The sequence below is a fragment of the Kurthia zopfii genome, from assembly GCF_003143955.1.
Taxonomy (GTDB): Bacteria; Bacillota; Bacilli; order Bacillales_A; family Planococcaceae; genus Kurthia; species Kurthia zopfii.
Window position 1 is genome coordinate 1 of record NZ_QFVS01000022.1, and the last position, 47,485, is coordinate 47,485.

General features: G+C 36.9%; 48 protein-coding genes. 13 read left to right on the forward strand and 35 right to left on the reverse strand.

What is annotated here, in order from left to right; genetic code table 11:
- Nucleotides 1–226: 226 nt before the first annotated feature.
- The 5 genes from bshC to DF281_RS08980 form a co-directional block, all read right to left on the reverse strand.
- Nucleotides 227–1,840 carry a bacillithiol biosynthesis cysteine-adding enzyme BshC gene (bshC, locus tag DF281_RS08960; RefSeq protein ID WP_109349916.1) on the reverse strand — a complete coding sequence of 538 codons (1,614 nt, stop codon included), beginning with the start codon at nt 1,838–1,840 and terminating at the stop codon, nt 227–229.
- Between the two features lie 81 nt (nt 1,841–1,921).
- Nucleotides 1,922–2,296, reverse strand: a complete 375-nt coding sequence (locus DF281_RS08965; RefSeq protein WP_109349917.1) for a DUF3397 family protein — start codon at nt 2,294–2,296, stop codon at nt 1,922–1,924.
- An 85-nt stretch (nt 2,297–2,381) separates the two neighbouring features.
- Complete coding sequence (locus DF281_RS08970; protein ID WP_109349918.1) at nt 2,382–3,137, reverse strand: enoyl-CoA hydratase/isomerase family protein; 756 nt, start codon at nt 3,135–3,137, stop codon at nt 2,382–2,384.
- A 162-nt stretch (nt 3,138–3,299) separates the two neighbouring features.
- A complete protein-coding gene (rpmF, locus tag DF281_RS08975; protein ID WP_109349919.1) occupies nt 3,300–3,473 on the reverse strand; it encodes a 50S ribosomal protein L32 in 174 nt (57 codons plus the stop codon).
- Nucleotides 3,474–3,497: 24 nt separating this feature from the next.
- Nucleotides 3,498–4,031 carry a YceD family protein gene (locus DF281_RS08980; protein WP_109349920.1) on the reverse strand — a complete coding sequence of 178 codons (534 nt, stop codon included), beginning with the start codon at nt 4,029–4,031 and terminating at the stop codon, nt 3,498–3,500.
- Between the two features lie 126 nt (nt 4,032–4,157).
- Between DF281_RS08980 and DF281_RS08985 the strand changes: the two genes are divergently transcribed.
- Nucleotides 4,158–5,399 (forward strand): nucleotidyltransferase, encoded by a 1,242-nt coding sequence (locus tag DF281_RS08985; RefSeq protein ID WP_109349921.1) that lies wholly within the window; start codon nt 4,158–4,160, stop codon nt 5,397–5,399.
- Here the strand turns inward: DF281_RS08985 and DF281_RS08990 are convergent.
- The 4 genes from DF281_RS08990 to DF281_RS09005 form a co-directional block, all read right to left on the reverse strand.
- Complete coding sequence (locus DF281_RS08990; protein ID WP_240605532.1) at nt 5,376–6,422, reverse strand: SepM family pheromone-processing serine protease; 1,047 nt, start codon at nt 6,420–6,422, stop codon at nt 5,376–5,378. The genes DF281_RS08985 and DF281_RS08990 overlap by 24 nt on opposite strands.
- Nucleotides 6,423–6,602: 180 nt before the next feature.
- Nucleotides 6,603–7,097 carry a pantetheine-phosphate adenylyltransferase gene (gene coaD / locus DF281_RS08995; RefSeq protein WP_109349922.1) on the reverse strand — a complete coding sequence of 165 codons (495 nt, stop codon included), beginning with the start codon at nt 7,095–7,097 and terminating at the stop codon, nt 6,603–6,605.
- A 4-nt stretch (nt 7,098–7,101) separates the two neighbouring features.
- On the reverse strand, nt 7,102–7,665 hold the full coding sequence (gene rsmD, locus DF281_RS09000; RefSeq protein ID WP_109349923.1) for a 16S rRNA (guanine(966)-N(2))-methyltransferase RsmD: 564 nt from the start codon (nt 7,663–7,665) through the stop codon (nt 7,102–7,104).
- 26 nt (nt 7,666–7,691) lie between these two features.
- The gene (locus DF281_RS09005) at nt 7,692–9,116 is read right to left on the reverse strand and encodes a hypothetical protein (protein WP_109349924.1); all 1,425 of its coding nucleotides are present in this window, start codon (nt 9,114–9,116) and stop codon (nt 7,692–7,694) included.
- A gap of 54 nt (nt 9,117–9,170) precedes the next feature.
- Between DF281_RS09005 and DF281_RS09010 the strand changes: the two genes are divergently transcribed.
- Nucleotides 9,171–9,560, forward strand: coding sequence for a DUF7147 family protein (locus DF281_RS09010; RefSeq protein WP_109349925.1), 390 nt, complete (start codon nt 9,171–9,173; stop codon nt 9,558–9,560).
- Between the two features lie 74 nt (nt 9,561–9,634).
- On the opposite strand, the gene DF281_RS09015 is transcribed toward DF281_RS09010, so the two are convergent.
- Nucleotides 9,635–9,907 carry a YlbG family protein gene (locus DF281_RS09015; protein WP_109349926.1) on the reverse strand — a complete coding sequence of 91 codons (273 nt, stop codon included), beginning with the start codon at nt 9,905–9,907 and terminating at the stop codon, nt 9,635–9,637.
- Nucleotides 9,908–10,041: 134 nt separating this feature from the next.
- On the opposite strand from DF281_RS09015, the gene DF281_RS09020 reads away from it, so the two are divergent.
- On the forward strand, nt 10,042–10,947 hold the full coding sequence (locus DF281_RS09020; RefSeq protein ID WP_109349927.1) for a glycerophosphodiester phosphodiesterase family protein: 906 nt from the start codon (nt 10,042–10,044) through the stop codon (nt 10,945–10,947).
- Between the two features lie 227 nt (nt 10,948–11,174).
- Here DF281_RS09020 and DF281_RS09025 read toward each other — a convergent pair whose 3' ends face one another.
- Together DF281_RS09025 and DF281_RS09030 are read right to left on the reverse strand one after the other, a co-directional pair.
- Nucleotides 11,175–11,621, reverse strand: coding sequence for a YlbF/YmcA family competence regulator (locus DF281_RS09025; protein WP_109349928.1), 447 nt, complete (start codon nt 11,619–11,621; stop codon nt 11,175–11,177).
- Nucleotides 11,622–11,681: 60 nt separating this feature from the next.
- On the reverse strand, nt 11,682–12,737 hold the full coding sequence (locus DF281_RS09030) for a CAP domain-containing protein (protein ID WP_166636113.1): 1,056 nt from the start codon (nt 12,735–12,737) through the stop codon (nt 11,682–11,684).
- Nucleotides 12,738–12,881: 144 nt separating this feature from the next.
- On the opposite strand from DF281_RS09030, the gene DF281_RS09035 reads away from it, so the two are divergent.
- Nucleotides 12,882–13,247 (forward strand): YugN family protein, encoded by a 366-nt coding sequence (locus tag DF281_RS09035; RefSeq protein ID WP_109349930.1) that lies wholly within the window; start codon nt 12,882–12,884, stop codon nt 13,245–13,247.
- A 67-nt stretch (nt 13,248–13,314) separates the two neighbouring features.
- Here DF281_RS09035 and DF281_RS09040 read toward each other — a convergent pair whose 3' ends face one another.
- From DF281_RS09040 to coxB, 6 genes are all read right to left on the reverse strand, one after another.
- Nucleotides 13,315–13,773 carry a DUF420 domain-containing protein gene (locus tag DF281_RS09040; protein ID WP_109349931.1) on the reverse strand — a complete coding sequence of 153 codons (459 nt, stop codon included), beginning with the start codon at nt 13,771–13,773 and terminating at the stop codon, nt 13,315–13,317.
- Between the two features lie 30 nt (nt 13,774–13,803).
- Nucleotides 13,804–14,727 carry a cytochrome c oxidase assembly factor CtaG gene (gene ctaG, locus DF281_RS09045; protein WP_109349932.1) on the reverse strand — a complete coding sequence of 308 codons (924 nt, stop codon included), beginning with the start codon at nt 14,725–14,727 and terminating at the stop codon, nt 13,804–13,806.
- Between the two features lie 153 nt (nt 14,728–14,880).
- A complete protein-coding gene (locus DF281_RS09050) occupies nt 14,881–15,219 on the reverse strand; it encodes a cytochrome C oxidase subunit IV family protein (RefSeq protein WP_109349933.1) in 339 nt (112 codons plus the stop codon).
- Between the two features lies 1 nt (nt 15,220).
- Complete coding sequence (locus DF281_RS09055) at nt 15,221–15,844, reverse strand: cytochrome (ubi)quinol oxidase subunit III (protein WP_109349934.1); 624 nt, start codon at nt 15,842–15,844, stop codon at nt 15,221–15,223.
- Entirely contained in the window at nt 15,844–17,673 is a 1,830-nt protein-coding gene (gene ctaD, locus DF281_RS09060) for a cytochrome c oxidase subunit I (protein WP_370447848.1), read from the reverse strand. The genes DF281_RS09055 and ctaD overlap by 1 nt, the downstream gene beginning before the upstream one ends.
- 76 nt (nt 17,674–17,749) lie before the next feature.
- A complete protein-coding gene (gene coxB, locus DF281_RS09065) occupies nt 17,750–18,826 on the reverse strand; it encodes a cytochrome c oxidase subunit II (RefSeq protein WP_109349936.1) in 1,077 nt (358 codons plus the stop codon).
- A gap of 665 nt (nt 18,827–19,491) precedes the next feature.
- On the opposite strand from coxB, the gene DF281_RS09070 reads away from it, so the two are divergent.
- Complete coding sequence (locus tag DF281_RS09070) at nt 19,492–20,403, forward strand: COX15/CtaA family protein (RefSeq protein WP_109349937.1); 912 nt, start codon at nt 19,492–19,494, stop codon at nt 20,401–20,403.
- A gap of 142 nt (nt 20,404–20,545) precedes the next feature.
- Here the strand turns inward: DF281_RS09070 and pyc are convergent, their stop codons facing one another.
- From pyc to DF281_RS09085, 3 genes are all read right to left on the reverse strand, one after another.
- Nucleotides 20,546–23,980 (reverse strand): pyruvate carboxylase, encoded by a 3,435-nt coding sequence (gene pyc / locus DF281_RS09075; RefSeq protein WP_109349938.1) that lies wholly within the window; start codon nt 23,978–23,980, stop codon nt 20,546–20,548.
- A 16-nt stretch (nt 23,981–23,996) separates the two neighbouring features.
- Complete coding sequence (locus DF281_RS09080) at nt 23,997–25,145, reverse strand: FtsW/RodA/SpoVE family cell cycle protein (RefSeq protein WP_240605533.1); 1,149 nt, start codon at nt 25,143–25,145, stop codon at nt 23,997–23,999.
- Between the two features lie 61 nt (nt 25,146–25,206).
- A complete protein-coding gene (locus DF281_RS09085) occupies nt 25,207–25,488 on the reverse strand; it encodes an Fpa/YlaN family protein (RefSeq protein WP_109349939.1) in 282 nt (93 codons plus the stop codon).
- Between the two features lie 179 nt (nt 25,489–25,667).
- Here DF281_RS09085 and DF281_RS09090 point away from each other — a divergent pair, with 179 nt between their 5' ends.
- Both DF281_RS09090 and DF281_RS09095 read left to right on the forward strand, forming a co-directional pair.
- Nucleotides 25,668–26,168 carry a hypothetical protein gene (locus DF281_RS09090; RefSeq protein ID WP_109349940.1) on the forward strand — a complete coding sequence of 167 codons (501 nt, stop codon included), beginning with the start codon at nt 25,668–25,670 and terminating at the stop codon, nt 26,166–26,168.
- Between the two features lie 12 nt (nt 26,169–26,180).
- Entirely contained in the window at nt 26,181–26,384 is a 204-nt protein-coding gene (locus DF281_RS09095) for a YlaI family protein (protein ID WP_109349941.1), read from the forward strand.
- Nucleotides 26,385–26,549: 165 nt separating this feature from the next.
- On the opposite strand, the gene DF281_RS09100 is transcribed toward DF281_RS09095, so the two are convergent.
- Both DF281_RS09100 and typA read right to left on the reverse strand, forming a co-directional pair.
- The gene (locus DF281_RS09100) at nt 26,550–26,945 is read right to left on the reverse strand and encodes a YlaH-like family protein (protein WP_240605534.1); all 396 of its coding nucleotides are present in this window, start codon (nt 26,943–26,945) and stop codon (nt 26,550–26,552) included.
- A 36-nt stretch (nt 26,946–26,981) separates the two neighbouring features.
- A complete protein-coding gene (gene typA, locus DF281_RS09105) occupies nt 26,982–28,823 on the reverse strand; it encodes a translational GTPase TypA (protein ID WP_109349942.1) in 1,842 nt (613 codons plus the stop codon).
- Nucleotides 28,824–29,011: 188 nt separating this feature from the next.
- Between typA and DF281_RS09110 the strand changes: the two genes are divergently transcribed.
- The gene (locus tag DF281_RS09110) at nt 29,012–29,197 is read left to right on the forward strand and encodes a DUF5325 family protein (protein ID WP_109349943.1); all 186 of its coding nucleotides are present in this window, start codon (nt 29,012–29,014) and stop codon (nt 29,195–29,197) included.
- A 249-nt stretch (nt 29,198–29,446) separates the two neighbouring features.
- On the opposite strand, the gene DF281_RS09115 is transcribed toward DF281_RS09110, so the two are convergent.
- Nucleotides 29,447–30,256, reverse strand: coding sequence for an inositol monophosphatase family protein (locus DF281_RS09115; RefSeq protein ID WP_240605535.1), 810 nt, complete (start codon nt 30,254–30,256; stop codon nt 29,447–29,449).
- 103 nt (nt 30,257–30,359) lie between these two features.
- Nucleotides 30,360–30,557 (reverse strand): hypothetical protein, encoded by a 198-nt coding sequence (locus DF281_RS09120; RefSeq protein WP_109349944.1) that lies wholly within the window; start codon nt 30,555–30,557, stop codon nt 30,360–30,362.
- 111 nt (nt 30,558–30,668) lie between these two features.
- Here DF281_RS09120 and DF281_RS09125 point away from each other — a divergent pair, with 111 nt between their 5' ends.
- Nucleotides 30,669–31,304, forward strand: a complete 636-nt coding sequence (locus tag DF281_RS09125; protein WP_109349945.1) for a YktB family protein — start codon at nt 30,669–30,671, stop codon at nt 31,302–31,304.
- Between the two features lie 57 nt (nt 31,305–31,361).
- On the opposite strand, the gene DF281_RS09130 is transcribed toward DF281_RS09125, so the two are convergent.
- The 4 genes from DF281_RS09130 to DF281_RS09145 all read right to left on the reverse strand — a co-directional run bounded on the left by DF281_RS09130 (nt 31,362) and on the right by DF281_RS09145 (nt 36,070).
- Nucleotides 31,362–31,652, reverse strand: coding sequence for a UPF0223 family protein (locus DF281_RS09130; protein WP_109349946.1), 291 nt, complete (start codon nt 31,650–31,652; stop codon nt 31,362–31,364).
- 62 nt (nt 31,653–31,714) lie between these two features.
- Nucleotides 31,715–32,395, reverse strand: a complete 681-nt coding sequence (locus DF281_RS09135) for an LrgB family protein (RefSeq protein ID WP_109349947.1) — start codon at nt 32,393–32,395, stop codon at nt 31,715–31,717.
- A complete protein-coding gene (locus tag DF281_RS09140; RefSeq protein WP_109349948.1) occupies nt 32,379–32,783 on the reverse strand; it encodes a CidA/LrgA family protein in 405 nt (134 codons plus the stop codon). The genes DF281_RS09135 and DF281_RS09140 overlap by 17 nt, the downstream gene beginning before the upstream one ends.
- Before the next feature lie 182 nt (nt 32,784–32,965).
- Complete coding sequence (locus DF281_RS09145; protein WP_109349949.1) at nt 32,966–36,070, reverse strand: efflux RND transporter permease subunit; 3,105 nt, start codon at nt 36,068–36,070, stop codon at nt 32,966–32,968.
- A 138-nt stretch (nt 36,071–36,208) separates the two neighbouring features.
- Between DF281_RS09145 and DF281_RS09150 the strand changes: the two genes are divergently transcribed.
- Nucleotides 36,209–37,060 (forward strand): TetR/AcrR family transcriptional regulator, encoded by an 852-nt coding sequence (locus DF281_RS09150; protein WP_109349950.1) that lies wholly within the window; start codon nt 36,209–36,211, stop codon nt 37,058–37,060.
- A gap of 47 nt (nt 37,061–37,107) precedes the next feature.
- On the opposite strand, the gene DF281_RS09155 is transcribed toward DF281_RS09150, so the two are convergent.
- The 5 genes from DF281_RS09155 to pdhA form a co-directional block, all read right to left on the reverse strand.
- On the reverse strand, nt 37,108–37,890 hold the full coding sequence (locus DF281_RS09155; RefSeq protein ID WP_109349951.1) for an SDR family NAD(P)-dependent oxidoreductase: 783 nt from the start codon (nt 37,888–37,890) through the stop codon (nt 37,108–37,110).
- Between the two features lie 165 nt (nt 37,891–38,055).
- Nucleotides 38,056–39,471 carry a dihydrolipoyl dehydrogenase gene (gene lpdA / locus DF281_RS09160; protein ID WP_109349952.1) on the reverse strand — a complete coding sequence of 472 codons (1,416 nt, stop codon included), beginning with the start codon at nt 39,469–39,471 and terminating at the stop codon, nt 38,056–38,058.
- 4 nt (nt 39,472–39,475) lie between these two features.
- Nucleotides 39,476–40,771 (reverse strand): dihydrolipoamide acetyltransferase family protein, encoded by a 1,296-nt coding sequence (locus tag DF281_RS09165; protein WP_109349953.1) that lies wholly within the window; start codon nt 40,769–40,771, stop codon nt 39,476–39,478.
- A 35-nt stretch (nt 40,772–40,806) separates the two neighbouring features.
- The gene (locus DF281_RS09170; protein ID WP_109349954.1) at nt 40,807–41,784 is read right to left on the reverse strand and encodes an alpha-ketoacid dehydrogenase subunit beta; all 978 of its coding nucleotides are present in this window, start codon (nt 41,782–41,784) and stop codon (nt 40,807–40,809) included.
- A 3-nt stretch (nt 41,785–41,787) separates the two neighbouring features.
- The gene (gene pdhA / locus DF281_RS09175) at nt 41,788–42,900 is read right to left on the reverse strand and encodes a pyruvate dehydrogenase (acetyl-transferring) E1 component subunit alpha (RefSeq protein WP_109349955.1); all 1,113 of its coding nucleotides are present in this window, start codon (nt 42,898–42,900) and stop codon (nt 41,788–41,790) included.
- A 356-nt stretch (nt 42,901–43,256) separates the two neighbouring features.
- Between pdhA and def the strand changes: the two genes are divergently transcribed.
- On the forward strand, nt 43,257–43,814 hold the full coding sequence (gene def, locus DF281_RS09180) for a peptide deformylase (RefSeq protein ID WP_109349956.1): 558 nt from the start codon (nt 43,257–43,259) through the stop codon (nt 43,812–43,814).
- A gap of 235 nt (nt 43,815–44,049) precedes the next feature.
- On the opposite strand, the gene DF281_RS09185 is transcribed toward def, so the two are convergent.
- Nucleotides 44,050–44,835, reverse strand: a complete 786-nt coding sequence (locus DF281_RS09185) for a Cof-type HAD-IIB family hydrolase (protein WP_109349957.1) — start codon at nt 44,833–44,835, stop codon at nt 44,050–44,052.
- Nucleotides 44,836–45,165: 330 nt separating this feature from the next.
- Between DF281_RS09185 and DF281_RS09190 the strand changes: the two genes are divergently transcribed.
- Both DF281_RS09190 and rnjA read left to right on the forward strand, forming a co-directional pair.
- Entirely contained in the window at nt 45,166–45,375 is a 210-nt protein-coding gene (locus tag DF281_RS09190; protein WP_109349958.1) for a DNA-dependent RNA polymerase subunit epsilon, read from the forward strand.
- Nucleotides 45,376–45,379: 4 nt separating this feature from the next.
- Entirely contained in the window at nt 45,380–47,047 is a 1,668-nt protein-coding gene (gene rnjA / locus DF281_RS09195) for a ribonuclease J1 (protein ID WP_109349959.1), read from the forward strand.
- Nucleotides 47,048–47,485: the final 438 nt, after the last annotated feature.

Below are 47,485 nucleotides of genomic sequence, written 5' to 3' on the forward strand. Positions count from 1 at the left end.
AGCTAAAAGAAAAAGGCGATAAGACCTTTATATCAGTTTTCGAGTTACCAACGGTAACCCTCAAACTGAACGGTATTCATCCCCCACTTATAGAAGATGGGGGAATTCTACCGAACAGATGTTAAAATAGATTCCCCACTATTTGAAGTTGGTGAAGTTCATCATAATTTCTTCCATAGAAAAAAGCCGATGAATACTCTCGTATCCACCGACTTTTAAAATTCAATTATAAATAAACGATTTGATGTTTATAACTTGTTTGCAAAGGTAGCGCCATAATGCCAGAAATAAAACCTTCTCCAAATTGATTCAAATACGGATACGGTGTATATACTCTTTCTTGGAAACCACCTGCAGGAAGTAATTCATTCTCCACTTGCTCAAAACGTTTAAATGCTACTGAATGCTTCAAACGAATATCTTTTTCAATTTGCTTCATTAAGAAATCAAATTGATGCTTATGGAATTCTAAATTCTTATCTACAATTCGTTCTATTTTAATTTCATGTTCTTTTAAGTGTTGCTGAATAACTTTGTATTGTTTTGATAGTAAGTTTTTCGCTTCTTCTATTGCAGTTTTCGCTTCTTGATCATAAATTTCTTCATCATACTTAGCTTTCAATTGGTTGACTGCACCATTGATTGCATCCGCTGCCGTAATTCCGATTTCTTGAAGATTCGCAACTGTTTCTCTCGTCACATAAGTAACATTCATTCTCGGAGTAAAGATTGGCACTTTCATTCCTAAAAGCTCAAAGCCATCTTTTAATGTCGCCCAATAAGCTAGCTCACCAGGACCTCCAACGAATGATAGTACCGGGAATACCAGGTCTTGCATCATCGGACGCGTCACTACATTATTACTGAAACAGGCTTCATCATCTGCTAAATCTAACATTTCTTCACGCGTAAACTTAACACCAATTGAAGAATTCATGAAGTAGCCGTCTTTTCTCGTTAATAAATGTCTCTCGCCATCTTTCACATAGAATAAGTTCGCTGCATTATTCGTCGCACCAATCGGTGAACCATAACCTAGTTCTTCCAAATAAGCTTCTCGCGCTGTGACAACTGCTGCAATTTCTTCAGAATGATTGATTAACGTTTTAAAATATGGCGCTTCGTAAGCTCTTAAATCAGCATCTGCCGCATCCATATACAATAATCCCTGCTCTTTAAATAGGCCATTCATTAATTTCACAAAGAATGTCGTGTACGTATCACTATTTTCAGCAACATGTAAAACATTAGCTAAAAGTTCTTTCGTGTATGCCGTTTCGCCAAATTGAATGAATAATTGCTCGATCCATTCATGAAGTGCTTCATAATTAAGATTAGCTGCTGAAGCCATCTTCTTCACGATACCATCTTCAGTATAAGTATGTTTAACTAAGCGATTACTTAACGGATAAAATGTATGGTTAATCTCATCTAAATCATGATCTTCACCAGCTACCCAAAATAACGGTACAACTGGAACACCTAATTTTTCTCGCTGTTCCTTCGCCAATAGTAAAACAGAAATTGCTTTATTAATCGAATACATTGGACCAGTTAATAATCCAGATTGTTGTCCACCAATTACGAGTACAGCATCTTTTTCTAATTCATCCAGATGCTTTTCGATTTTTGGCGTTGATTCAAGTTGACTCATATATTTACGAATAATTTTTGTTAGTTCTAATCTACGTACAGGATGGTTTTTTAAATCGCTTAATCGTTCTTCAAAAGAAGATTGCTCATTTTTAAAATGAAAGAAAGAGCCAATAGATTCTTTTTGGTCACGATAGTCCTGCAGTAATTGATTTGAGTTATTTACATAGAGTTGTTCCAATTTCATATGTTGCGTTCTCCTCTTCAAAACGATAGATAAATGAAGTATAGCATTTTTGTTCGATAATCCGAAAAAAACTGCTCATGATTATTGAATTAATTCAATTATTTTCATTATAACGAAACCTAGAATCGCAAATACATAAATTGAAGCCAATAAGATAAAAATCAATCGCCAAGACTTTTTCAACGCTTTCGAAACTTCATATTGTTCTCCACTCAATCTTTCGATCACTAGGAAAATAATTATTATAACTACCGCTCCTATAAGTGGCAACACCCTTACATCATAATCAAATAATAGAAAGACAATTTTTTGAATCGAAAATAGTAAAAAAAAAGTCGTAACATCTGAAGCAAAACGCACAGCTCGATTTTTATCTTTTTTCAATTTTTTAAATCCCCAGAATAAAAGCCCGAAAATGATAAACGGGCAAGTAATCAATATACTGAGAATCAACATGACTATACTCACTCATGACACATCCGTTCTCTTTTTTCTTACATTAGTATATTAATTCTGAGTTGTGATTACAAATGTCAGCTAATCACTTTTTCAAAAAACGATTTACTGCTTCATGGTGTGCTTCCAATTCCCATAGTTTAGAGCATTGAGAAACTTCTTCCATCACTCGTTTTTTCAAATCTTTTTCAGCCCATTTGCGAATTTCAATTTCTTTATACGCTTTATGGACACCAGGATTAATAGTACGCATATATTCAATAAATTGAGCGAGCGCTACTTCTCTGTCGCCATCATATACCTTCGTTGCCCAACCAACTTCTTCTAGTTGGCCACTATCATAAACTTGCGCGTCGATTAGCATTTTTAACGCTCGATCATGGCGTAACCCTCTTTCGAACAGATAAGTCGCTCCACCCCAGCCCGATGTAATGGCTAAAGTACCTTGTATAAAGCCACACTTCGCTTCTCTTGCTACAACGCGGAAATCACAAGCAGTCGCTATTTCACAACCGCCACCGACAGCCGCTCCATTAATTAGCGCAATCGTTGGCACAGGTAAAGTCGCCCACTCATATAAGATTTCAGCCATCTTACTTAGCATGCCGAATGCTTGTTGTTCTGTTTTCAATGAGTGAAATTCTGCTAAATCTCCACCAGAACAAAAAGCCTTTTCGCCAGCGCCTGTTATTACTAAAAATCTTACACTATTACTATTATGTACATATTCGATAACTTCTTTAAAGCCTTCCATCAGCTCTGTATTAATTGCATTTCTTCTCTCCGGTCGGTTCAATGTAAATACTAATACACCATCCGTCTCGTCAATTGTATATGTCATAAAGCCACCCCTTAAAATGAATTATTTACCATAAATTTATTTAAGCGTAACTGTTTTCACTACTTTCTGCAATTCTTTCTCGTTTAGAAAATCTTCATAATAAAAAAGACGGAAATAGAGCCATGGTCTCTACTTCCGTCTTTATAAGCGCAAATACTAGAATTATTTGCTTACTACTTCTTTACCTTTGTATGATCCACAAGCCTTACATACGTGGTGAGCTAGTTTTAGTTCGCCACAAGCAGGGCAAGCTACCATACCCGGTACAGCAAGTTTGATGTGTGTGCGACGTTGACGTTTCGCAGTTTTAGAAGTTCTTCTAAATGGTACAGCCATTGAATGGCACCTCCTTACAGATCTTTATTCATCTGTTTGATCAAAATACTTGGCCAAATCAGCCAGTCTTGGATCCACTTTTTGTTCGTCTTTTTCAGACTGTTTTGCTTCTAGCGCCTCATCCGTAGTGTATGACCATGAGTCATTCTTCGGCTGGATTGCTTGAGCGTCTTCCTTGAATACTTGCATCGGAATCTCTAATAAAATTAGTTCTTCTAATACAGGCGTGACATCGATAACATCTCCCGTTACAGGATGTATATTATCTTCTTCATTGTCGCCAGCCATTTCGCCCCATCTGAAAATTTCATCTGATTCGAAATCTAGCGGGAAGGTCACATCCTCCCAAGTACGTGCACAAGGAAGTACTAATTCACCAGTCACATGAAAATGACAGTTCATTTGCTCCGCACCAAAAGTGCAGAAGCCTTCTACGTGAACAGGTGTGATATGGCGAATATCTTTGTTACGAGCTATTACGCCATCCAGTTGAACAGTTTGATCAACTGGCATCCCGTTTTGGCGATATTTAGATAATTGTGGGATTGCCCATTTCATATATTATCACCTCAAGACAACAAAATTGATTATATAATGTGAAATAATAGATGTCAAGATATTTTCTTGTCACTACAATATAACTCTGCGTATAATCATAAGTACCATTATAAATGAGGTGAGCTAATGATTGCAACAGGAGTTATTGTAGAATACAACCCTTTTCATAACGGGCATCTACATCATATCAAAGAATCTCGACAAAAGACAGGTGCAGACGTTGTTATTGCGGTCATGAGTGGTCATTTTTTACAACGGGGTGAACCTGCTTTATTAAATAAATGGGCGCGTACCGAGATGGCACTGAAAAATGGTGTAGATCTCGTAATCGAATTGCCATACCCTTTTGCAACAGGGTATTCGCAGGAATTTGCTCACGGTGGTGTGGCCTTACTTGAAGCGTTAAACTGTAAATTTATATCTTTTGGTAGCGAACACGGCTCAATCGAACGTTTTAAAGCGACCTACAACGCTTTTAACGCGCATTCAGATGAATTAAATAAAACTATCCACGAATCAGTTAAAAGCGGTATAAGCTACCCTCAAGCGTTAAATAAAGCACATCAACATTTAGAACAAAAATACAATTTACAATTACTCGACTTGTCGAAACCTAATAATATTCTCGGCTATCATTATTTTGAAGAAATTCAAAAACAACATGCACAAATCGAAGCAGTGACAATCCAACGAATTGCGGCTGGTTATCACGAGCAAATCGATGTACAAAAAAATATCGCGAGCGCCACTGGCATTCGTAAAGAACTTTTTGAAAATAAAAAAATACATGCCATTGAACAATTTTTACCTTCCAAATCGTATTCCATTTTGGAAAACACTTCGAAATTCGTAAATTGGGATGATTATTATCCGTATTTACGATTCACAATTTTAAGATTTACTGCAACACAGTTGCAAGAGTACGTTGATATTACTGAAGGTATTGAAAATTTACTCATTCAAGCAGCAAAACAATGCGAAACTTTTGAACAGTTTATGCAAAAAATTAAGTCGAAGCGTTTTACTTGGACGAGATTGCAAAGAATGCTCACGCATATACTTACGGGCTACACGAAGGAAATGAAAGAAACGATTCAATCGCCGTCGTACATTCGCGTGCTTGGCATGACAGAGCAAGGTCAAAAATATTTAAAAGAACAGAAGAAAAATATTCAACTACCAGTAGTAAATAAGGTCGGAAAGGATTTCGAAAATCTTCTAATGCTTGATATCCGTGCCACTGATTTATATATGCTTGGTTCTTCACAAGGACAGATCGGCATGGATTTTAGAACGCCGCCTATCCGCATACAAAAAAAGCTGACTTATAAAAGTCAGCTTTTTTTATTTTTCTGGAAGTTCTTTTAAATAATCAAGTGCATCATCAAGCGTTTTAACTGGTACAATTTTCATTTTCGTGCCAATTTTTTCAGCAGTTTTCTTCGCTTCATCATAGTTCGGCACCATATCTGGCACTGCTTTTTTCAATTCCGGCGAGATTTCATCATCCGGCGCAAAGAAAATATCCATACCTTGCTTATGTGCAGCTATTACTTTTTTATCGATTCCACCAATTCGTCCGACTTGACCATTTTCCAACATCTCTCCTGTACCTGCGATATTGTATCCTTTCGTCAAATCACCTTTCGTTAATTGATCGATCATCTCTAACGTAAACATCATCCCAGCAGAAGGTCCTCCGATTTTTTCAGAGTCTATTTTCACTTCTGGCTTCGTCGTGATGGACTTACTATCCGTAAATGTAATTCCTAAGCCTATTCTTCCTTTTCCGCCTGGAATTTCAGCAAGTTTCACAGATTTCTTCAGTTTTTTATCATCGCGCGTAATCGCTAAAGTAACCTCGTCACCTTTTTTCTTTTTACTTAAGTAATCGACTAATTGTTGATGTTTAATAATTTCTTTGCCATCAATTGATGTAACTTCATCTCCCGACTGTAAAATTCCTTCTGCGGCAGATTTTTCAACGACATAAATAACATAAACGCCATTGTAATTCACTTTATACTCATTACCTGTTGTTTTGTATGCCATATATTTCGCATTAAATTGTGAGTCTGACATTAACTTTAATTGACGCTTATTATATTCTGCATCGCTTTCTTCAGGTGCATGTACCTCATCTTCTCGCATTATATCCTGTTCATCTGAAAACTTCGCTCGAATGTATCGGAATGGAGTTGCTGGAGATAATGCAATCGTCATCATGTTTAATGTCCCATCACTTTTCGTATCCGCATGGTCTACTTTGACATAATCCGTTAGTCCATATGCTTTACCAGGCGACATTATGTAGTAATTTAATGGATACATTAAAAATACAATTGCAGCCGTTATGACCGTCATCCATGCTATAAATTTTTTCAATGACATTGCTTCTCCTCCTTTTTTAAATAAATGGACGTTCTCTTCCTTAGAAAGTTCATTCTTTATTTTATCACTATAAGATGCAATTTAACTAGTAGAAACATCTATTATTAGAACAAATGTTCCGTTTTTAAAATATTCATATAAAAAAGGTAAACAATCTACTATGACTGTTTACCTAATCCATTATTTCTTTTTACTAAACTTAAATTTTTCGTCCAACGCATCTGCAACTACTGGTGGAACCAATTTAGCGATATCCCCACCGTATTGCGCCACTTCTTTTACGATACTTGAACTAAGGAATGAGTTTTGATTTTTCGTCATGATGAAAAATGTCTCAATTTGCTCATCCAAATATCTATTCATCGAAGTAATTTGCATCTCATATTCAAAATCGGAAACTGCTCGAAGGCCACGAACAATGACATTGGCATTTTTAGATTTTGCATAATGAATTAATAATCCTGAAGATGATTCAACTCGTACATGAGGCATATCTTTAACGACTTCACGAATAAGCGCCATACGCTCATCTACATCGAAAAGTGGTTGTTTAGACGAATTATTCATCACCGCTACATAAACGACGTCAAATACGTCTGCAGCTCTTCTAATGATGTCTAGGTGACCGTTTGTGATTGGATCAAAACTTCCTGGGACTACTGCGATTTTATCCATTCGTTTACCCTTCTCCCTCAATCATACGGTAGAACGAAATAATCGTACTACCATATTTTTCTTCGCGATACTTTGTAAAACTCTCGACTTCATCAGGCAGTTGCAATTGGAAATCATGTTCACACACGATAATACCGTCCTCGGCGATGACATTATTTTCGATAATATCCTTCACTAAATCATAGTAACCGTGTTTATTATATGGTGGATCTAAAAAAATTAAATCTGCTTGGAATTCTCTTTTGATTAGTAATTTAAGCGCACGCGTTGCATCATTGCGATAAATTTCAGAATTAGACTCATATCTGCATTTTGCAATATTTTCTTTCAAGTTTTGGAATGCACGGCTATCCTTTTCGATGAATACACCATGTTCCATACCTCTACTCAACGCTTCAATCCCCAAACCACCACTACCTGCAAATAAATCTAACACAGTTCCATCGTGAAAAAAAGGTCCTAAAATATTAAATAGCGATTCTTTTACTTTATCTGTTGTTGGTCTCGTCGTATCACCATTAACCGCTTTTAATGGCATACCTTTTCTGTCACCTGATATTACTCTCATTGTCGTCACCGAACCTTATATTGCGATTATTTTCGTTCTGTTAAATTAATTCGATCATCTAAAGACTGATAATCTAATTGGAAAATTCTAATTAACCACGATTCTTCGATATAATAAGTTCCGCCAAATTTAACGATTGGTCCATTCCCATTGAAATTCACGCGCGAATGATCATCCACATAGAAATCATGGGATTCTCCTGGGAATCGTAAAGTACGGAATTTGTTTTTCACATAGTAACCGTTTTTCCCGATATTTGTCGTATATCCTAAATGACCTAACATTGGATTTGCGGCATACAGAATTTCGCCATCTTTTAAAATGATTTTTACATCGTCGATTTTTTGGTCATTTATATATAATTCACGTGTTTCTTCAAAAATTAGAGGTACTACTTCTTTTTTGTTCGCTTCATTCATTTGGAAGAAGGATGTTTTCGAATCCAATGTTTGACTTAATAGTTTATCTAAAATTGAAGAATCTACTGCTTTCCCTTCTAATTCAGATAATCCCGTTTTCCAAGCATTTTTTTGATCCGTGCTGAAGTACTCGTTTAAAGTTCGTACCATTTCCTTGCTCTTATCGCCGCCAATATTTTCACCAGTCGCAAATGACGCAACTAGATTTGGAATCAAGATAGATCCCGCTTGGAATTGATATTTTTCTTTTATTTGAGAAATTGCTACTTCTTTTTGTAATTCTTTTTTAGTTAATGTGTTTGTAAAAATCACTCGACTACCATTCGATTTACGATTTGATTCAACAATATCGATGTGGCCACTATTTAACATAGAAATAGAAGATACTGCTTTTTTCAAATTAGATTGAATTTTTTTATTTGAATAAACGGTTAATTCTTTACTATCGAATGATTTTTTAATTGGTTTTTTCGTCCAATATAACTCATAGACTCCACCATTTCCTTTGAAATATGAATAATCTACAAGCGTTAATGATTTCTCTCCGATTTTCGGAAGTCCAGTTACCCAATGGCCGCCTTTACGGTTTTCGTCCACAATTTGAAGGGATGTACTGTTCGGAATACCTTGTTTTAATGTGGCAAATAAATCCGTATACATTTTGCCCGATTGAATTCCTTTTTTGGATAAAGCAATTTTATAAGAAATAGATTGTTTTGATGTTTGTCCTGCTTTAAAACTATTTAGATTTTTTTCTAATCGATTACATTCATTTTTAGTTGTTTCATCTTTTGAACATGATTTTTTCTTACTCGCTTCTGGCCAAATGATGTGCATTTGTCGTTCAGGTAACCCAGAAAATGTTTGTTTAACAAGAAGATTGCTTCCTTTATGTGTCACTTCTATATCTTGTGAATAAGAATAAGCTTTTTCCTCTTTATTTGAGTTCGTCGAAAAAACATGATACTGAAACGACAGAAGAATGCCGTTTACAAAAATCAATATTGCAAATATAAGAGATGCAATTTTCATGTGCGTATCCTCCTGCATCATGTTACTATGTTTTAGGAAAGGAAGTGCAATAAAATGATCCAAAAATTTATCGAGCTAGGGCAAGGTTATGGTGATATTTTCGAACTTTGTGAAATTATGACGACGAATAAACATCGTATTCACCACACTTTTGCGTTTGTTTCTGACATAGATGGCAAAAAAGTAGCGTCAATCGCTGTCGCTTTAAAGCCGGTTGGCGAAAGCAAATTCATGCCAATCTATATTTGTCGTGAAGGGATTCCTTATGACAAAGAGAACCAATCAAAGCGTTTCTCAATTTTTGAAAACACTGTAAAAGAACTAGACGAATTATTGATCACTTTAGAAGTGAAAAATTCATCTGTTTATGTAGATGAACAGCTATACTATCACTACTTAACAGGAGTTCTTAGACTTTATCATTACATTCCAGCTATGTACTAGGAACAAATCCCCTAGTAACCAACATAGATAAATATGACTATTTTCTTTTTTTATCGACATGAACATAAAAAGGTTTATAGTCCAGATTTATAATCGTATTCTTTTGCCTTATCTGGTTTTGCATTTTCAAACTCTGAACTTACAAAACGACGATAAGATGGGACGACTTCTTTCACATATGGCAAGCGCGTTACTTTGCTCATCGTAGCTTCGATTTCATCCAAGTCACAGTAGATGACAACGTATTTCATTTTTCTTGAAATATAATGTACGTGGCCATATCGTCTTAAAGATTTCGCTTGTTTAAGATGATGCACGTAAACGATTAAACCTTGTCGTTCTTTCATTGTTTAAGCTACCCCCATTTCATAATTAAAGAATACCATAGTGAAGAAATTAGAATCAACCAAGTTTAAATGACAGATTCATACATTATCCGTTATAATAAAAGTAAGTAGTCTGCAATTAGAGGAGGACCAATATGGGAAAGAAAACAAAAGTAGCCATCGCAATTGCTGCAGCAAGCGCAGCGGCATGGGCAGGTTCGAAAGCACTTTCTAATCCACAAAAACGCGAAAACAAAACAGCACTTACATATGAGCATCCAATCGTACTTGCTCATCGTGGAGGTTCGCTATTAGCACCTGAATGCACAATGGAAGCCTTTGAAACCGCTGCTGAACTAGGTGTACACGGTTTTGAAATTGATATCCGACTTACAAAAGATGAGGAAATCGTAGTCTTCCATGACGAATATGTCGATCGCACGAGTGATGCGAGTGGGAGAGTTGCTGATTTTACATTAGCAGAATTAAAAGAATTTAATTTCGGGTACAACTTCGCTGACTTAGAAGGTTTTTACACTTTCCGAGATCAACCAGCTCGAATTATTACATTAAGAGATTTATTAGATCGCTTCCCTAATAAACTAGTAAATATTGATATGAAGGACGAACCAAATACTTACGAAGGTGGCTTAATGCCTTCTAAACTTTGGCGTTTAATTGAAGAATTAGGCGCTGAAGATCAAGTAGTTGTGACGAGTTTCCATGATGAACAAATTGATCGTTTCAATCTATACGCACAAAATCGTGTAGCACTTGGCGCTGGTGTTGGTGAAGTGCGTAAAGCATATACTTCATTTACAAGTCAATTTGGCCATTTATATCAACCAAAAGTAGATGTATTCCAAATTCCAACAAAATACGGCGTACTTCCACTAGACACTACTGGTTTCATTAATTTCTTAGATAAGTTAAATGTTCCAATTCATTATTGGACAATTAACGATGTCGCTGAAATGAAGCATTTAATTGCTCAAGGCGCAAAAGGGATTGTTACTGACCGCCCTGACCTTGCTATGCAAACACTATTTGAACAAGAATAATAATAAACCGTCAATCTGTTGTTTTCTATGACAGACTGACGGTTTTTTTAATTGATTAAAATTTATGCGCTATATTGAGCATTTTTTCACATCAATCCTTCGTTATTTCAGAAAGTTACAACGTGAATTGTTTTAAGACTCAACATATATAATAGAACCTAGCTTTCTTACTATTTGAATGCAGAAAACCCTTGAATAGATTCACTATTCAAGGGTTTTGTTAATGATTACGCAGAGCAAGAACAGCCTCCACCAGTGCCACAACTACCGCCACATCCACTATCACTAGAGAAAAACGGATTGCTAACTGGGACTTTTACTGAATCTGAAACCGTCTTGCCGACAAGTACGCCAATTTCATCAAGTAAATCTTGGAATGTCGTTTCTGCCATTCGTAAAGCACATATTTCTTCATCTAAATCAAGCGCACGTTTTTGAGCGCGAATAGACTTCATAATTGTCGAATAATCCGGATGATACTTACCGAATCGCTGTACATCCTCATACTGCTCCTTCATTTTTGAAAAATCCTGAATTTGCTGTACGAGTTGTTTATTCGAATAGACACGATTGCTCGCTTCTACTAATTGAAGGTATGGTTCAGAGGCATGAATCATTTCATTTAATTGATCTACCTCATCCAGAATCATTACCCATTCTGATGTCATTTTCATAAAATGCCTCCGTTCACTTCTATCATATCAAAAGGTGAGCATTTTGTAATTTTTTTAATCTCATTCTTCCGTTGTAGGAATTTCTCGCTCAATAAAAATCTGCGCATAGTTTTTTTCAAAAGCCGCGACTCCAAGAATCGTGTTCTTTTCATTCATTAAATCTTTTCGATGTTTATCAGAATTAATAATGCCACTCATCGCATCCGCTGCATCTGAATAATCTTCAGCGATATTTTCTGCCGCATCTTCAAATTCGATTTGATTATTTTCGAGTAATTTTTTCAAGGCTGTTTCTGGAGCGCTCGTGTTCGCTAAACTCTCCATTACGATGCCTTCAAGATGCTGCCTAGTCGCGATATTCACATCTTCATCTTCAATAAATGACTCCAATTCAACCGTTTTTCTAAATCGATTCGATAATTCAAATAGTTGTGTTGCATTTTCATTATTAATTTTTTGTTGATCAAATGAAGAAGGTTTCTTTGTCTCAATCATGTCACCGACGTAAGTCATATCATACGGCTGTTGTTTGACAAGTGTCTCCCCATCAATGAAACGAATTCCCATCAAAGTTTTATTCATTTTATCAAAGTATAACTGCGCAAAAACACCATCATACATTACTAATAAACGCGATTGTAAATCATCTTCACTTAATACTAATGTATAAATGCTCTCACCAATTTTAATATTAACCTCTGTATCTGTAATCGTATTACGATAAAGTTCATCCAATGTTTGGTTCAAAGTAAATGGCGCAAAATCGGCAATTGTCCCAGTCAAATAAATTTGATTGATCTTCCCTTTTGAAACACCTACAAGCATATATTGTTGATCCGTTGAATACACCCACCACTTAAAGCCATATTGTGAAGGCCCTTTCCTTACTGGCTCGCCTAGCTTCTCTTTGAGTGTTTGGACATCTTTCCCAATGTATGTAGACCAACCAGCTTTAGGTCGCTCTGAAGCGTCTCCTGTGATTTCTGGCACTTTTGTATTTGGAACAGTCTTCGTCGGCCCTTTTAATGGACTATTTTCATTCGCAGGCAAATTTAAGTAAAAGAAGCCAATCAGAAAAATGACTAATAAAAATAAAATTCGTAGCAATGATTTCAACTTCATATCTCCTTAAAGTTTTTAATTACTGTCATTATAACAACTAAAGTGACACAATCACAACGTTGCCGTTGCAACATAATTCATTTTGTTCTATTATGAAATTGGAAAGAATTTGTATAAAGTGGAAAAGGAGGAAATGAAATGTATTTTGAGAATACTGGTATTGAAGACCAAAAAGTTGATATCGTAGTAGCGGATGATCTAATGCGTAGTTATGGATTAATTCGTGCAGCAGGTTGGGATTTCGAAAGAGTCACTTGGGATCGTAAATTCGTAGTTGCAGATGGCACTTATTATTTACGTGTATTTGCTGTAGCAACTGAAGGGGATATCGGTGCAAATGACGCAGTGGTAAAACTTTTAAAACCCGTACTCGCTAAACACTACTTCCCGCATGGTCTGGAATATAGTGATGCAGAAATTTGGCCTACTCAATTAGTAGATCGTTGCAAAACGATTTTAGACTCCATTCACCTAGACTTAAATACTTTCGCAATAAAAGCATAATCCTATTCAAATACAAATTATAAAAATAAGACCTAAATCCTTTTCAACTGGATTTAGGTCTTATTCGTTATGTGCTTAAAATTGCTTTGATTACTGAAGTTGTATCTCCACCGTGGTAGAAAACATATAGTAATAAATAAACTGCTACACCTGTAATTGCTACGAAGAACCAAATAATTGATGTAATTGGCGCAATTTTACGGTGACGTACAAGATTATTCGTATAACCTGCGATTAATGTGACAATCCCAAATACTGCACCTGTTGTCGCTAAAATAATATGGAAAATTAAGAAGCTCGTGTAGTAGATTTTTAAATCATCTGGTCCACCGAAAGCTGTATTTCCGATAAATACTGTACGCGATACATAAATAATGAAGAATAGTAGTGCTGACACTGCAGCAGCTGTCATTACTTTTTTATGCGCTTCTATTTTTCTTTGTTTTACTAGCATCCAGCCAATCGCAATCAAAACTGCACTTAATACGATGAATGAAGTACTAATCGTTGGTAATATTGGTAACATGATTTTGCTCCTAACGAAATATATTCAGTTCTAGCGATATTCATTTTCGCGTAGACGCTGTCTCTCTAATAGTGCCTCTTGTGTTATTTGATCCGCATTTTCTCGTTCGTTCCTATACCACTCGTAGAACACCTTACTTAATATTATACCAAAAATAACTTCTTGTAGAATCTTCATTAGCACACCACCGAGCTGCTGATCGTTAATCGGTGACATATTTGTGAACAGCTCCGGTCCAGAAAGTTGCGTTAAACCCGCTAAAGTACCGGCTGGAACACATAGCGCCATTGCTTTCATCCAAATTTCACCGTCTGTATATGTAGCATACATTGGCGCACTCGCAAAAATAATCATTGCACAGGCTGGTGTAATTAATACCGCATTCCCTATTAAATAACCGACCTTGTGTAAACCCTTCATTTTCGGCTGATCTTCCAAAGTATTTACCAATGGCCAATACATGAAAATTGCGCTTAAAAATAAGAGCAATGTAACTATACCATGCAATGTTTCCTCTAATTTAACAAAATCAAAAATTAGTGGAATATGGTAGAAAGAGAAAAACGCAGCAAAAACAATTAAAGCTACAACCGGCTTGGTTAAAAATCGAAAAACCGGTTTAATAATCGGTAAGTCGATTAAGTATTGCCATAAATAATTTGGAATCCCTTTAATTAAAAGAGGTGGTACTAGCAAAAGAAGTAATGCCATCTGCACCATATGCATCGTAAACATAATATGTGACAGTAGATTAACCGGCGATCCTTTTATTATGTATAACGACAGTAGCGCTAATAAAAAACATACGGCTTGGTACTTTGTTAATGGCGTACTATTTTTAAAATCTTTTCTCCATTTAATCGTAACTAAGAAATAAATGACAGTGATAAATAGTAGAACTCCGATAAATGTCGGACTCCACATCGCTCGAAAGCCGAAAATAGATAGAGGCATTTTTAAACTCTCCTTTTCTCACTTTACATACCAAAATTATAAAGTTTTGGAATTTAAATCACAATGGATTTTTTATGACATTTTTTTGAAATAAAGGACCTTCAAGTATTCGATCATACGACCGAGCGCTCGAAGGTCCTTATTAAATACTACTTACTCGCCCCACCAAATGATTGTTACGAACGTAAGAACCATTGTGAAAGCGACTAGAATTGCCGAATACATGAAGAATTGAGCAGTTCCAGAACCTTTTTCATCCCAGTGCATGAAGAAGTAAAACTGCAATGCCACTTGGACACCTGCAAGAAGTAAAATTACTGGTCCGATGAAATTAGCCGGGAAACCTGCTTGAACCGCTGCGAAAGCGACGAATGTAAATAGAATCATCATCGCGAAGGCTGCTACTTGTTTTCGCATACCTCTCGCAGCACGTTTACGATCATACTCAAATTCCTTCTCTGTACGCGGTGTTAAAGTTGTTTCCTCTGACATCTTACATCACTCCCATCAAGTAAACTACAGTGAAGATGAATACCCATACAACGTCGATAAAGTGCCAATAAAGAGCTGCTAAATAATACTTTGGAGCATTGTATAAATTTAAGCCCCTTTTCGCATTTCGAAGCATCAGTAGGATAAACCATACTAAACCGATAATAACGTGTACACCATGTGTTCCAACAAGTGTGAAGAATGATGAACCGAAGGCACTTTGTCTAAAGCCAAAACCTTTATGAACATATTCCACAAACTCGTAAATCTCTAGCCCTAGGAACCCTAGACCTAGAAGAACTGTAACAGAAATCCATGCTTGCATCGCTTTGAAATTAAAGTTCTTCATATGATACATCGCATAAACTGAAGTTAGCGAAGACGTTAGTAGTAACATCGTCATAATAAACGCTAATGGTAATTCAAAAAGTTCATGCGTACTGAACTTCATACCACTTGGACCACGATCTTTTAACGCTAAATACGTCGCAAATAATGTGGCGAACAGGACAGTTTCTCCACCAAGGAATAACCAAAATCCTGTTACTTTATTCTTCCCTTCCATCGAGGCAGTTTCTGGATGTTTTGGCCACGTATGTGGAGTATGTTTAGTATTGTAATCCATTATACGTTACCCCCTTTATCATCCATCAAATCTTCTTTATGGATATGATAGCCATGATCATCTTTTAATGAACGAATAATCATCGCAAGTACACTTAAGCCAATTCCGCCAATTAATACATATAATCCCCAAGTTGTTTCTTGGTGATACATAGCACCAAATGCTGAAATAAATAAGCCTAGTGAAATAATAAATGGTAGGATCGAATTATTTGGCATGTGGATATCTGAAAGTGGTTCAGCATATACCATACCTTCTTTGTTACCTTCCATTTTCTCAATCCAATATGGATCTAAACCACGAACAAGCGGCGTTTGTTTGAAGTTATAAAATGGTGTTGGTACCGGAACAGCCCATTCAAGCGTACGCCCGTCACCCCACGGATCTTGTCCAGCTTTCTCCCCTTTAATCGCCGTAATAATAACGTTGATTACAAGTAGTGTTACCCCTATAGCCATCATGAATGCACCAATTGTCGATAACAAGTTGAAGAAGTCTAAACCTTGATTCGGAAGGAATGTAAATATGCGTCTTGGCATACCCATTAATCCTAAGAAATGTTGGAAGAAGAACGTTAAATGGAACCCAATGAAGAAGAACCAAAACGTAATTTTACCAAGTGTTTCATTTAACATTTGGTTGAACATAATCGGCCAATAATAATGTGCCGATGCGAATAGAGCTAATACAACTCCACCTACAATTACGTAGTGGAAATGGGCAACGATAAAATATGAATCATGCAATTGGTAGTCAAGAGGTGCTGATGCTTGCATAATCCCTGTTACCCCTCCTGCTACGAATGAAGGAATAAAGCCTAGCGCGTAAAGCATAGGAGTTGTAATACGGATTGAACCGCCCCACATCGTCATGAGCCAGTTGAATATTTTCATACCTGTTGGAACGGCAATTGCCATTGTTGCTACTGAGAAAATCGCATTTGCAGTAGGTCCTAATCCAGTTGTGAACATATGGTGAGCCCAAACCATGAATCCTAAGAATCCAATTAAGATTGTGGCGAACACCATTGATGAATAACCGAATAGACGTTTACGACAAAAGGTTGCGAAAATCTCTGAGAATAAACCGAATGCAGGAAGTACTAAAATATATACTTCAGGGTGTCCGAAAATCCAGAATAAATGCTCCCAAATAATCGTATTTCCACCCATTGTATGAACGAAGAAATTCGATTCAAACATACGGTCGAAAATCATAAAGAATAGTCCTATTGTTAACGGAGGGAATGCGAAAAGGATTAATGCACTCGCCACGAAAGTCGTCCAAGTGAATAACGGCATACGCATATACGTCATACCTGGCGCTCTCATATTAATAATCGTTACTAAGAAGTTAATCCCTGAAATTAATGTCCCAGCACCTGAGATTTGTAATCCAAGTGCGTAAAAGTCAATTCCATGCCCTGGGGATAGAAGGGATAGCGATGCATACGATGTCCACCCTGCATCAGGCGCTCCTCCCATAAACCAAGATAGATTTAAGAAGATTCCGCCTAAAAGGAATAACCAAAAACCAAGTGAGTTTAAAAATGGAAACGCTACATCTCGTGCGCCAATTTGAAGCGGCACTACAGCATTCATAAATGCAAAAAGCAGTGGCATGGCCGCTAAGAAAATCATCGTTGTACCATGCATTGTCATAATTTCATTGTATAAACCAGCACTTAAGAAATCATTGTCTGGTTTAGCCAATTGGATACGAATTAGCATGGCTTCAATCCCACCGATTACAAAGAACATTGTACCGGCAACTAAATATAAGTGGGCGATTTTCTTATGGTCTACCGTTGTTAAGTATTCCCATATCATCGCTCCAAAGCCTTTTTTCTCTGTTGCTAGTGAGCTCACAATCTTAACCTCCCTTATTAAATACATTGAATATGAGCTAATTTTCTATTTTCAAGCTCATTAAATATGCGGATAATGCAGATAATTCTTCATCAGTGAATTCTTTGCCTTTATTGATTTTTTCAGGTTTTGGCATCGTATTTCCTGGTTTGTATTTCTGTGGATTTTTAATCCAATTTTTCAAGTTTTCTTCATCATGATCTAAAACGCCAGCGATTCGATTTCGATCTCCGAATGTAGCTAAGTTAGGTGCAATACCTGTCCCTGTTCCAGATCCTGAAGTTGCGTGACATGAAATACAGCTTTGTTTGAAAATATCTTCACCCTGTTGCTCTAAAGAACCTGAAGTCGTTCGTTTAGCAGTTGCTTGCATATTTTTCACCCAAGAATCAAATTCAGTTTGCGATACTGATTTCACTTTGAAGTCCATAAGTGCATGTGAAGGACCACAAAGTTCCGCACATTTACCATAGAAAACACCATCTTTTAAGTCTTTCGATTCCTGATCAAATTCTAGGTAGAACTTATTCACATTATCTACGTTCGTATCCATCTTACCGCCGATCGAAGGAACCCAGAATGAGTGTTTAACATCTCCTGCTTTTAATTTGAAATAAACTTTTTGACCAGTTGGTACTACTAATTCTTGTGAAGTAACGATTTTTTGGTTAGGATACTCAAATTCCCACCAATACAGTTTCGCTGTAACATTCACCGTTACAACATTGTCTGCTTTCTTTACTTCCATCGCTTTTGTGTCTGCAAATTTGTAAGTTAAATAAACAGTTGGTACAGCTAAGACTAGCAGTAATATAATCGGAATTACTGTCCAAATCACCTCTAAAGTCATACTTCCTTCTACTTGCTTAGGAATCACATCTTCTCCAATTTTTTTACGTCGGAACTTCATGATTGCCAATACATAAATGATGACTACTACGATAATTACGAGCGTCATAATTCCAGTAGATAAAAGAAGTAAATTATGCTGGTCTTTACCTACTTGACCAGCAGGAGACAGCGCACTAAGATCCTTCTCTCCACAAGCAGAAAGGAGAACTGATAGTACCGTCACTAATGCGAGTACGCGCCACTTTTTAAGCCCTTTCATCATAGCTTGATTAAACCCCTCTTTCTTTGTTGTATTTCCAAGTGTTAACAGGACTGTGGTTCGTTTAACGAAATTCTACATATTACTGAATTTCAACTTTGCTGAATCAGCAAATCCCCATCATGTATTCATGCACGCTGTCTGAACTTGGTGGATTTAACTGTCTCAAATACTAACTACCACAATTTCACAAACAATATAATTTACGCAATTTGAAAAGTTGAATCGTCATTTAATAAGTCGCTATGTCGAACTTAATTCAATCAAAATAATAAGTGCAGCTCTAGTTCGACGAAGCAAAAATCAATCATAACTAACAACTAATTTCCCTATTTGACAATTCATATACTTTTTCACAAAATTTGTAAACTTATCCCGTTATCCATACTATAACCAAATTTCACATTTTTTTCTATATAGAAAGCTAAATATTCAATTATTATTACTGGAAACTAGATAGACTTCTGCAAAATTCAATGATGACTCGATTACTATGAGATTAATTTTAAGGAATTTTATTTTTATTTGAATACTATGTGAATTGAAATGTAAATTTAAAATAAAATACCCAACAAGTTGTTTTTTTACCATATTTTCGCTATTATCAAAAATACAGGTGATTAATAATTAATTTGGAAATAATAATTACATTAAAGTGGGTGGCTTAAATGCAACAAAGTAAATACATGAAGTGGTTTGCAGTAGCAGCCACAGTTGGTATGTTGCTTATCTTACTAGGTGGGGCACTTGTCACGAAGACAGATAGCGGCATGGGGTGTGGAAGAAATTGGCCAGATTGTAACGGTTCATTAATTCCAAAAGAAATTACAAAAGAAGTTTTCATTGAGTTTTCACATCGTGTTGTAACAGGTTCTGTATCATTTTTGATTTTAATTTTATCCGTTTGGTCTTGGAGAAAGTTAGGCCATATTAAAGAAGTGAAGCTCCTATCATTTCTAGCATTATTCTTCCTTGTGGCACAAGCATTAATCGGTGCAGCACAAGTATTATGGGGACAAGGTGACTTCATACTTGCATTACATTTCGGTATTTCACTTATTTCCTTTTCATCCGTCTTTTTATTAACACTCATCATTTTCGAAGTAGATCAACGTTTCGATGCTGATAAAGTACATATGGCTTCAAAATTAAAATGGCATACAATTGGCGTTACATTGTATTCATACATCGTCGTCTACACAGGCGCACTCGTACGACATACAAACTCCAGTCTTGTTTGCCCTGATTGGCCACTTTGCAATAACCGTGCGCCATCCATCATCCCGTCAAATTTCTATGAGTGGGTACAGATGGGGCATAGAATAGCCGCTGCAATGATCTTTTTTTGGATTCTTTACATCGCTATTCATGCAATCAAGCATTACAAAGATCAACGCGTCATTTATTGGGGATGGATTTTCGCATTAATCATCGTGTCACTACAAGTTGTAGCTGGGATGTCGGTTGTGTTAAGTCGCTTAAATATTTATCTAGCGCTTAGTCATTCCTTATTCATCACTTTATTATTCGGACTGCTCTGTTATATGATTCTTTTAGTTTCGAGAAGTAGAATAGATTAATCAAGCATCCCCGACTCTATGTTGGGGATGCTTTTTCGCATTAAAAAAGCTAACACGCAATCGATTTTCCGATTACGCATTAGCTTAAGTTCCACTGTTTTTATACATGAAAAACTGTATAATAACAGTTATTTTTTCAATACTAGCCTTCTAATTCAATTAGTAAATCACCTGTTGAAATAGATTCGCCTTCTTTGACGAAAATTTCTTTGACGATGCCATCACGAGTCGCTTGAACAGTTGTTTCCATCTTCATCGCTTCCGTAATAAGTAAATGCTCGCCGCGTCGTACTTTACTTCCTGGAGAAATCGCAACTTTAAGCACTGTACCAGGCATTGTTGCACCGATTTGATTTAAGTCTGTAGGATCCGCTTTTGGTTTCTTCTCACCAGTCACTTCAACCGTTAAATCTTGAATCGAAATTTCACGAGGTTGACCATTTAATTCGAAGTAAATTACGCGTGTTCCATCATGTTGTGGCTCACCGATCGAGACAAGTTTGATAATTAATGTTTTCCCTTTTTCGATTGTTACTTCAACTTCCTCACCTAACATCATACCGTGTAGGAATGTTGGTGTATCAAGGACTGACACATTGCCAAATTGATCATATGTGCCAATATATTGTTCGAAAACTTTAGGATATAAAACATATGCTAAGACATCTTGATTCGTAAATTCACGACTGTATTTTTCTTCTAACTCTTTCTTCGTCGCTTCGAAGTCGACATCTTCTAATAGCTCACCAGGACGCACTGTAATCGCTTCACGCTCTTTTAGAATAACTTCTTGTAGTTCCACAGGGAATCCACCAAACGGCTGTCCTAAGTATCCTTGGAAGAATTCTATTACAGAATCTGGGAAGTCGATATTTTGACCACGCTCCACAACATTCTCTTCAGTTAAATCATTTTGAACCATGAATAATGCCATATCGCCAACTACTTTTGATGAAGGTGTTACTTTCACAACATCTCCGAATAGTAAATTGACATCCGAGTACATTTTCTTCACTTCATCCCAACGATCGCCTAATCCTACACCTTTAGCTTGTTGTTGTAAGTTAGAATATTGACCACCTGGCATTTCGTGAACATAAATTTCTGAATGAGGGCTATTCATACCACTTTCAAAGTCTTTGTAGTATTTACGAATATCTTCCCAATAGTAATTAAGTTTTTCGATGCCATCAATGTCTGCACGAACTTGGCGTTTGCCGCCTTTCATTGCATAGTACAATGAGTTTGCACTTGGTTGAGACGTTAACCCTGCCATTGAACCGACAGCTGTATCAATAATATCTACTCCCGCTTCAATTGCTTTCGCATATAAGTAAATACCATTACCACTCGTATCATGCGTATGAAGGTGAATTGGTAAATCCGTCGCTTCTTTTAATTCAGAAATTAATCGGTAAGCAGCTTCTGGTTTTAATAATCCTGCCATATCTTTAATCGCTAAAATATGAGCACCCGCTGATTCTAAATCTTTCGCCAGTTGTTTGTAGTAATTTACAGTGTATTTCGTACGAGTATCATCTAAAATATCACCTGTGTAACACATTGTCGCTTCTGCTACTTTTCCACTATCACGAACTGCATCAATCGCTGTTTGCATACCTGGTAACCAGTTCAAACTATCGAATACGCGGAATACATCGATACCTTCTTTTGCAGATTCTTTAATGAATGCACGAATTACATTATCAGGATAGTTTTTGTATCCTACTGCATTCGCTCCACGAAGTAACATTTGGAATAATACATTTGGCATTTTTTTACGAAGAATACGTAGACGTTCCCACGGATCTTCTTTTAAGAATCGGTATGCTACATCAAATGTTGCGCCACCCCACATCTCTAATGAGAAGAAGTTATGCATAATTTGTGCTGTGTGGTCTGCGATTCCGTACATATCTCTAGAACGTACACGCGTCGCTAATAGTGATTGGTGTGCATCACGCATTGTCGTATCTGTTAAAAGCACATCATCTTGCTGACGAATCCAGTTGACTAAACCTTCTGGACCTTGTTCATCAAGAATTTGTTTTGTACCTGATGGTATGTCTTTGAAAATCTCGATTTTCGGTTTATGTGGTCTTGGATAGATTGGTTTTTGATCCGCTGAAATTCCAGGGAAACCATTCACCGTTACGTTACCAATATAACTTAATAACTTATTACCACGGTCTCTTGCTGATTTATATTTTAATAATTCTGGTGTTGTATCAATGAAACTTGTGTTGAAATCACCGTTGATGAAACTTTCGTGACGAACAACATTTTCTAAGAAAGGAATATTGGTTTTGACACCACGGATACGGAATTCTTGAAGATTTCGATCCATTTTTTCAGCTGCTTCGCTGAATGTATTACCCCAAGTAGAAAGTTTTACTAATAATGAATCATAGTGTGGTGATATGACAGCACCTTGGAAACCATTCCCTGCATCAAGTCTTACGCCAAAACCACCACTTGAACGATAGACGCTTAACTTACCTGTATCAGGCATGAAGTTATTCTGTGGATCTTCTGTCGTAATACGTGATTGAATCGCGTATCCGAATAACGGAATCTCATCTTGCTGTGGAATTTTAATTTCATCACTGTGAAGGCCATGTCCATTTGCAATCGAAATTTGCGCATGTACAATGTCGACTCCTGTAACCATCTCGGTAATTGTATGTTCTACTTGAACGCGAGGGTTAACTTCGATGAAATAGAATTTATCTCCTGACACTAAAAACTCAACAGTACCAGCATTAATATAGTTTACATTTTTCATTAATTTTACAGCTGCATCACAAATATCATTTCGTAGCTGATCCGATAATGAATTTGATGGTGCAATTTCAACTACTTTTTGATGACGTCGTTGAATGGAACAATCACGTTCATATAAATGAACAATATTGCCTTGTTGATCTCCTAAGATTTGCACTTCAATATGCTTAGGTCGGTCTACATACTTCTCAACATATACTTCATCAGAACCGAATGCTGCTTTTGCTTCTGATCTCGCACGGTCATATGCTTCTTGCGCTTCATCTGCACTATGTACAACACGCATACCTCTTCCGCCGCCACCAAGTGCTGCTTTAATCATTACAGGATAATCATGAGACGCTGCAAATGCATATACATCATCAATCGATGATACAGGGCCACCTGAACCTGGAATAACAGGAATATCTGCTAAAACGGCTTGTTCTCTTGCTTTTACTTTGTCACCAAACATATCTAAATGCTTAGAAGTCGGTCCGATGAAAATAATCCCCTCATCTTCACAACGTTTTGCAAATTCTAAGTTTTCTGATAAAAAACCGTAGCCGGGGTGTATTGCATCTACACCTGACTCTTTGGCAATTTCTAAAATACCTTCAATATCCAAATAAGCGTCTATAGGTTTCTTGCCATCCCCAACAAGGTAAGCCTCATCTGCTTTATAACGGTGATAAGAACCGCTATCTTCGCGTGAATAAATTGCGACTGTACCAATTTTCATCTCTGTACAGGCACGGAATACACGAATCGCGATTTCTCCACGATTCGCTACTAGAATTTTTTCAATTGCCATTTCATTCTACCCCCTATTAAATCGTCTTTCTCTCTTTCTTTACAAACATAGAAATATTGATTAATAATCCCATAGCGAAGGATAGGAATACTAGAGAAGTACCACCATAACTAATGAAAGGTAGCGTGACACCTGTTAATGGGATTAACCCACTAAGGCCGCCAATGTTAACAAAAGTTTGTACACCAATCCAAGACCCTATTCCTATAGCCATTAAACGTGCAAGAGGATCTCTTGATCGTATACCGATTACAAATGCTCGCAACACGATAAAGCCTAAACCACCTAAAACAATTAAAACACCTACTGCACCAAGTTCTTCAGAGATAATCGCCATAATAAAATCGGTGTGAGGTTCAGGAATATAGCCTAATTTCATAACCGACTGGCCTAATCCAGCTCCTTGGACGCCACCTAAACCGATTGCGTAGTAACCATTAATAATTTGCAAACCAAAGTTCTCGGCATCTTCGAATGGATTTGTAAAAGCAGATAATCGTCCTAATCGCTTCTCTGTAAGAAGTCCTTTGGAAATAGCAACAATTACCCCGATTATAATAAATGGTGTTAAAAGGATTAATCCTTTAGAAATCGTCTTCATTGAAATATTACTCGACAGAATAATAATTAAAACGATTGTCCCAAATAATAGAATCGCACCCATATCTGGCTCTAAATAAAGTGAAAAAATTAATGCAGCAAATAAGAAAACAAAAGGCTTGTAGGACTTTATGGAATCTATTGTACCACGCTTATCGAGATTCGCAAGGAATACAGACAGGCAGATAATCGTCGTTAATTTTGCATATTCTGATGGTTGAAATCTTACTTTCCAAAGATCTAACCATGACTGCGCTCCGGAATTCCCGGGACTCACTCCAATAAAATGTACGGCCAATAATAATACAGCTGTACTACCAATTAATAACTGCATCGCTCTTTTTTTAGCGTACTTTTTGTAGGGAATTGTAACACCTACAGCAAAGAAAATTAATCCTATTGAGACGTTCAATAATTGTTTTTTATAAAAGAGTTCTGGTTCCCCTTGATTTCGATTGACGGCAGACATCATACCCGCACTATAAATCATGACTAGTCCGAAAACACTCAATAGAAAATATGTAATAAAAAGAGGATAATCAAACTCTTTAAAATATTTTTTCACTTTTATTCTCCTCACTACGAAAAAAACTCAAACATCTTCATTAGGTGTTTGAGTCTTTTTGCTATTTTTGCGTAAATGCATCATGCAATGCAGATAATTCTTTCTCAAGAGAATCTAGAATTCCTCTACCTCGGTCACGTTCGATTAAACCTAGCTTAACAGCGAAGTCGATTTCACGCGAAAGTCCAAACATTTGTGTATCTAAAACTTCTTCATACAATGGACATTGAGGCATAGTCAAGTTCTCCATTTGTACTCTAATTAATTGTGCAATTTTGTCAGCATCAGCAAATAGGAGTTCCAAAGCCTTTTCCTGATACGAGTTTTGAGATTTAGTATCCATGAGGACGCCCCCATTACCTGATATTTCTTAACTTCATTCACTCTAAATTTTAGCTTTTCGCACAGAAAATTGCAAGCATCTACTAAACTATTATTATCTTTCAGTTAAATTCTTTTCTCAAATCATTAAAATAAAGTTATACTAGACAGTGGAATATATATCGCAAGGAGGAATTCTTAATGGAATCCATTATTCAAATTAAAGGTTTAGTAAAATTTAATATCACTCTTGATCCAACTGTTTGGATCTTTGATGATCGTAAAGTAGATTTAGATACTTACTTTTCAGAAGATCGTGTAGAAGTGAACGCAGATGATGCTTATGTTGAAGGTGCGAGCAAATTCTGGTCACGCGAAATCATGGAAGGTGCTTCTTATCCTCCTACATTGAAATCAGAAAAGAAATTCGAACGCCAACAAATGAAAACTGGTACACTTGGTATTCTATTAAAACCATTTTTAGAAAATGCGGAACCAACTACTGAAGCTACAAAGGTTACTTTTAGCGATCGTGAAGGTAATGAATTCACATACCCACTTGAAGATGCCAAAAATCTACTTTTCCAATTCAGTAAAGAAGGTAAAATCCTAGCAGAAGATGGTCCTGTTTATTTATTACTTGCTGATGGTTCAAATTATGATTCACCTATTAAAAACATTACCGGTATTACAATCGGTTAAGGAGGCAATGTCATGCGTGTAAAATGCGTCATTTGTGAGACTATTAACGACATACCTGATTTTTCTGGATTAGCTAAGCGTCTAAGAAATCGCCCCATCCACACGTATATGTGTGAGCCTTGCAGTGAACGTATCGCTGACAATACAAAAGCTCGCCTTGCTACTGGAAACTTCCAATTCTATCGCGGTCACAACGCACATGATGAGGAATTCTAATATCTTTTAAGATGAGCGTAGTCGATTCATTCGATTACGCTCATTCTTTTTTAGGAATCTGCCTCTCGTCTACATCAACTTGTGAGATGCAATCAATGATTTGTCATAAAAACGAAAAAACATCCAAACTCATCAAAAGATGAATTTGGATGTTTTCGTATACCATTATAAAGCGTCAGATTGCTCTGTCTTTCGATCTTTACGAAGTCGAATTTTATAAATGGATAGAAACAGTGCTGTAATAACAAGAACTTCAACCATCGGTAGGAAGAAGGATAAAAAGGTAAGAATGATACAACCTAAGAATAAAAATACGTAAATGACAATGTTTTGCCAAAACTTCAGATTACTTCTAGCGAACCCTAAATGATAAACAATTGCAGAAAGTATAAAGATGATTGCCAGTAATATGTATCCAGCAATGTCATAGTTAGGTGCCGACTCGTAAATATAACGAGCCGTACCTGACATGCTATCTTTTACAAAATCTTCATTGTTTCCATTAGAGGTTGTTGCAGCGACTTGCAAAAATTTCAGTTCTAATAAACCGGAATTAAACAAGGTCTCCCTTCCTCTCTCGCACTAAATTAATTGAAATTAATCAGCGCTACGTGTTTTTTTAGCAGCTTTTTCACGTTCGTTTTTGTTTAAGATTTGTTTACGTAAACGGATTGACTCAGGAGTTACTTCTAAGTACTCATCTTCAGCTAAGAATTCTAATGCTTCTTCAAGAGTTAGAATTTTTGGAGCTTTGATTACGTTAGTTTGGTCTTTGTTTGCAGAACGAACGTTAGTTTTAGCTTTCATTTTAGTGATGTTTACTGTGATATCAGCGTCACGGTTGTTTTGACCAACGACCATACCTTCGTAAATTTCAACACCTGGTTCTAAGAATAGAACACCACGGTCTTCAATTTGCATCATACCGTAAGTAGTAGCTTTACCAGTTTCCATAGAAACTAAAGCACCGTTACGACGGCCACCTACACGACCAGAAACTGCTGGTTTGTAACAATCGAATGTGTGGTTAATGATACCGAAACCTTTAGTTAATGACATGAATTCAGTTGTGTAACCAATTAGACCACGAGCTGGTACTAAGAAGATTAAACGGATTTGACCTGAACCGTCATTGATCATATCAAGCATTTCACCTTTACGATCGTTTAATGATTCGATGATTGAACCTAGAGAATCTTCAGGAACGTCGATTTGAACGCGTTCTACTGGTTCGCATTTAACGCCATCGATCATACGGATGATAACTTTTGGTTTAGAAACTTGTAATTCGAAACCTTCACGACGCATGTTTTCTACTAAGATCGATAAGTGAAGTTCACCACGACCAGAAACAGTCCAAGCATCAGGAGAATCAGTTGGTTCTACGCGTAATGATACGTCCGTTTGAAGTTGAGCCATTAAGCGCTCTTCAATTTTACGTGAAGTAACCCATTTACCTTCGCGACCTGCGAATGGAGAGTTGTTCACTAGGAACGTCATTTGTAGAGTTGGTTCGTCAATACGCATTGGAGGAAGTGCTTCTAATTGGCCTTGTGGACAAACAGTCTCACCAACGTTGATTTCTTCCATACCAGATACTGCGATTAAGTCACCTGAGTGAGCTTCTTGAATTTCTTCACGTTTTAGACCGAAGAAACCAAAGATTTTAGTTACACGGAAGTTTTTAACTGATCCGTCTAATTTAGCAAGTGATACTGATTGACCTACTGAGATTGTACCGCGGAATACGCGACCAATACCAATACGACCTAAGAAGTCGTTGTAGTCAAGTAGTGCAACTTGGAATTGTAAAGCTTCATCGCGAGTATCCGCAGGAGCTGGGATATGTTCGATGATTTTTTCGTATAGGCATTTCATGTTTTCTTCTTGTTTAGATGGGTCTGGATCTAATGATGCAGTACCATTAACACCTGAAGCGTAAACTACTGGGAAGTCTAATTGTTCTTCGTCAGCACCTAGTTCGATTAATAAGTCTAATACTTCGTCAACTACTTCTTCAGGGCGAGCTGAATCTTTATCGACTTTGTTTACTACAACGATTGGTGTAACGCCTTGTTCTAAAGCTTTTTTAAGAACGAAACGAGTTTGAGGCATACAACCTTCATATGCATCGACAACTAGTAATACGCCATCAACCATTTTTAGGATACGTTCAACTTCGCCACCGAAGTCAGCGTGTCCAGGAGTATCTAGAATGTTGATTCTAGTATCGCCGTAGATGATCCCTGTGTTTTTAGCTAAGATTGTAATACCGCGTTCACGTTCGATATCGTTATTATCCATTGCGCGTTCTTCAACTTGTTCGTTTGAACGGAATGTACCTGCTTGTTTTAATAATTGGTCAACCAACGTAGTTTTACCGTGATCGACGTGGGCAATAATTGCTATATTTCTTAAGTCTTCTCGTAATTTAGTCATTGTTCCACTCCACTTTTCTTATTTCGAGTCCATAACTGTGTTATTATAGCACAGTCTATCGAAAAAACATAATTTTTTCGGCATCGATAAAATTTTAAAAATAATTTGCAAGTAAAACCCTTGCGAAATTTTGTGTTTCGCATGACAATAGAGATTGTAAAAATCCACTATTGGAGGTTTCGATTTTAATGAATAAAGCAAAATTAGTTATGGCAATCATGGCTCTAGCAGGTGTACTTGCTATGTGCTCAATCGGTTATGCCATTGCAATAGGTAACGTTTTAGGGATTTTAGGTGGAATTGTTTTAGTAATCGCTGTTTTCGGATATGCGTTTACAATGAAACGTAAATTCCGTGAAAGAGGACTTTTATAATTCCTCGATAAAAAGATTGCTCATTCTTCGGAATGGGTAATTTTTTTATCGTAAAATCCACTAAATACACTCCAAAGCCCGACCTACCAGTTGTCGTTTTGCTGAATCATTTCTTGCACAAAATTCATAGTATCATTGATTACGTTTGCAATACAATATTTTTATTTTAACAATGACAATATTTTTTCAGAAAAAATATAAAGAATGACGAAGTAGCTTGTTTTAAATAAGTTACTTCGTCATTTTTAATTATTTAATTTCTACCGGTAATAACTCCACATACTGTTCAATGATCTCTTGTCGAATACTAGCATTTGCAATAATAAATGTATCTTGATGCAAGAGATTAATTGGCTCACCTTTTAGCGTAGTGAATTCCGCTCCTACTTCTTTCGCAATTACCGCTGCTGCCGCAATATCCCATGGTGATAAACGCATCGACATATACGCGTCTAACTTCCCTGTCGCTACAAGCATACACTCGATTGTTGCAGAACCATATGAACGCGTTCCTCGCACATAACGAATCAATTCACCAACTCGTTCTGAATTAATTCTTTTGTTTTTCACTGCCCAAGATGCATTAATGCCGATTAAAGCTTCATTTAATGGAAGTTTTTCTAAACGATTCATGCGCACATTATTAATATAAGCCCCTTGTCCTTCAATACCATAGAACAATTCGTCGCGCACAATATCGTAAATATAGCCTAATTTTCCAACGCCATTTTCATAAATACCGATTGAAATCGTAAAGTTTCGTTGTTGTCGAATAAAGTTGGTCGTCCCATCAATCGGATCTACAATCCAAACGACACCATCTAAATTCGATATATTTTCGTGACTCATACCTTCTTCACCTAAAATGCGGTGGTTTGTGTCATACTGTTTTATTTTTTCTATTAAAAACATTTCTGTTTCTTTATCTATATTTGTTACTAAGTCATTAGCATCCGCCTTCGTCTCTATTTCCACTTTTTGCGAAAATGATTTTCGAATACGTTCGGCTGCCTCTTGAATAATATCCATCGTATAATTATGGATTGAAATAATGTCCAACACAGCTCCCCCTTTAACTAGATAAGCGTTCTTTTAACAGTATAACAAAAAAACACTCGCTTCTCGTAAGATTAGCAAGTGTCACCTCAATCTTTTTTTAATTTTAAGAGAATGCATGAAAGGCCTCCAATTCCATATGGATCTCTTCCAGTCTCTTTTTACTCGTTTTTATTTGTTTTTTATCTTTCTCATTTAGTGCGTCGAATAGAGTCGCTAATTCATAATCTAATTCGATTTGTAAACCTTTAATATACTGTTTTTCAAATTCAACTTTCCGAAGTATGTGGACTACTTGTTTCATGCAAACCCTCTCCCTCTGTCGTTAGTCTTTTCGGATAATCTTTCTTACATGATTTTTTCCCAAATATCGAATATGATAAACATATAAATAATATTTGGAGGTATAAATTAAATGACAGTTTTGACTTGGACAGAAAAAGATTTTGAAGTGTTTGAAGTTGAAGGTTTAGCGCCTCGTATGGAAGCACTCATCGCAAATGTTCGTCCTAAATTCGAGGAATTCGGTAGTATTTTCTCTACATATTTCACTGCAGAATTAAATGAAGAATTTTTCCCACATGTTGCAAAACACGCAAGAAGAAAGACGAATCCACCGAATGATAGTTGGGTAGCCTTTGCTCCGTACAAACGCGGTTATAAAGCAATGCCTCACTTCCAAATCGGACTATTCGATACGCATATGTTCGTGAACTTAGCGGTTATTTATGAAGCGCCTAATAAAGAAAAAATTGCAGAAACTCTTCTTAAAAAGAAAAATATTTTAAAAGACCTACCTGCTGATTTTTATATTTCGGGCGATCATATGTCGCCAAAAACTGACTTGATTCATCCTGCATTAAAAGATGGACTTGCTGAAAAACTAATTACTCGTTTTAGAGATGTCAAAAAAGGCGAGCTAATCATCGGCTTGAAAGTAATGCGTGAGGACGCTGTTCAATTAAGTAGCGATGAACTTTCAGCATTAATCGAACGTACTTTTGAAGCATTACTACCACTTTACAAAACGATGGTTTCTGTAAATAAATAGACAAAAAAGGCACTTTCATTCCGCTGCTGTGGAATCGAAAGTGCCTTTTATATTTTATTACTTATATTTTTTCGAAGATTGTCCTTTTACGATACAACCTTCCTTGCCATTTTTCGCATCACGAATGACCGGGAAGCATGCGTAACCACTTGCTTCTTCAAATTCTCTGAAGTATGTTTTCTCTTCTGATTTTGCTGGTACGATTTTATTGAACTTTCTGTAGCAATCAAGTACTTTTTCACGTTTGACACCTGATTCATACGCTTGCTCAATCATTTGAAAAAATCCTACAACATCGACAATTTCTTCCGTCGACCAATCTGTTGAGAATGGATATGAATATTCCATTTTATTACCGCCTTTTTCATTTACTAATCTTAGTTTAAGCAAAGAACTCTACTTATGCAAAACTAAAAAATATAATAGGCAATAATCGGGCAAAGAAATGAACCTAAAATCGCACTTAATGTCATAGCGACGGAACCAATCGATAGCGTAAGTTCGCCATATTCATTCAATTTACTAACACCTACTCCATGCGCAGCACTTCCCATTGCTACTCCACGAGATACTGGTGTTGTGATTTTAAATAATTTATAAATAATTGGCCCGAAGATCGCACCGACAATTCCCGCGATGATGACGAAAATAACGGTTAATTGTGAATCTCCGCCAATTGCTTCGCTAATTTGAATTGCGACAGGAGAAGTAATTGATTTCGGCAAAAATGATTGTACGATTTCATCTTCGAGTCTAAAGAGCATTGCGAGTGCTAATACGCTAACCACCCCTGCAATCATCGCGACGACGACAGATGATAATATGGTCTTCTTATATTTCATGATGACATCCCATTGAGAATAAAGTGGATAAGCCATCGCAACTACTGCTGGTCCTAAGAAAAAGTTAATAACTTTGCCACCTTCCATATATTTTTCATACGGAATGTCAAAAGTCGCTAAGATGACGACTAAAATAATTGTCGAAGTCAAAATAGGGAATAAAAAAGTAATGCCTGTGCGCTTATATAACCAAGTCATAGCAATAAATATTGCGATCGTTAAAATAATATAACTAATCATTTGAAGCATACACTTCTACCTCCTTTTCCTTCCCTTCCTTTTGCTCTATTTTTTTTGCAAAAAGCGCAGTCGTAATTAAAGCAAAAACGGTACTTAGAAATGTAATTGCGAGTAGAATCACTCCATAGCTCGATAATAATTCAGGATAATTCACAATTCCAACGGTTGCAGGAATGAATAATAAAGTTAAAATCGACAATAATGCGCCCGCTCCTTTTGCAACAGCCTTTTTCGGAATTACTTTTAGATGAAGTAAGATTAATAACATTATAAGTCCAATAATACTACCTGGTAATGGGAGGTGTAGCCAATCGACTATTAGATTCCCTATGTAGCAAAGCAAGTATAAAAGTATTATTTGCAATGCGATTTGGGTGGCATTTACTACTTTTTTCAAATTATGAATCCTCCTTCATTTTCTCCTATTGTACCCTTTATCTGATAATTCTGTCGATACAAATAACGCACTAAGGTAAATTTAGAGCAGTAAATCACCCTCGAAAGTCTAAAACGCAAATTACTTTAGCTTCCGTCCACAAAAAAATCCCCTAGCCTAAGTAGACTAAGGGATTTTCAACATTACAATTCTTTATTTTCGTGCGCGCGATCTTTTTTCAAGATTTTTGATAGGAACTCATAAACAAGTGGAACTACGACAAGTGTTAAGATTGTCGAACTAATTAAACCACCGATTACAGTAATACCTAGACCTTTCGAAATTAAACCGCCACCTTCAGCACCGATTGCTAAAGGAATTAAGGCACCGATTGTTGCGATTGCAGTCATTAAGATTGGGCGTAAACGAGTAGCACCTGCTTCAAGGATTGCTTCACGCATCGTCAGACCGTCATGTTCCATATGGATGATTCGGTCAACAAGTACAATGGCATTCGTTACAACGATTCCTATGAGCATTAGTACACCAATCATTACGGATACAGAGATTGTTTCTCCAGTAGCCCATAATGCAACTAATGCACCGATAATTGTAAATGGTAATGAGAATAAGATTGATAATGGTGCAAGACCTTCACCAAATGTCACAACTAGTGTGAAGTAAACAATAGCGATTGCTGCTGCAATTGCTAATCCAAGTTTTGTGAATGAATCTTTAATATCTTCCGTCACACCACCTGTATCAATGTTTACATTGTTTGGCATTTTTAATTTATCAATTTTCTTCTGAACAGCTGTTGAAGCTTCCGTCACATCTTTCGTCGTAATCGCACCTGTTACAGTAGCGAAGTACTTACCGCCACTACGACTAATTTGAGTTTGCGCTTTACCTTCTTTAACTGATACTACTTCTTTTAACTTAATTTCTTTGCCGACTGGCGTTTTAATTTTTTGATTTAAAACTTGATCAAATGTATCTGGTTCTTTCACATCTGAATGAACTTCTACATTAATTTCTTTGCCATCATTCATGACAGTCGTTAAAACAGTCGCTTGAACATTCGGGTTAATCATCATAGCGATTTGCCCAGTTGTTAAGCCATATTTCTTCACTTCATCTTCTTTTACTTCTAATGTTTTTTGATCATAAGCGTCCTGTAATGATGTTTTCACATCTTTCAGGTTCTTATTATCTTTCATGATTTTTTCAATATCATTTAAAACTGGTTTCATATCTTCAATCGTATTGCCATAAACTGAATACGAAAGTTCGTTACTCGACATACCGCCGCCGAAGTCTTGTTGTTTCCAAACACCTTGTTGTTTCGTGTCCACAACTTTCTTCACAAGTTTTTCATTTTTCTTCGCAAAATCTTTCGTATCTGGATCATAAATAATGTACATTAACGCTCCATTAGAAGCTCCAGGATTCATCGGATTTTGACCACCGATTGAAGTTTGTACAGTATCTACATCTTTATTTTCGCGAACAACTTTCTCGATTTTACTTACATCATCTACTACTTGATCACGTGTTTGACCAGGTTCTGGTGTGTAAGTTAAGTAAGCCATTTTTTGCTCATCTTCTGGTAAGAAACTGAATCCAACTACTGGCGCTAGGAATAAACTAGCTACTAGAACGATGATTGAACCAGAGAATGTAACGATTTTGTGATTTAGCACCCAATTTAATACTTTTTTGTACCATTGAGATAACTTACCATGCTGCTCTTTTTTCACAACTTTTTCGCCGTAAATTTGTTTCTTGAATAGTGTATGCGCTAATGCTGGTACGATTGTTACGGCAATTACTAGTGAAGCAATTAACGCGACAGCCATCGTAATTCCGAATGGTAGGAATAATTCTCCAACCATACCACCAACTAATCCGATTGGTAAGAATACAGCAACCGTTACGACAGTTGAAGATAGAATTGGACGGAACATTTCTAATGTAGCCGAACGAATTAATGCACGACCTTCAAGTTTTTCTTCTTTTAAATGCACGCGTCTAAATATATTTTCGACAACGACAATGGAGTCATCAATTACGCGTCCGATCGCGACTGTCATCGCACCTAAAGTCATCATATTTAATGAGATATCCATGTATTTCAATGCTGTCACTGCAATTAATAATGACATCGGAATTGAAATAATCGAGATGATTGTCGAACGAATATTTCTTAGGAATAGCATGATGATAATTACAGCGAAAATCGCACCGAATAGTGCTTTATCAAGCATCGTGCTTACTGAATCTTCAATTGGTTTCCCTTGATCCAGCGTGACATCGATTGCCATACCTTTATTATCTTTTTCAAACTGTTTAGATACATCTTTCACTGCGTCTACAACATCAACTGTATTCGCTTCTTGAGATTTAACAACTTGAACTGCGATTGAGTTTTTACCGTTTGTGCGGGCAATTGACTCAACCTCACCTTTCATTTCTAACTTCGCAATTTCACCAAGTTTTACGAATGGTTTCGTCCCTGCTTGTGCAGCTTCCATTCCTGGAATCGCTTGTTGCGCTCCTGCATCTTGCTTCGTTGGAACTTCTAAATCTTTCAATTCTTTCATCGTCGTCATTTTACCATCGACAACTACTGCTTGTTCAGAATCTTTAAACTGGAACATACCAAGCGGAATTCGTGTATCCATCCCTTGAATATATTGTTTAATCGAATCTTCATCTAAACCATATTTCTTCAACTTCTCTTGGTCATACGTAACTTTGACTTTATTCACTTGTTGACCTGAAACTGAAACAGATGAAACGCCATCTTCACCTTCTAATTTTGGTGCGAAATAATCTTCAACTGTTTTCGTTAATTGTGCGATTGATTGTTTTTCATCACTCACACTTAATGCAACTACTGGGAAAGCATTGATACTTACACGATCAATTACAGGTTTTTGAGCTGTATCAGGAAGTTCAATTTTCTCAATTGCTTCCTTTACATCTTCACGAGCAATTTTCATGTCTGTGCCATATTTAAATTCAACTTGAATACTTGAAGCACTCTCGTATGAATTTGAATAAACTGATTCAACACCCTTTAAATTTTGAACTGCTTTTTCATAAGGGTCAGAAACTTTTTCTTGCACTTGTTCCGGACTCGCTCCCGGATATGTAGTGCTTAACGTTATGATTGGAACTGAAATATCAGGAATTGTTTCCACTTTCATTTTCAATCCAGAATATACACCAGCTGCAGCTAAAATAATGGTCATTAACCACACAGCCAGTTTATTCTTTAATACGAACTGAATAAAACTCTTCATTTGTGCACCGCCTTTTGACATTGATGTCAGATTTCAATATACTGTTGACTAATAACGCACTTTGACTAATTAGTCATTCTTTTTAATTTTAATGACTAGTTGGTCAACTGTCAATTTATACGGGGAGGATTTCTCAAAATGTCTAAGCAACAACTTATTGTTCAAAAATCGATTGAATTATTTTCCCAGAAGTCCATTTCAAAAACTTCAATCCAAGATATAACGGAAGCTTGCGGAATTTCTAAAGGAGCATTCTACTTAAATTTCAAATCAAAAGATGACTTACTCATCCACATTGTCGATCAATTCATTCAGGAGCTGACGATATCTTTTCAAAATTTACTTGATGAAGAATCATTGCCACGTGAAAAACTTGAAAAATTTTGTTATGCGACGATTTCTTTATTCAATGAAAGATTTCCCTTATTCAAAATGCTGCTTGCTGAAAACACCAAAGGCATTCAATCCGAACTACTATTGAAATTGAAAATTTTTGATGAAAGTATCAATCGAATTTCAATTACTTTATTGGAAAATGTCTATGGTGAAAAAATTCAACATAATAAATTTGATATTCAAGTTTGTTTAAAAGGTATATTACAAGGTTATACTGATTTCATCGTACATCATAAACAATCAATTCCCTTCAAATTAGTTGGGCAAACGATTATTCATTACATCGATGCGCTTGTCGAAATGCGTGTTTCACCTATTTTAACGAGTGAGCATTTTCATTCAGAACAACTTGCGGATTATGAATTCCCTACGATTCGCGAATTAATATTTGAAGAAATCGAAATTTGCAAAAAAAAATATGAACCATCGAGTTTTGTTGGGCAATCGATTCAAATTATCGAAGACGAACTGTCAAAAGAATTCCCTAATTTCGTCATTCTTTCAGGGATGGCAGCCAACTTAAAACCACAGGCAGAATTACAATGGTTGGTGACACTCGTGCGACAATATTCGCCCGCTCCGATTCAATCATAAAAGAAAGGCATCATGCAAATCCACTTTGCATGATGCCTCTCTTTTTTTTATAACGCTGGTGAAGCACCACCATCAATATTTAGTGCTACTCCTGAAATGTAAGATGCCGCATCCGAAACTAGGAATGTGATCGTATTAGCCGCTTCTTCCGCCTCGCCAATTCGCCCGAGTGGAATTTCCTCACCCATCTTCTCACTATATTCTTCCCAAGTTAAATTCGGTGCATCTTTCTTCCAACGCCGTTCAATTTGAGCACTTTTGATTAAACCGATACATACCGCATTAACTCGAATACCATGCTGCCCTAAATCCTTGCTCATTGTATTCGTTAAAGCTAATCCTGCTGCTCTTGAAACAGAAGTAGGCATAGAGTTTTCAAATGCTGTTTTGCCAGAGATTGCTGTTAAATTGACGATTGCCCCACCGCCGTGTTCAATCATATGAGGAACTGCAGCTTTCGAACAGTTAACTGCGCCAAAAAGCTTTAACTCCAAGTCTTCTTTCCACTGTTCTTCCGTAATATCTAAAAATGGAGAAGTGGAAGTAACACCCGCATTATTTACTAAAATATCGATGCGATTAAACTTCGTCACGGCACTACGAATCAATTTTTCACAATCGGATTTCTTCGTCATATCCGCTACGATTGCAAGTACTCGTTGACCTGTTTCTTTTTCAATTTTATTCGCAGCTTCCATTAAAGTATCTTCTTGGCGACCACAAATTACGACGTTCGCCCCTTCAGATATTAATTGCTTTGCTGTTGCAAATCCAATCCCCCTTGATCCTCCAGTTATGACTGCCGTCTTCCCTAATAATCCTAAATTCATAAAAAACCACCCTCACTTTTAAGTGTTGAAAATTTACATATTTTATCGAATTATACACTATTTCTCACATTATAAATAATTTTTCGACCTGAAAAAGGCGAACTGCACGATTAAGCGCAATTCGCCTTCTATATTTAATTTAAAAGAATAACTCTCTTAAATTGATTATTTTTTAGCCACCATGTGAATTGGTGTTCCAAGAGCTACTTCTGCAGCCTCCATTACGATCTCACCTAAAGTTGGGTGAGCATGGATTGTCATAGCTAGGTCTTCTAAAGTCATACCCGCTTCAACCGCTAATGCGATTTCTGCGATCATGTCAGAAGCGCCAACACCTACGATTTGTCCACCAAGAACAAGGCCATCTTCTTTACGAGCTACAAGTTTAACAAAGCCATCTGTTTCGTTAAGAGCTAATGCACGACCGTTTGCACCGAATGCAAATTTACCTACAGAAACTTCATAACCTTCAGCTTTAGCTTCTTCTTCGTTGAAGCCTACAGTAGCCATTTCTGGATCTGTGAAGCATACAGCTGGAATTGCAAGGTAATCAACGATTGAAGATTCGCCTGCGATTGCTTCTGCTGCTACTTTACCTTCGTAAGAAGCTTTATGTGCTAATTGTAAACCAGGAACTACATCACCGATTGCATAAATGTTTGATACTGAAGTACGACATTGTTTGTCAACTTTTAGTAATCCACGTTCTGCAAATTCGATTCCTACGTTTTCAAAGCCCATTTCATCAGTGTTTGGACGACGACCTACAGTTACTAATACATAATCAGCTTCTACAGTTTTCGTTTCGCCTTTCACTTCGTAAGAAACTTTAACGCCATCAGCAGTTTCTTCAACACCTTGTGCTAAAGCTTCTACTTCGATTGTAACGCCTTTTTTCTTAAGACCTTTTTTAACGATTTGAGTCATTTGTTTTTCAAAGCCAGCAAGGATATCTTTACCGCCTTCAAGGATTGTTACTTCAGAACCAAGGTTAGCGTATGCAGAACCTAATTCAGTACCGATGTAACCACCACCGATTACTACTAGTTTACCTGGTAGTTCAGCAAGGTTTAAAGCACCTGAAGAATTAATTACACGTTTAGAGAATTTGAAAGTCGGGATTTCAACTGGACGAGAACCAGTAGCGATAATTAGGTTTTTAAAGTTATAGTGTTGTGATCCAGATTCAGTCGCAACTGTTAATGAGTTTGCATCGTTTAAGTATGCTTCGCCCATTACTACTTCAATTCCATTACCTTTAAGTAATCCAGATACACCGCCAGTTAATTTCTTAACAACGCTGTTTTTGAATTCTTGTGCTTTTGTAAAGTCTAGTTTTACGTCAGAAGTGATAACACCCATGTCATCTGATTCTTTCGCTTGTACAAAACGGTGACCTACTGAAATCATTGCTTTAGATGGGATACAGCCTACGTTTAAGCAAACTCCACCTACATATTCTTTTTCAATAACTGTTACTTTTTGTCCTAATTGTGCTGCACGGATTGCTGCAACATATCCACCAGGGCCTGAACCAATTACAATTGTCTCTGTTTCGATTGGGAAATCTCCTACTACCATGTTATTACGCCTCCATTAATAATAATTCTGGCTCACTTAACAAACGTTTTAAATGATTCATCGCGTTTTGCGCAGTGGCACCATCGATCATTCGATGATCAAAGCTCAATGATAATGCTAACACAGGTGCGCCTACAATTTCACCATTTTTTATTACAGGTTTCTCTGCAATACGTCCAATACCTAAAATTGCAACTTCAGGATGGTTGATTACAGGAGTGAACCATTGACCGCCTGCTGAACCGATGTTCGAGATTGAACATGAAGCTCCTTGCATCTCATTAGGTGCTAGTTTACCATCTCTTGCTTTTTCTGCAAGTGTATTGATTTCATCAGAAACTGCGAACACTGATTTACGATCTGCGTGTTTAATAACTGGTACTAATAAACCGCGTTCTGTGTCAGCTGCAATCCCGATATTATAATAATGTTTTTGGATTACTTCTTCAGTTGCATCGTCTAATGAGCGGTTGAATTCAGGGAATTTACGTAATGTGCTTACTAATGCTTTTACAACATATGGTAAGTACGTTAGTTTAATACCATCTTCCGCAGCGATGTTTTTGAATTTCTTACGGTGAGCCACAAGATTCGTTACATCTACTTCGTCCATTAATGTTACGTGAGGAGCAGTGTGCTTAGAGTTCACCATTGCTTTAGCAATTACGCGACGCATAGCTGACATTTTCTCACGTGTTTCAGGGAATTCACCTTCAAGATTAACAGGTGCAGCTGGTGTTGCTTTCACTTCTGAAGTTTCTTCTACTGTATTTTCAGTAGATACAGCTTCAGGTGCTGGAGCATTGCCATGATTTAGAATATCTTCTTTTACGACACGGCCATTTTTACCTGTACCAACAACTGTAGTAATATCAACACCTTGCTCACGTGCAAACTTACGAACAGAAGGCATTGCGATAATGCGTTTAGAAGTATTTGAAGATTCAATTACCTCTGCTACTTCTTCTTTTTCTGGAGCAGCAGCTTTAGCAAGTTCTGGAGTAGGTTCTTCTTTCGCTTCGTCCTCTGAGTGACCGCCTTTTAATTGAAGGTCTTCATATCCAGGAGCGTCAATTGTTAGTAACACTGTACCAACAGTTGTTAATGTACCTTCTTCAACTAACACTTCTAAAACAGTGCCGTCCACAGGAGAAGGAATTTCAACGACTGCTTTGTCGTTTTGTACTTCTGCTAATAAATCGTCTTCTTTGATTTCTTGACCCGGTTTTACGAACCATTTCACAATTTCTCCTTCATGGATTCCTTCCCCGATGTCTGGTAAACGGAATTCAAATGCCATAGTCTTTCACCCTTCCTTCTTCGTTCTACATGATTTTAGAATGTTAATACTTTTTTAGCTGTTGCCATTACATCTTTATAATTCGGTAGCCATACTGCTTCCGCTTGTGGGTATGAGTAAATTGTATCTGGTGCAGTTACACGTAATACAGGAGCTTCAAGACTTAAGATTGCGCGTTCTGTAATTTCAGTTACTACATTCGCTGCGATCCCTGCTTGTTTTTGAGCTTCTTGTACAACGATTGCACGATTTGTTTTTTCAACAGATGCAATAATTGTTTCGATATCTAATGGTTGAACTGTACGTAAATCTACTACTTCTACTGAGTGACCTTCTTTTTCAAGTTCTTCAGCAGCTTTAAGTGATTCGTGTACCATAGCTCCATAAGCAAAGATTGAAAGGTCAGTACCTTCACGTTTTACGTCTGCTTTGCCTAGTGGAATTGTGTAAGACTCTTCCGGAACTTCTTCACGGAATGAGCGGTATAGTTTTAAATGCTCTAAGAAGATGACTGGATCGTTATCTCTAATAGAAGAAATTAATAATCCTTTTGCATCGTAGGGCGTACAAGGAATAACTACTTTTAAACCTGGTTGAGATGCTACAAGACCTTCTAAGCTGTCTGAGTGCATTTCTGGTGTATGAACACCACCACCGAATGGAGAACGAATCGTTACTGGTGCGTTGAATGCGCCACCTGTACGATATTTCATACGAGCCATTTGACCAGAAATTGAATCCATTACTTCGTATACGAAGCCGAAGAATTGAATTTCAGGTACTGGACGGAATCCTTGTAATGAAAGACCAATTGCTAAACCGCCGATTCCCGATTCTGCAAGTGGTGTATCGAATACGCGATCCACACCGAATTCTTTTTGAAGACCTTCAGTTGCACGGAAAACCCCACCGTTTACACCAACGTCTTCACCGAATACTAGCACGTTTTCATCTTCTTTTAACTCACATCTTAAAGCGTCTGTAATTGCTTGAATCATTGTCATTTGTGCCATCGGTTATTTCGACTCCTTCTCTTTGTAAATTTCATATTGTTCTTTTAAGTTATATGGTAATTCATCTGTATGCATAATTGAGATTAAATCTGTTACTTTTTGTTTTTCAACGCCATCTGCTTCTTTAATCGCCGCTTTAATATCTTCTTTCGCTTGTTCGATTACTTCAGCTTCTTTCGATTCGTTCCAAAGTCCTTTTGCTTCAAGGTATTTACGGAAACGAACAACTGGATCTTTCTTTTCCCACTCTGTATCTGTATCAGTTGTACGGTAACGAGTTGGGTCATCTCCAGCCATTGTATGAGGACCATAACGGTAACATACAGTTTCGATGAATGATGGGCCTTCGCCAGCTACTGCACGTTTACGAGCATCACGAGTTGCTACATAAACTGCAAGTGGGTCCATACCATCTACTTGAATACTTGGAATACCTGCTGCAATACCTTTTTGTGCAATAGTAGTTGCAGAAGTTTGTGATTCACGAGGTGTTGAAATCGCGAATTGGTTATTCTGTACGATGAAGATTGCTGGTGATTTATATGCACCTGCAAAGTTAATTCCTTCATAGAAGTCACCTTGTGAAGAACCACCGTCACCTGTGTAAGTTACTGCGACAGCTTTTTTACCACGTTTTTGCATACCTAGTGCAACACCTGCGGCTTGAACATATTGAGCACCGATAATAATTTGTGGTGGGAATACGTTAACGCCTTCTGGAATTTGTCCACCTACGAAGTGACCACGAGACCATAAGAACGCTTTTGATAAAGGTAAGCCATGCCATATGATTTGAGGTACGTCACGGTAACCTGGTAAAATGAAATCTTCTTTCTCTAAAGCGAAGTGTGAAGCGATTTGTGACGCCTCTTGACCTGCTGTTGGTGCGTAGAAACCTAATCGACCTTGTCTATTTAAAGAGATAGAACGTTGATCTAAAATACGTGTGAAAACCATACGTGACATCAGTTCAACTAATTCTTCATCTGATAATTGAGGATCTAAATCGCTATTCACGATTTCGCCATTTTCATTTAGGATTTGAACCATCTCAAACTTTTCTTCGATTTCTTTTAAGTTTTTTACTGGGTCAAAAATATTATTGTTTGAAGCCATTCTCTAACATCTCCTTCGTAACTGTATTATTACATTTTTAAAATTAATTAGTACAACTAACTCTATTTTCAGTATAATAAATATTTTTTCATACGTCAATCACTTAATTCACTGTATAGACACAATATTTCATCATTAATCTGTGTTACATTTTTCAAAACGTCTGTATTATAATACAGAATGCTATTTGGAAAATTAATGTAGGACAGCTGAAAACCCACTGTCTTGAATATTCCCTTTGCAAAACGCGATAAAACAATGGAAGAAAATGGCTCGACTTAGACTTTTTTTATTGATGAAAATATTCGTTGTTGTATAATAAATATGAAGATTCCGTATTGAAAGGAAGATAAATAATGATTTTAATGAAAGATATTATTCGCGAAGGACATGAAACTCTTCGCATTAAAGCCTCTGAGGTGTCACTACCACTTTCGGATGAGCATAAAAAATTAGGTGAGGAACTATTAGAATTTCTTGAAAATAGTCAAGATGAAGAACTAGCTGAGAAATACGGTTTGCGTTCTGGCATCGGCATTGCAGCTCCTCAAGTTAATAAATCCGTTCGCATATTCGCACTACTTGTTCCAAACGACCAAGGTGATTTAGTGCGCGAAGTTGTCATCAACCCTAAAATCGTCAGCCATTCAGTAGAAGAAACATACTTACCTGGTGGCGAAGGTTGTCTATCAGTAGACCGCGATGTACCTGGTTACGTGCCTCGTCCACAACGTATTACAGTTAAGTTTTTCAATTTAGACGGCGAAGAAAAGAAAATGCGTTTAAAAAATCTACCAGCGATTGCTTTCCAGCATGAGTTGGATCATTTAAATGGTGTGATGTTCTATGATCACATTAATGAAAAAGCTCCATTCGAACAACCTGCAAACTCACATCCACTTGAAGGTGAGTAAATAACAAAAAGGCTACGGATCATCGTTATGATTTTCCGTAGCCTTTTTATTTTAAATGAAAGAAGTTTTTTTGAAATAAGAAACAATCGTCTTAATACAGTAGAAAGAAATTTATATATATTAATAAAAATATGAAATCAATTTCGTTCGAAAAAATAATCATTTTCTAGAAAAATCATATTGAATAGTAATAAAAACTTATGACATAGAAAATAGTTTCTCTACCTCTTCCGCGTTAATCACATAAACCTAATTTTCGCATCGCTTTCGATAAACCATCTTCATCAACATGATCGGTCACGAAAGTTGCAGCTTGCTTCGCTTCTTCAACGCCATTCCCCATCGCAACACTAACACCTTTACCAGCGACGAATTCTAACATTTCAACATCGTTCAAACCATCACCGAACACAATTACATCTTCAATTGAAAAGTCTGTTTGCTTGATGAATTGTTCGATTCCATATGCTTTTGAAACATCATGGTTAATAACATCTGCAGAAAATTTATGCCAACGAATAAATGCTAGTTCTGGAAAATTCGTTTCATACTCAGCTTGCTTTTCAGGTGTTACATATAACAACGCTTGGTACACATCCGTATTTTTATAATGATCTACATCATATTCCGGCATTGGATAGTACAGTGAATCTAAACTTTCTTTGACTTGGTCATGATGTTCAGTAGTAGAAGTCATACGGAACTGGTCTAAATAAACTGTCGGATATTGTTCTTCAGCTGCTGCCGCAGATAATTTCGCTAATACTTCTTGCGGAATTGGTCGTTTTGAGATCGGCTCACCTTTATAAACGACAAATTGTCCGTTAAAACTGACGAAACTATCGACATTCAATTCATCGCTCACTTCTTTTAAGAAAAATGGTGAACGCCCAGTCGCAATTGCGATTTCGTGACCTCTCTCTCTCGCTTCATTAATTGCTTTCATCGTTGCTTCTGGAACTTTCTTAGATGAATTATATAATGTGCCATCTATATCAAAAAATAATAATTTTTTATTCAACTCTAGCAAACTCCTTCCTATATAAATGTCAAGTTATATATCTTTACTCGCATCCTAAAAATTAGTATAATGTAATTAAGGAGTGATTGCCATGTTTAAACGTCTGAAAAAACAGTTGTTGAAACGGCTTCGTGGCTTACTCGAGAAAAAGACAGTAGCGTAATTTTTGGTGGGAGAAGTCCTGAATACCAGACTTTTCCTGCCATTTTATTTGGGTTAAAAGAATAAGCACTCATTTTTATGATGGCTTTTCTTTATTTTATACTAGTGACGTGATAATATATAAGCAATGCAGTATATTTTGAACGTGTTAAAGGAGAGCAAACAATAATGATTTACAAAGTTTATTACCAAGAGAGCATGCTTGAGGTTCCAGTTCGCGAAAACACTAAGAGCCTATATCTTGAAGCGGAAGATCCACGCGAAGTTCGCGAACTTCTAGCTGATCGTAAATACAATATCGAATTAATTCAATTGCTTGAAGGAAACTACCTAGAGTATGAACAAGCAAGTGAAAACTTCCACTTGGAGCAATTCTAAGTAGATGAAATTCGTCAAGAATGATCAAACAGCTGTTTTCGCACTCGGCGGACTGGGCGAAATCGGCAAAAATACGTATGCAGTTCAATTCCAGGATGAAATTATCCTGATTGATGCGGGGATTAAATTCCCTGAGGATGACCTTTTAGGCATCGATTATGTAATACCTGATTATACTTATCTTGTTAGAAATGTTGATAAAATTAAAGGTCTATTTATTACCCACGGTCACGAAGATCACATTGGTGGTATTCCTTACTTACTTCGCCAAGTGAATGTTCCTGTTTATGGCGGTAAACTAGCACTTGGTTTACTACGTAATAAATTAGACGAACATGGTCTACTTAGAACTACTAAGATGATCGAAATTCAAGAAGAAGATGTCATTAAATTCCGTAAGACGTCTGTAAGCTTCTTCCGTACGACTCACAGTATCCCTGATGCTCTAGGCGTTGTTGTTAAAACACCACCTGGTAACATCGTGCATACAGGTGACTTCAAATTCGATTTCACACCTGTTGGTGAACCAGCTAACATTACAAAAATGGCTGAAATCGGTAAAGAAGGCGTACTTTGCTTACTTTCTGATAGTACAAATGCTGAAGTTCCAGATTTCACAATGTCTGAACGTAAAGTCGGCGAAAGCATTGACGAAATTATGCGTAAAGTAGATGGCCGAATTATTTTCGCCACTTTCGCATCTAATATCCACCGTTTACAACAAGTAACTGATGCAGCCGTTAAATTCGGTCGTAAAGTTGCTGTATTCGGTCGCTCAATGGACAACGCGATTAACATCGGACGTGAGCTTGGTTACATTACAGCTCCAAAAGAAACATTCGTTGATACACAGACATTAAACCGTCTACCAGCTAATGAAGTTATGATTTTATGTACAGGTTCTCAAGGTGAACCAATGGCTGCTTTATCTCGAATTGCAAACGGTACTCACCGTCAAATTCAAATTCAGCCTGATGATACAGTAGTATTCTCTTCTTCACCGATTCCTGGTAACACGACTAGTGTTAATAAAATTATTAACCTTCTATACCGTGCTGGTGCTGATGTAATCCACGGTGCAGTTAGTAATATCCATACTTCTGGTCACGGTTCTCAACAAGAGCAAAAACTTATGCTTCGCTTAATTAAGCCGAAATTCTTCATGCCAATTCATGGTGAATATCGTATGTTACGCATGCATGCTAGTTTAGCAATTGATTGTGATGTATTAGAAGACAATATTCATATTATGGAAAATGGTGATGTCTTAGCATTAAGCTCTGACGAAGCTCACGTAGCTGGCCGTATCCCTTCTGGCGATGTTTATATCGACGGAAATGGTATTGGTGATATTGGTAACATCGTACTTCGCGATCGTCGTATCCTTTCTGAAGAAGGTCTAGTAATCGTAGTTGTGAGTGTCGATATGGCAAATCACCGCATCGTTTCTGGTCCAGACATCATCTCACGTGGATTCGTCTATATGAGAGAGTCAGGTATGATGATTAATGAAGCACAACAAATGTTAAATAGACATTTACAAGAGTCTGTGAAGGATCAATCTACTCAATGGTCAGATTTGAAAAATGAAATCGTTGATGTATTAACTCCTTACTTATTCGAAAAAACAAAACGACGTCCAATGGTTCTACCAATCATTATGGAAGTTTGATTATAGGAAAGCGTTAGTGAATGTTAAAACTTCACTAACGCTTTTTTTGTGGTTCTATTATATATGTTGGGGTATTAAAACAATTCACGTTGTAACTTTCAGAAAGAACGAATGCTTTCCGCCGACAAGTGCCGCACTATTTCTTTCCACTTTAGGTGGAAAGAAAGGATTGCTTCACACTTGTTTTTCGGCAGGAGTCCTCGTTATTTCTTTCAATATTGATCTATGTGAAAAATGGCAAAAAAAAGCACAGTTTCACCAATTCCTTTATACTTAAAATGCTGAATAATAAGCGAAAGAAAGGTGAGCTGTGCTATATGAAGTCTATCATGAATATGCCAGGTTTAAAAGATGTTTTAATCACAAAAATTGAAGAAATTGAGGGAAAGTATGCCCTTTATATTGAGTTACCTAAGGTTCCCCATACTTGTCCATCTT

Excerpts from the sequence above, each read along its gene's own strand:
- bshC (WP_109349916.1), bottom strand. The coding sequence starts at position 1,840 with ATGAAATTGGAACAACTCTATGTAAATAACTCAAATCAATTACTGCAG.
- DF281_RS08965 (WP_109349917.1), bottom strand. The coding sequence starts at position 2,296 with ATGTTGATTCTCAGTATATTGATTACTTGCCCGTTTATCATTTTCGGG.
- DF281_RS08970 (WP_109349918.1), bottom strand. The coding sequence starts at position 3,137 with ATGACATATACAATTGACGAGACGGATGGTGTATTAGTATTTACATTG.
- rpmF (WP_109349919.1), bottom strand. The coding sequence starts at position 3,473 with ATGGCTGTACCATTTAGAAGAACTTCTAAAACTGCGAAACGTCAACGT.
- DF281_RS08980 (WP_109349920.1), bottom strand. The coding sequence starts at position 4,031 with ATGAAATGGGCAATCCCACAATTATCTAAATATCGCCAAAACGGGATG.
- DF281_RS08985 (WP_109349921.1), top strand. The coding sequence starts at position 4,158 with ATGATTGCAACAGGAGTTATTGTAGAATACAACCCTTTTCATAACGGG.
- DF281_RS08990 (WP_240605532.1), bottom strand. The coding sequence starts at position 6,422 with ATGTCATTGAAAAAATTTATAGCATGGATGACGGTCATAACGGCTGCA.
- coaD (WP_109349922.1), bottom strand. The coding sequence starts at position 7,097 with ATGGATAAAATCGCAGTAGTCCCAGGAAGTTTTGATCCAATCACAAAC.
- rsmD (WP_109349923.1), bottom strand. The coding sequence starts at position 7,665 with ATGAGAGTAATATCAGGTGACAGAAAAGGTATGCCATTAAAAGCGGTT.
- DF281_RS09005 (WP_109349924.1), bottom strand. The coding sequence starts at position 9,116 with ATGAAAATTGCATCTCTTATATTTGCAATATTGATTTTTGTAAACGGC.
- DF281_RS09010 (WP_109349925.1), top strand. The coding sequence starts at position 9,171 with ATGATCCAAAAATTTATCGAGCTAGGGCAAGGTTATGGTGATATTTTC.
- DF281_RS09015 (WP_109349926.1), bottom strand. The coding sequence starts at position 9,907 with ATGAAAGAACGACAAGGTTTAATCGTTTACGTGCATCATCTTAAACAA.
- DF281_RS09020 (WP_109349927.1), top strand. The coding sequence starts at position 10,042 with ATGGGAAAGAAAACAAAAGTAGCCATCGCAATTGCTGCAGCAAGCGCA.
- DF281_RS09025 (WP_109349928.1), bottom strand. The coding sequence starts at position 11,621 with ATGAAAATGACATCAGAATGGGTAATGATTCTGGATGAGGTAGATCAA.
- DF281_RS09035 (WP_109349930.1), top strand. The coding sequence starts at position 12,882 with ATGTATTTTGAGAATACTGGTATTGAAGACCAAAAAGTTGATATCGTA.
- DF281_RS09040 (WP_109349931.1), bottom strand. The coding sequence starts at position 13,773 with ATGTTACCAATATTACCAACGATTAGTACTTCATTCATCGTATTAAGT.
- ctaG (WP_109349932.1), bottom strand. The coding sequence starts at position 14,727 with ATGCCTCTATCTATTTTCGGCTTTCGAGCGATGTGGAGTCCGACATTT.
- DF281_RS09050 (WP_109349933.1), bottom strand. The coding sequence starts at position 15,219 with ATGTCAGAGGAAACAACTTTAACACCGCGTACAGAGAAGGAATTTGAG.
- DF281_RS09055 (WP_109349934.1), bottom strand. The coding sequence starts at position 15,844 with ATGGATTACAATACTAAACATACTCCACATACGTGGCCAAAACATCCA.
- ctaD (WP_370447848.1), bottom strand. The coding sequence starts at position 17,673 with ATGATATGGGAATACTTAACAACGGTAGACCATAAGAAAATCGCCCAC.
- coxB (WP_109349936.1), bottom strand. The coding sequence starts at position 18,826 with ATGATGAAAGGGCTTAAAAAGTGGCGCGTACTCGCATTAGTGACGGTA.
- DF281_RS09070 (WP_109349937.1), top strand. The coding sequence starts at position 19,492 with ATGCAACAAAGTAAATACATGAAGTGGTTTGCAGTAGCAGCCACAGTT.
- pyc (WP_109349938.1), bottom strand. The coding sequence starts at position 23,980 with ATGGCAATTGAAAAAATTCTAGTAGCGAATCGTGGAGAAATCGCGATT.
- DF281_RS09085 (WP_109349939.1), bottom strand. The coding sequence starts at position 25,488 with ATGGATACTAAATCTCAAAACTCGTATCAGGAAAAGGCTTTGGAACTC.
- DF281_RS09090 (WP_109349940.1), top strand. The coding sequence starts at position 25,668 with ATGGAATCCATTATTCAAATTAAAGGTTTAGTAAAATTTAATATCACT.
- DF281_RS09095 (WP_109349941.1), top strand. The coding sequence starts at position 26,181 with ATGCGTGTAAAATGCGTCATTTGTGAGACTATTAACGACATACCTGAT.
- typA (WP_109349942.1), bottom strand. The coding sequence starts at position 28,823 with ATGACTAAATTACGAGAAGACTTAAGAAATATAGCAATTATTGCCCAC.
- DF281_RS09110 (WP_109349943.1), top strand. The coding sequence starts at position 29,012 with ATGAATAAAGCAAAATTAGTTATGGCAATCATGGCTCTAGCAGGTGTA.
- DF281_RS09120 (WP_109349944.1), bottom strand. The coding sequence starts at position 30,557 with ATGAAACAAGTAGTCCACATACTTCGGAAAGTTGAATTTGAAAAACAG.
- DF281_RS09125 (WP_109349945.1), top strand. The coding sequence starts at position 30,669 with ATGACAGTTTTGACTTGGACAGAAAAAGATTTTGAAGTGTTTGAAGTT.
- DF281_RS09130 (WP_109349946.1), bottom strand. The coding sequence starts at position 31,652 with ATGGAATATTCATATCCATTCTCAACAGATTGGTCGACGGAAGAAATT.
- DF281_RS09135 (WP_109349947.1), bottom strand. The coding sequence starts at position 32,395 with ATGCTTCAAATGATTAGTTATATTATTTTAACGATCGCAATATTTATT.
- DF281_RS09145 (WP_109349949.1), bottom strand. The coding sequence starts at position 36,070 with ATGAAGAGTTTTATTCAGTTCGTATTAAAGAATAAACTGGCTGTGTGG.
- DF281_RS09150 (WP_109349950.1), top strand. The coding sequence starts at position 36,209 with ATGTCTAAGCAACAACTTATTGTTCAAAAATCGATTGAATTATTTTCC.
- DF281_RS09155 (WP_109349951.1), bottom strand. The coding sequence starts at position 37,890 with ATGAATTTAGGATTATTAGGGAAGACGGCAGTCATAACTGGAGGATCA.
- lpdA (WP_109349952.1), bottom strand. The coding sequence starts at position 39,471 with ATGGTAGTAGGAGATTTCCCAATCGAAACAGAGACAATTGTAATTGGT.
- DF281_RS09165 (WP_109349953.1), bottom strand. The coding sequence starts at position 40,771 with ATGGCATTTGAATTCCGTTTACCAGACATCGGGGAAGGAATCCATGAA.
- DF281_RS09170 (WP_109349954.1), bottom strand. The coding sequence starts at position 41,784 with ATGGCACAAATGACAATGATTCAAGCAATTACAGACGCTTTAAGATGT.
- pdhA (WP_109349955.1), bottom strand. The coding sequence starts at position 42,900 with ATGGCTTCAAACAATAATATTTTTGACCCAGTAAAAAACTTAAAAGAA.
- def (WP_109349956.1), top strand. The coding sequence starts at position 43,257 with ATGATTTTAATGAAAGATATTATTCGCGAAGGACATGAAACTCTTCGC.
- DF281_RS09190 (WP_109349958.1), top strand. The coding sequence starts at position 45,166 with ATGATTTACAAAGTTTATTACCAAGAGAGCATGCTTGAGGTTCCAGTT.
- rnjA (WP_109349959.1), top strand. The coding sequence starts at position 45,380 with ATGAAATTCGTCAAGAATGATCAAACAGCTGTTTTCGCACTCGGCGGA.